This window comes from Clostridium sp. K13, assembly GCF_019734195.1.
GTDB lineage: Bacteria > Bacillota > Clostridia > Clostridiales > Clostridiaceae > Clostridium.
This window is the reverse complement of sequence record NZ_JAASHM010000023.1, coordinates 1-52,476: the sequence shown is the minus strand read 5'-3', so window position 1 is coordinate 52,476 and position 52,476 is coordinate 1. Positions and strand designations below refer to the sequence as shown.

Annotated in this window: 35 protein-coding genes and 1 pseudogene; 28 read left to right on the top strand and 8 right to left on the bottom strand. The window is 27.2% G+C overall.

All coding sequences use genetic code 11. The features are described 5' to 3' along the window. Window positions 1–213: 213 nt before the first annotated feature. The 6 genes from HCG76_RS12825 to HCG76_RS12800 all read left to right on the top strand — a co-directional run bounded on the left by HCG76_RS12825 (window position 214) and on the right by HCG76_RS12800 (window position 10,256). Entirely contained in the window at window positions 214–2,433 is a 2,220-nt protein-coding gene (locus HCG76_RS12825) for a purple acid phosphatase family protein (RefSeq protein WP_221700796.1), read from the top strand. Window positions 2,434–2,504: 71 nt separating this feature from the next. Beyond that, on the top strand, window positions 2,505–3,683 hold the full coding sequence (locus tag HCG76_RS12820; RefSeq protein ID WP_221700795.1) for a YibE/F family protein: 1,179 nt from the start codon (window positions 2,505–2,507) through the stop codon (window positions 3,681–3,683). Continuing rightward, entirely contained in the window at window positions 3,667–4,383 is a 717-nt protein-coding gene (gene srtB, locus HCG76_RS12815) for a class B sortase (protein ID WP_221700794.1), read from the top strand. The genes HCG76_RS12820 and srtB overlap by 17 nt, the downstream gene beginning before the upstream one ends. A 343-nt stretch (window positions 4,384–4,726) precedes the next feature. Further along, on the top strand, window positions 4,727–6,811 hold the full coding sequence (locus tag HCG76_RS12810) for an efflux RND transporter permease subunit (protein WP_221700793.1): 2,085 nt from the start codon (window positions 4,727–4,729) through the stop codon (window positions 6,809–6,811). Next, window positions 6,808–9,690, top strand: a complete 2,883-nt coding sequence (locus HCG76_RS12805) for a hypothetical protein (protein ID WP_221700792.1) — start codon at window positions 6,808–6,810, stop codon at window positions 9,688–9,690. Before HCG76_RS12810 ends, HCG76_RS12805 begins: the two co-directional genes overlap by 4 nt. 95 nt (window positions 9,691–9,785) lie before the next feature. After that, window positions 9,786–10,256 carry a methylated-DNA--[protein]-cysteine S-methyltransferase gene (locus HCG76_RS12800; RefSeq protein ID WP_221700791.1) on the top strand — a complete coding sequence of 157 codons (471 nt, stop codon included), beginning with the start codon at window positions 9,786–9,788 and terminating at the stop codon, window positions 10,254–10,256. Between the two features lie 61 nt (window positions 10,257–10,317). Here the strand turns inward: HCG76_RS12800 and HCG76_RS12795 are convergent, their stop codons facing one another. Further along, window positions 10,318–10,986, bottom strand: a complete 669-nt coding sequence (locus tag HCG76_RS12795; RefSeq protein WP_221700790.1) for a hypothetical protein — start codon at window positions 10,984–10,986, stop codon at window positions 10,318–10,320. A gap of 196 nt (window positions 10,987–11,182) precedes the next feature. Here HCG76_RS12795 and HCG76_RS12790 point away from each other — a divergent pair, with 196 nt between their 5' ends. From HCG76_RS12790 to HCG76_RS12740, 12 genes and pseudogenes are all read left to right on the top strand, one after another. Continuing rightward, entirely contained in the window at window positions 11,183–12,937 is a 1,755-nt protein-coding gene (locus HCG76_RS12790) for a sensor histidine kinase (protein WP_221700789.1), read from the top strand. Between the two features lies 1 nt (window position 12,938). Next, entirely contained in the window at window positions 12,939–14,453 is a 1,515-nt protein-coding gene (locus HCG76_RS12785) for a response regulator transcription factor (protein WP_221700788.1), read from the top strand. Between the two features lie 161 nt (window positions 14,454–14,614). Then, window positions 14,615–15,574 carry an ABC transporter permease gene (locus tag HCG76_RS12780; RefSeq protein WP_221700787.1) on the top strand — a complete coding sequence of 320 codons (960 nt, stop codon included), beginning with the start codon at window positions 14,615–14,617 and terminating at the stop codon, window positions 15,572–15,574. A 21-nt stretch (window positions 15,575–15,595) separates the two neighbouring features. Beyond that, complete coding sequence (locus tag HCG76_RS12775) at window positions 15,596–16,600, top strand: carbohydrate ABC transporter permease (protein ID WP_441303171.1); 1,005 nt, start codon at window positions 15,596–15,598, stop codon at window positions 16,598–16,600. Window positions 16,601–16,797: 197 nt separating this feature from the next. After that, window positions 16,798–17,145, top strand: a complete 348-nt coding sequence (locus HCG76_RS19100; protein ID WP_260458133.1) for a hypothetical protein — start codon at window positions 16,798–16,800, stop codon at window positions 17,143–17,145. Then, window positions 17,114–18,604: pseudogene (locus HCG76_RS12770) on the top strand (alpha-mannosidase). The gene HCG76_RS19100 and the pseudogene HCG76_RS12770 overlap by 32 nt, the downstream one beginning before the upstream one ends. 624 nt (window positions 18,605–19,228) lie before the next feature. Then, window positions 19,229–20,701: an ABC transporter substrate-binding protein gene (locus HCG76_RS12765; protein ID WP_221700786.1), complete on the top strand. Its 1,473-nt coding sequence runs from the start codon at window positions 19,229–19,231 to the stop codon at window positions 20,699–20,701. A 286-nt stretch (window positions 20,702–20,987) separates the two neighbouring features. Further along, window positions 20,988–24,119 (top strand): alpha-mannosidase, encoded by a 3,132-nt coding sequence (locus HCG76_RS12760; RefSeq protein ID WP_221700785.1) that lies wholly within the window; start codon window positions 20,988–20,990, stop codon window positions 24,117–24,119. Between the two features lie 75 nt (window positions 24,120–24,194). After that, window positions 24,195–25,079 carry an ROK family protein gene (locus HCG76_RS12755; RefSeq protein WP_221700784.1) on the top strand — a complete coding sequence of 295 codons (885 nt, stop codon included), beginning with the start codon at window positions 24,195–24,197 and terminating at the stop codon, window positions 25,077–25,079. A 213-nt stretch (window positions 25,080–25,292) separates the two neighbouring features. Then, a complete protein-coding gene (locus HCG76_RS12750) occupies window positions 25,293–27,728 on the top strand; it encodes an FN3 associated domain-containing protein (protein ID WP_221700783.1) in 2,436 nt (811 codons plus the stop codon). 28 nt (window positions 27,729–27,756) lie between these two features. Next, window positions 27,757–31,416: an endo-beta-N-acetylglucosaminidase gene (locus HCG76_RS12745; RefSeq protein WP_221700782.1), complete on the top strand. Its 3,660-nt coding sequence runs from the start codon at window positions 27,757–27,759 to the stop codon at window positions 31,414–31,416. A gap of 79 nt (window positions 31,417–31,495) precedes the next feature. Then, window positions 31,496–33,343: a beta-N-acetylhexosaminidase gene (locus HCG76_RS12740; RefSeq protein ID WP_221700781.1), complete on the top strand. Its 1,848-nt coding sequence runs from the start codon at window positions 31,496–31,498 to the stop codon at window positions 33,341–33,343. A 53-nt stretch (window positions 33,344–33,396) separates the two neighbouring features. Here the strand turns inward: HCG76_RS12740 and HCG76_RS12735 are convergent, their stop codons facing one another. From HCG76_RS12735 to HCG76_RS12725, 3 genes are all read right to left on the bottom strand, one after another. After that, complete coding sequence (locus tag HCG76_RS12735; RefSeq protein ID WP_221700780.1) at window positions 33,397–34,674, bottom strand: ABC transporter permease; 1,278 nt, start codon at window positions 34,672–34,674, stop codon at window positions 33,397–33,399. Beyond that, window positions 34,674–35,588, bottom strand: a complete 915-nt coding sequence (locus HCG76_RS12730; protein ID WP_221700779.1) for an ABC transporter ATP-binding protein — start codon at window positions 35,586–35,588, stop codon at window positions 34,674–34,676. The genes HCG76_RS12735 and HCG76_RS12730 overlap by 1 nt, the downstream gene beginning before the upstream one ends. A 291-nt stretch (window positions 35,589–35,879) precedes the next feature. Next, the gene (locus tag HCG76_RS12725) at window positions 35,880–36,599 is read right to left on the bottom strand and encodes a hypothetical protein (RefSeq protein WP_221700778.1); all 720 of its coding nucleotides are present in this window, start codon (window positions 36,597–36,599) and stop codon (window positions 35,880–35,882) included. Between the two features lie 232 nt (window positions 36,600–36,831). On the opposite strand from HCG76_RS12725, the gene HCG76_RS12720 reads away from it, so the two are divergent. The 4 genes from HCG76_RS12720 (at window position 36,832) to HCG76_RS12705 (ending at window position 41,492) form a co-directional block, all read left to right on the top strand. Beyond that, the gene (locus HCG76_RS12720; RefSeq protein WP_221700777.1) at window positions 36,832–37,968 is read left to right on the top strand and encodes an NAD/NADP octopine/nopaline dehydrogenase family protein; all 1,137 of its coding nucleotides are present in this window, start codon (window positions 36,832–36,834) and stop codon (window positions 37,966–37,968) included. A 104-nt stretch (window positions 37,969–38,072) separates the two neighbouring features. Further along, entirely contained in the window at window positions 38,073–38,546 is a 474-nt protein-coding gene (locus HCG76_RS12715) for a hypothetical protein (protein ID WP_221700776.1), read from the top strand. A 222-nt stretch (window positions 38,547–38,768) separates the two neighbouring features. Then, on the top strand, window positions 38,769–41,198 hold the full coding sequence (locus HCG76_RS12710; RefSeq protein ID WP_221700775.1) for an MGH1-like glycoside hydrolase domain-containing protein: 2,430 nt from the start codon (window positions 38,769–38,771) through the stop codon (window positions 41,196–41,198). Between the two features lie 141 nt (window positions 41,199–41,339). Then, window positions 41,340–41,492 (top strand): hypothetical protein, encoded by a 153-nt coding sequence (locus tag HCG76_RS12705; protein WP_221700774.1) that lies wholly within the window; start codon window positions 41,340–41,342, stop codon window positions 41,490–41,492. 57 nt (window positions 41,493–41,549) lie between these two features. On the opposite strand, the gene HCG76_RS12700 is transcribed toward HCG76_RS12705, so the two are convergent. After that, a complete protein-coding gene (locus tag HCG76_RS12700) occupies window positions 41,550–42,800 on the bottom strand; it encodes a dicarboxylate/amino acid:cation symporter (protein WP_221700798.1) in 1,251 nt (416 codons plus the stop codon). A gap of 278 nt (window positions 42,801–43,078) precedes the next feature. Between HCG76_RS12700 and HCG76_RS12695 the strand changes: the two genes are divergently transcribed. Continuing rightward, a complete protein-coding gene (locus tag HCG76_RS12695) occupies window positions 43,079–43,486 on the top strand; it encodes a hypothetical protein (protein WP_221700773.1) in 408 nt (135 codons plus the stop codon). 51 nt (window positions 43,487–43,537) lie between these two features. Beyond that, on the top strand, window positions 43,538–43,822 hold the full coding sequence (locus tag HCG76_RS12690; protein ID WP_221700772.1) for a hypothetical protein: 285 nt from the start codon (window positions 43,538–43,540) through the stop codon (window positions 43,820–43,822). Between the two features lie 230 nt (window positions 43,823–44,052). On the opposite strand, the gene HCG76_RS12685 is transcribed toward HCG76_RS12690, so the two are convergent. From HCG76_RS12685 to HCG76_RS12675, 3 genes are all read right to left on the bottom strand, one after another. Next, complete coding sequence (locus HCG76_RS12685) at window positions 44,053–44,799, bottom strand: FAD-binding oxidoreductase (RefSeq protein WP_221700771.1); 747 nt, start codon at window positions 44,797–44,799, stop codon at window positions 44,053–44,055. A gap of 143 nt (window positions 44,800–44,942) precedes the next feature. Further along, window positions 44,943–45,584 carry a hypothetical protein gene (locus tag HCG76_RS12680; protein ID WP_221700770.1) on the bottom strand — a complete coding sequence of 214 codons (642 nt, stop codon included), beginning with the start codon at window positions 45,582–45,584 and terminating at the stop codon, window positions 44,943–44,945. Continuing rightward, window positions 45,584–47,524, bottom strand: a complete 1,941-nt coding sequence (locus HCG76_RS12675; protein ID WP_221700769.1) for a hypothetical protein — start codon at window positions 47,522–47,524, stop codon at window positions 45,584–45,586. The genes HCG76_RS12680 and HCG76_RS12675 overlap by 1 nt, the downstream gene beginning before the upstream one ends. Before the next feature lie 228 nt (window positions 47,525–47,752). On the opposite strand from HCG76_RS12675, the gene HCG76_RS12670 reads away from it, so the two are divergent. The 4 genes from HCG76_RS12670 to HCG76_RS12655 all read left to right on the top strand — a co-directional run bounded on the left by HCG76_RS12670 (window position 47,753) and on the right by HCG76_RS12655 (window position 52,213). Next, window positions 47,753–48,652, top strand: coding sequence for a D-alanine--D-alanine ligase (locus tag HCG76_RS12670; protein ID WP_221700768.1), 900 nt, complete (start codon window positions 47,753–47,755; stop codon window positions 48,650–48,652). 15 nt (window positions 48,653–48,667) lie between these two features. Further along, window positions 48,668–50,110, top strand: coding sequence for an aminotransferase-like domain-containing protein (locus HCG76_RS12665; RefSeq protein WP_294174256.1), 1,443 nt, complete (start codon window positions 48,668–48,670; stop codon window positions 50,108–50,110). Window positions 50,111–50,272: 162 nt separating this feature from the next. After that, entirely contained in the window at window positions 50,273–51,619 is a 1,347-nt protein-coding gene (locus HCG76_RS12660; protein ID WP_221700797.1) for an MATE family efflux transporter, read from the top strand. Window positions 51,620–51,886: 267 nt separating this feature from the next. Next, window positions 51,887–52,213: a hypothetical protein gene (locus HCG76_RS12655; protein ID WP_221700766.1), complete on the top strand. Its 327-nt coding sequence runs from the start codon at window positions 51,887–51,889 to the stop codon at window positions 52,211–52,213. Window positions 52,214–52,476 lie beyond the last annotated feature (263 nt).

Sequence of the window (52,476 nt, the reverse complement as noted above, 5' to 3'; positions counted from 1 at the left end):
AGGGAGGATTCGAATTCGAATCCTCCCTTTCTTATTCGGCTAGTATCAAAAGTTATTTTGATACAGCCCCTTTTTTAGTTAATTTAATGTTAACTATTTTTTAAATATGTAAATTATATGGAGATATAAGTTAATAAGTGTTAAAAAGGCACATGAAAGAAAAAGTTTGCTATATAATTCCTTTTGTAAGTAATTACAAGGGGGAATATTAAAATGATAAAAAGAACTAAAAAAGTAATGGCAGCTTTAATGGTTGCTATAATGATGATCACAACAAGTTATACTGTATTTGCTGCAGAAAATGATGGGTGGACAGAAGCACCTTATACTGAAGCTGCACAGGGAGGAGCTTGGGAAGCTTGGTGTGAAAAATGGGAAACAATTAAAAATGATTGGACTCAATTATCAATAACACCAGGTAAAAATGCAACAGAATTAAATTTTGCTTGGTATTCTGAAAAGGAAGAAACTTTACCAAAAGTAAAAATAAGCAAGAGTACAGATATGAGTAATTCTATTGAATTTGATGGAACTCAAAGTAGAGCAGTAACTAATAAAGAAACTAAAATAGAGTATGTATCAAATAAAGTAACTGTAACAGGTTTAGAAGAGGATACTACATATTACTATAGTTATGGAACTAATGAAAATTGGAGTAGTCCTGTAGTAATTAACACTCAATCTACTGATAGTTTTAGTTTTTTCTTAGTTGGTGATCCACAAATAGGTTCATCATTAAAAAATACTCCAACAGGTGAAACAGAAGCTATAGGACAAGATAGATCAGTAAGAAACGATAGTTTTAACTGGAATAATACAATAAAAAAAGCATTATCTTTAGTTCCAAATGCAAGTTTCATGATTTCAGCGGGAGATCAAATTTCAATAAGAGATAAAAAAGCTAATAATGAGCAGGCTCTTGCTTATACAGAAAATGAAATTGAATATGCAGGATATTTAAGCCCAGAACCATTAAAGTCATTACCAGTTGCAACAACATTAGGAAATCATGATGCGGTTAGTGGAAATTATTCTTATCATTTTAATAATCCTAATACTAGTACTTTAGGATCAACAGTAGGGGGAGGAAATTACTATTATACGTATGGTAATACCCTATTTATTATGTTAAATACTAATAATACAAATGCAGAAGAACATAAGCAGTTTATAGAACAAGCTGTTGCTGAATCAGGAGATGTAACATGGAAAGTTGTAACTTTACACCAAGATATATATGGATCAGGAGAGCATTCTAATGAACCTGAAATTGCAGAATTAAGATATAAATTAGTTCCAATTTTTGAGGAAAATGATATTGATGTTGTTTTAACAGGGCATGATCATACTTATGCTAGATCTAAAATTTTAAAAGGTGGAGTAAAGGAGGAAAGTACATTCTTAACAGATGATGAGTATGAAGAATTTTTTGATATAGAATTTGAAAGTGATTACACTGAATTAGTTGAAGATGAAAAGTATTTAAGCTATTTAGAAAGTATTGAAGACAAGAATGCTATAGAAACAGATTTAAGTATAAGAGGAGAAAATATTTCAAATCCAGAAGGAATATTATATATAACTGCTAACTCAGCATCTGGTAGTAAGTATTATAACAATGTGCCAAGACAACAAGCATATATTGCAAATAGATGGCAAGAAGATGTTCCAACATTTTCAACTATAAATGTTGATAATGTAAGTTTATCAATTAGCACATATAGAACGGATAATATGGAAAAGATTGATGAAACAGTTACTATTATTAAATCAGTTGAATATGGAAATTTAGTAGATAAAATTGAAGAGGCAGAAGCTAAAAGTGCAGAAAAAGAAATTTATACATCATCAACATGGACTGTATTTGAAGCTACTCTTTCAAATGCACAAAAAATAGCTGCAGATTCAGATATAAGTGAAGCAGTGATTTCAGAAACTTATGGTAATTTGAAGGCTGCTATAGATCAACTTGTATTAAGAGGTAATGTGGAGGTATTAAATAATGAAATTGCAACAGCTGAAGAATTAGCTAATAAGGCTGTAGTTGGAAATAAAGTTGGAGAATATCCGCAAGAGTCTAAAGATAAATTATTATCTGAGATTGAGGAAGCAAAAAAAGTATGTCTATCTGATGATGCTAGTCAAGTAGTTGTAGATGAGGCTATTTCTAAACTAAAAGAAGCAGTGGAAACATTTAAAAAGAAAGTAGTTACTAATAGTGGAGTTTCAGGTGGAATGGATAATAATGGAAGCAACAACGGAAATAATAACGTAAATAACAATAATGTAAGTAATAATGGTGCTGTAAATAAACCTAATAGTGGAGTAAATACTGGTGACAATTCTAATATATTAGTATATGGAATTTTAACTGCAGCGATAGTTGGAGTAGTAGGTTTAAACTTTAAAAGAAAAAAAGAAGTAGTAAAATAGGATTAAACATGGAGTAAGCTCAAAATAACTTATTACTTTTGAGCTACCTCTATATAATTTGGAGGAGTATTATGTTAACAGATTTATTAAAAAGTAGAAAGAATATAAAAAATAATATTATAGTTGGTATTATTATTATATTATTCTTTTTCTTTCTATACTTTTTTAATAAAATTGAAAAGGTAGAACTAATCAATAGAACTGGGACAAGTTATGAAAAAGCTATTGTTGTAGAAATTATAGAAGACAATCTTCAGGAAGATGGTACAAGGATTGGCTATCAAAAGGTTAAATTAAAAATATTAAGTGGTAATTTAAAGGGAAATATATTAGATGGAACAAGCTTTGCAGGATACTTATATGGTGCAGATTGTACTATAGGAATGAAGGTTATAGCAAGCATAAGTGAATATGATGGCAATGCTTCAGTATCAGTATATAGCTATGATAGGTCTAATATTATTTACGTATTTGTAGGACTATTTTTACTTATGCTTTGGATTATAGGTGGGAAAAAAGGATTTAAATCAGCAATAGGATTAATGTTTACTTTTATCTGTATAATATATCTGTTTTTACCTATGTTATATAGAGGATATTCTCCATTTTTATCAGCAGTAGTTGTAATAATATTAATAACAATAGTTTCATTATATTTAATTGACGGAATAAGCAAAAAGTCAATTTCAGCAATGATTGGAACTATAACAGGGGTAATAATTTCAGGAGTATGCGCAGCTGGATTTGGAAATATAGCTAAAATATCAGGTTATAATGTAGCAGAGGTTGAGGAGTTAGTGTTTATATCAAATAATACTAATCTAAAAGTTGGGGGAATATTATTTGCTGCTATACTTATTGCATCATTAGGAGCTGTTATGGATGTAAGTATGTCTATAGCATCAGCAATGACTGAGATATATAGTCACAACAATAATATAGGCAAAAAAGATCTTTTCAAATCAGGAATAAATGTTGGAAGAGATATGATGGGAACTATGTCCAATACATTAATATTAGCTTTTACTGGTGGTTCTATAAATACATTGATTTTAAATTATGCATATGCATTAAAATATAACCAAGTTATCAATATGTATCAAATTGGTATTGAAATAATGCAAGGAGTTTCAGGAAGTATAGCTATAATATTATCTGTTCCATTGGTATCTATTATTTCATCTTATTTATTAACTTTTGAAAGAAAAAAGTATTCTAAAAGTGAGATATGTTATGAAGATAAAATTTAAAAATATAATTAGTTTTCTATTATTTATAATAATTATCATATGCCTTACAACAATATTAAATAAAAATTATAAATATAATAAATCAAATAAAGCATATCAAGAAATTAGAGGAGTAATCAATAGTTTGGAATATAGTGATGAAGTTGATATTAAAGATAATAAGTTAAAAGCCATTAATCCAGAGTATAAGTTTTGGATTAATATACCTAATACAGTAATAGATTATCCAGTAGTACAAGGTTCAGATAACGAATTTTATTTAAAAAATAATTTTTACAAGAAAGATGATATCGGTGGTGCCATTTTTATTGATTGTGAAAATAATATTTTAAAAGATAAAAACTTAATTTTATATGGGCATAATATGAGAAATGGAAGCATGTTTTCTGATATAAATAAATTTAAAGAAAAAGAGTTCTTTGATGAAGGAAAAATACTTATAAATAAAGATAATAGGAATTATTACTATGAAGTATTCTCAGTATTTGTAGAAAAGAGCGAAAATATTATTTTAAAAAATAGTTTTGATAATAATGATGAGTTTAATGATTATATTAATAATTTAAAAGAAAAATCTATGTATAATAAGGAAAATAAAATTAATGAAATTTCAAGTATAATTACATTATATACTTGTAGTTATGAGTTTGATGGAGCAAGAACTATAGTATCTGCTTCATTAGTAGATAAAGAGGACTAGTTTTAGTCCTCTTTTTATTTTTTGAAAAAGTGTAATTGTATTAGAAATTTATAAATAAATTATTAATTAGATATTATTTTTCTTAAGTAGAATTTTAAACAAGTTGTTAAATTTTAATTAAGAAAAATAAAATGAAAGGCTAGAAGCTAGAAAAATCAAGGGTTTCAAAAGAAGAAAATAAGAACAAAAGATAACTCGAGGAAAATAAAGGAAAATGCCTATGAATAGGATATAAATACTGTTTTTAATTAAAAAACAGGGAAAAAAATACAGAAAACTGAAATTGAAAAAAAAGTTTAAAGAGTATAAAGTTTAGAGAAGAGGAGAATGGGGGGATAACAGGATGAAAAAAATATCAAGGGCAATAGCCAAAAGTAGAATTTTTATTTTGATAGTAGCCATTATTTTATTAATACCATCTGCAATAGGATATTTTAATACAAAAGTTAATTATGATATCTTGAGTTATTTACCAAATGATTTAGAAACAAGAAAAGCTCAAGCAATATTAAAAGATGATTTTGATTGTGGGTCCTTAGCTATGTTAATAATTGAAGGTATGGATAATAAAGATGTAGCTAAACTAAAGGAAAAAGTAGCTAACGTTGATGGGGTATCTGAAGTCATATGGGTAGATGATGCACTAGATATATCTGTTCCTAAAGAAATATTACCGGCTGAGATAAGAGATATGCTTTTTTCAGATGATTCAACACTTATGATTGTTAAGTTAACTGATACTGATGCAAGTGAAGCAACTGAAAAAGCAATAGAAGAAATAAGAAGTATTACAGGTAAACAAGCATTTTTAAGTGGAATTGGTGGTGTAATAAAGGATACTAAAGATTTAGCTGATAAGGAGACACCTATTTATGTTTTAATAGCTGTTATATTATCAATAATAATTTTAAGTTTAACTATGGAATCATTTATAATTCCAATTATATTTATGTTAAGTATAGGTATAGCAGTAATTTATAATATGGGTACAAATATACTGTTTGGAGAAATTTCATATATAACAAAAGCCTTATCAGCTGTATTACAACTAGCAGTAACAATGGACTATTCAATTTTTTTACTTAATAGATATGACGAAGAAAGAATAAATCAACCAAATAAGACGGAGGCTATGGCAATTGCAATAGAAAAAACTATATCATCTATTGCAGGAAGTTCATTAACTACAGTCGCTGGATTCTTAGCCTTATGTATTATGGAATTAGGATTTGGAAAAGATATTGGGTTTGTAATGGCAAAAGGTGTTGTATTTGGGGTTATATGTACTATAACAGTATTACCAGCAATGATATTAACATTTGATAAGCTTATTCATAAGTATAAGCATAAAACTTTACTACCAAGTTTTAAGAAAAGTTCAGTATTTGTAATAAAGCATCATAAATTATTTGTTATTGTTGGAGCAATTGCTTTGATACCAGCCATTATAGGAAATAATAATACAAAGGTTTATTATAATTTGGATGAATCATTACCAAAGGATTTACCTTCTATTATAGCTAATAATAAATTAAAGTCAGAGTATAACATGATGTCAACTAATATAATTTTGGTGAGAGATGATTTAGAAGGTTATAAGGTTGATCAAATGATTGATGAATTAAAGTCTGTTGAAGGAGTAACATCAGTAGTAGGTTTAGAAGATATATTAGGTCAAAGAATTCCTCAAACTTTTATACCAAAGGATTTATTAGAAAAAATAAAAAATGGTGGATATGAAGAAGTAATGCTTAACTCAGAATATAAGGCGGCATCAGATGAGGTAGGTGTTCAATTAAAGAAAATAAATAATATTGTTAAAAAGTATGATGAAAATGCATTAGTAGGTGGTGAGGCACCATTAACAGAAGATTTAATTACAATAGCAGATAGTGATTTTAATAGGGTTAGTGTAGCATCAATTTTAGCTATATTTATAATAATATTATTTGTATTTAAATCAGCGATAATTCCTATATTGTTAGTTTTAGTAATAGAATTAGCTATTTTTATAAACTTAGGAATTCCTTTCTACATGGGTACAAGTATTCCATTTATATCATCAATAGTAATAGGAACTATTCAATTAGGGGCAACAGTAGATTATGCAATATTGCTAACATCTAGATTTAAAGAAGAGCTAGCTTTAAATAGTGATAAGAAAAAAGCAATGACAATAGCATTACAAAGTTCATCAAGGTCAATTGTTACTAGTGCATTAACTTTTTTTGGAGCAACTGCAGGTGTAGGAATTATATCAGATATGGAAATGATAAGTTCCTTATGTACTTTAATGGCTAGAGGCGCAATTATAAGTATGTTTATAATACTATTTGTATTGCCAGGAATATTATTACTTTGTGAAAAGTTAATAGTTAAAACAAGTAAAACTTTTGTTGAATGTGTTGAGGGAGGAAAAAAAATATGAGAAAAGGAATATCAAAAAGATTAGCATGTTTAGTTGCATTAATAACAGTTACAACTAATTCTGTAGCTTTTGCTCAAGAGATTAAAAAGGATGAAACTGTATATGTAATATTAGATGAAAATGGAAATCCAACAGAACAAATAGTTAGTGATTGGATTAAGGGAAGTGAAGCTTTAGGAGAATTTACAGATAAGTCAACATTAACAGATATTAAAAATGTAAAAGGTGATGAGGAGCCAACTAAAAATGGAGAAAATTTAAGTTGGAATATAAATTCAAATGAGCTTTATTATCAAGGTAAGAGTAGTAATAAATTACCAATAACTATTTCAGTTAATTACGAATTTAATGGTAAGAAAGTAGATCCTAATGATGTTTTAGGAAAAAGTGGTAAATTTAAAATTTCAGTTAATATTAAGAATAATGAAAGTAAAACAGTTTTTATCAATGGAGAAAAAAGAACAATATATCTACCGTTATTAACAGCAGCGGAACTTACTTTGTCTAATAGCAATTTTAAGAATGTAGAAATTACTTCAGGTAAAGTTCTTAATGATGGAAATAATTCATTAGTAACTTTTGTTACAATACCAGGCCTTAAAGAATCATTGAATTTAGGAGGTTTGTTAGATGATTTATTAGGAAGTAGTAGTATTGATTTAGAAGATTCATTTGAAATTACGGGAGAAACAGAGAAATTTGAAATACCTGCAATAATGGTACTTGCCACTACTTCTAGTGAAGATATAGATGAAATACAAGGAATAGATAAGCTTGATGACTTAAAAACTGCATTAAATGACTTGCAAAAGGGCGGAGAGGATTTATTAAGCGGCTCTAAGGAGTTATTAGATGGGCAGACTGATTTAGCAAATAGTTATTCTATATTTGATTCAGGGGTAGATACTTTAAATAGTGGTGCAATTGAATTAAAAAATGGGATAAATAAATTAAATAGCAATGTTCCAACATTAGTAAGTGGTGCTAACTCATTGAACAGTGGAGCTAGTGAATTAAATACAAAGTATTCACTATTTGATACAGGTGTATCAAGTTTGGCATCAGGTGCAGGAACTTTAAATGATGGAATTAATAAATTAAATGGAAGTGTTCCAACATTAATAAGTGGTGTTGATTCATTAAATAGTGGAGCTAGTGAATTAAATACAAAGTATTCACTATTTGATGAAGGTGTATCAAGTTTAGTGTCAGGTGCTGAAACTTTAAGTGGCGGAGTTGCTACATTAAATGCAAAAACTCCAGAGTTAAATAATGGTGCAAATGAGCTAGATAAAGGTGTAAACCAACTAAATGAAAAGTATGTAGAATTTGATAATGGAGTAAAAGCAATATATTCAGGAGCACAAGATTTAAATAATGGGGTAAAGGAATTAAGTAGTAAGGCACCTATATTAATTAAAGGAATAAATGATATAAATAAAGGACTTGCTAATATAGAATCACAAAGAGAAATGTTTTTTGGTGGAGTAAGTAGTTTTGTAAATGGAACAAGTGAAGTTGAGAAAAAATACGAAGAGATTGATGGAGGAATAAAAGGTGCATTATCTGGAGCGGAAGAATTAAGTAATGGACTTTCAGGTGGAGTTTCAGGACTTGATACACTTATAAATTCAGCAGCACAGTTAGATGACCTTGCGGCACAGTTAGATAATATTGCTGCAGGCTTAGCAGAAAGTAACCCAGACCTTGCAGAACAGTTAGTTGCTATAAGTTCAGGTGTAAGTAATGTATCATCAGAACAAAATTTAGGATTAGTACAAGTGAAAAATGGAATTGAACCTGCAACACAAGGGGCAAAAAACTTAAAAGAAGGATTATCAAATCTTTCAGATAATTCAAGTCAATTAGTTAGTACTTTTCAAGGTGTAGTGAATGCTGGAGCGGAATTGACAGCTGGAGCAGAATTTATGTCTCAAGGGATAAAGTCACTTTATGATGGAAGTAGTCAATTAGCTGGAAGTACAGGAGATTTAGAAGAGGGAATTACAGCATTATTAGATGGAAGTAATAGTCTTGCAACTGGAAGTACTACTTTAAATAATGGATCAACACAAATAAGTGATGCAATGGGACAACTTTCTGAAGGAAGTAGTGAGTTAGCAAAAGGTACAGGGTCTTTGTTAGAAGGTACAAAAGCTTTAGAAGAAGGAAGTAGTACATTAGTAAGTGGTGCTAAGGAATTAAATACTAATTCTAAATTAATAAGTTCAGGAATAGGAGAATTATATGATGGAACAAATAAATTAGCAGAGGGCGGAAAGACATTAGCTGATGGAGCTAATGCTTTAGCAAGTGGTAGTAATTCATTATTAAGTGGCGCAAATGAGTTAAATGTTAATTCTAAATTAATAAAATCAGGAATAGGAACATTATATAATGGAACAAACCAATTATCAGAAGGGGGAAAGACATTAGCTAATGGAGTTACTTCTTTAGCAGAAGGTGGGAAAACATTAGTAGATGGTACGTTAACATTAAAAGATAATTCTAAAAAGATATTAGATGGAACTGAGAAGCTTAAGAGTGGCACACAATCACTATATGATGGTGTTGATAAACTGAAATCTGAAGGGTTAGACAAAATTAATGAAGAAGGTAGTAAGGCTTTAGATAGCATTGATGGATTTAGTGATGTTAAGGATGAATTAGTTAAAATATCAAAGGATTATGGTGTATATTCAGGTTTGTCAAATGATATGACAGGATCTGTTAAATTTATAATGAGAAGTGATGCAGTGGAAAGTAGTAATAGTAAAAATGATACTAATGAAATAAATGTAGAAGAAAATGAAAAAATTACAGATTCAGATAGTAGTAATAAATCATTATTTGAAAAAATTAAGGATATATTTAAATAAAAATAATAGGAGCGTGAAATTAAGCATGCTCCTATTATTTTATAATGATATAATAATTTATATTAATAATTATTATAAGAAAGGTCAATGTTATTATGAGTTTTAGTTATTATGATAGTGAACTAGGAAAAATTAAAATTGAAGTAGAAGATAAATATATAATTGGAGTTAATTTTGTTAGTGATATTGATTTACCAATGGATGAAATAAATAATGAAAATGAAAAAAGTATAATAAGTAAATGTAAGAATCAATTAGAAGAATATTTTAATGGAGAAAGAAAGAACTTTGAATTAGAAATTAAATTTATAAAGGGTACAAATTTTCAAAAATGTGTTTGGAGTGAATTATGTAAAATTAATTATGGAGAAACCCTTTCTTATAAACAAGTTGCTGAAAGAATAGGAAAACCAAATGCATATAGAGCTGTAGGTGGAGCAAATAATAAGAATCCAATTGCAATTATTGTGCCATGTCATAGAGTTATTGGAAAAAATGGAGCAATGGTAGGATATGCAGATGGAATAGATAAAAAAGAGTTTTTATTAAAACTAGAAAGAAAATAATTAAATTTATAATTGGGAAAAGCTAACTAATTTTAATTTTTAAATTAGTTAGCTTTATATTTTAATTTGATAATTCTTCAAGATTATTAAGTAAGAGTTTACTATTATAACTTATTAGAAAAGTAAAAATACTACTAGCAAATAGAATAGTTGTTCCAGGACTTACTTCAAATAAAATCATACAGAATAAAAGAATTAATATATTTGATATAGTTATAAGAGGTCTAGTAACAGCAAGTATTAAGGCGTTTTTTATCAAAGCATAACTCTTTAGTGAAAACCTACTTATTAATAAATAAATGTATGGTGTTATTAATAATAATATAATAAATAATGTTATAAACATACAATTAAATAATAAGCTAAATTCATATTGTGTAAAGAATCTGACATTTATTGATAAAATAAATATTATAAATAACTCACAGCACCATAATAAAATCGATTGTTTTATATTTAGTTTTATTCCCATATATATGTCATAAAATAAATCTAAATCTTTATATTTAATTATTTTATTCATACAGTAGAATAAAACAGTTATTGAAGGCATTAATGGAATTGAACAAACTAGAAATAATGGTAAGTAAGTTACAACTTGATCTAAGCCAACAAATAGAAAAAATAATACTAATGGTGTATTAAAAATTAGAAAAAATATATTTAAGCAAAAAAACCAAAATATATAATTAAAAAAGTCTAGTATTTTTTGAAGATTAAACGTATTCATAAAGTCACATCCTTTGGTATTTTTATAAGACAATTATATTTTAATAAAGGAGTTATATAAAGTAAATTGTTGATAAAAGTGAAAAATTTAAATAAAATATATAATTTTTCCATTAGAAAAACTTTCGAAAATTTTATATATATGGTTTAATATTTATAGAATAACTTAAGGAAAAAATATAGGTATGGGTAAAATCATGAGAATAAAAAATGGAACAATGTATAAAAAAATAATTATAATTTATACAAGTATATTGGTTATAGTAATATTAATTTTAGATGCATTTTTTGCAGGAAAGGTATTAAATAATATACGAGAGAGTCAATTATATATAAATGATAAAGTTATTTATGATATTAATGAAGAACTTATAAATATTAATAATGCAGTAACTATAGCAACCACAAATATGTATAGAGACAATGATATAATTACAGATATTATAGATTTTTTAAACTTTGATAATATAAGCTATCTAAAAAATAAATTAGATAATTATGCTATGAGTAATGATAGTATTTATAAGGGAGTAGAGTATTTTGTAGAAGGATGTATAAATTTAAATCCCAATTTAGAAAAAATAGAATTTGTTAGTTATAGTAGAAATGAGGTTACCTCTTTTAATAGAGACAAGAAGACAAGATATGAAAAGATCACAAAGGAGTCAATTGAAGAGAGATATAAATATAAAAATACTTTAAAAGATAAAAATTATATTTATAATATTAGAGAAATTAATAATCCGTTAACATATAAAAATGAAGGGGAAATAGTATTTGTATTTAATTTAGATTTTATAAGTAAAATTTTAGAAAAATATGATAATAAGTATGAGACTTTAATTTTAAATAAAAATGGATTTTGTATTTATGATTCAACTGGAAAATATACAAATTCTCACTATCCATATAACGATGGATTAATAATAGGAAAAAATCAATTTTATTTAGAGGAGAATTATAGTATTAATTCAATATATAATAATTTAGATTTAATAACCATTGGAAGGATAAAGAAAAAGAATACAATAAAATTGCCCATATCATTTCATATATCAGTGTTTTTTATAGACGTAATTGTATTTGTGATTGCAGAAATTTTCTTTTACTTTAAGATTAAAAATATTAGTGATAGAATGAATAAACTTTTATTAGCTATGGATAAAGTTAAACAAGGTGATGTAAATGTTGTAATTCCAGTAGGAAAAGAAGTTGATGAAATAAATATTATTTCGGAAAATTTTAATGAGATGTGTACTCAATTAAATGATTATATAGAAAAAAGTTATGTATATGAATTAAATGAAAAAAAAGCAGAAGTAAATCAGAAAAAAGCTGAGCTTATGGCATTACAAAGTCAAATTAATCCTCATTTTTTATATAATACTTTAGAATCAATAAGAATGAAGGCTATATGCAATGGAGATAAGGAAGTTGGTAAAATGCTTTATATTTTAGCATTCTTATTTAGAAGTCAATTAAAGGATAAGGATATAATATCTATTAAAAATGAAATAGAATATTGTGAAAAATATTTAGAAATTTTTAAGTTTAGATATGAAGACAAGTTTGAATTTAATATAAATTGCCCTAAAGAGATTTTAGATAATCAAATAATAAAATTTACAATTCAACCATTGATAGAAAATTATTTTGTCCATGGAATTAGATTAGAGGATGATGACAACAAACTTACCATTTCGATTGAAGAAGTAAATGATAAAGTTTTAATATATATTGAAGATAATGGAAGAGGTATAGAAGATGAAAAATTATTACAAATGAATAGAATGTTAACTGATAAATATGGGACAGGCCAGTCTATAGGAATTACAAATGCAAATGAAAGAATAAGAATTTTATATGGTAAAGAATATGGTATTAAAATTGAAAAAGCAGTAGAAAAAGGGTTAAAAATTATAGTAACAATACCAAGTAGAAAGGTTGATTAGAATGTATAAGGTTATGTTAGTTGATGATGAAAAGTTAATTTTACAAGGAGTATTAAATATAGTAGATTGGGATAAACTTGGATTAAAGATTACGCACATGGCTCAAAATGGAAAAGAAGCATTAGAAAAGTATGATGAAGAGCCTGTAGATATAATAATTACAGATATTAATATGCCTGTTATAAATGGATTGGAGCTTATTAAAAGGATTAAAGAGAAAAATAAAAAAGTAAAATTTATTGTATTAAGTGGATACGATGATTTTTCTTATGCCAAAACAGCAATGAAGTATGGGATAGAAAATTATATATTAAAACCTATAAATGAAGAAGAATTAGAGGAAGCATTAATAGATATTAATAAAAAAATAGCTGCTAATAAAGAAAAAGAAAATAAATTGTTAGAAAAAAATAATACATTTATGAAAATATTAAATGGAAATGCTGATAAAGAAATCTTAGAGGAAATAACTGATATTATAAATATAGAATTAAAAGATAAATGTTATACAGTAACTAATATATTATTTAATAAAAAGAATCATAGAAGAAAATCTGATATTAATGAACTAATTAATGCAAATACATATGAAGGTTATGAAATATTGTATAGATTTAATGGAGATATTATATTAATTAATTCATGGGAAAATAATATTAACATAGAAGAGATACGAAAGTATTATGGAAAAATATTAGGCTTATTAATAGATAATATTGGAGAAACCTTTATTGCTGTAGGAGATAGTGTATACAATATAAATGACTTACAAAAGAGTTACAATATATCAAATAATGTAAAGAAAAATATAATAACAGATGGATATAATAAATGTTTATATAGCAATGATATAGATAATATATCAGGTGCAAGTTTTAATTTGAATAAAGAGTTAGAAATACTAAATAAAATTATAATAGAAAAAAACACTGATGATGTAAGATCTTATATTGATGAATTATTTAGAAGTAATACTTTTTCTCCACAAGAAATTTATGATTTAGCAATAAAAACTATATTATTAGCTGATAAAATTGCAGATGATTTTAAAATTGATAAGGAAATTAAAGAGGAAAGTATAAGTAATACAATAATTAATATTTATAATGCTAGCAGTATTTCTGACATTATTACATATATAGATAAGCAAATTATTGATTTATCAAATATGATGAAAAATAATTCTGTTAAATATACTCCGATAATTCAACAAGTAGTAAATTATATTAATAAAAATTACTACGAAGAATTAAGTTTGAAAACTTTATCTCAAAAATATAAGATAAATAGCTCTTATTTAGGACAATTATTTGCAAAAGAAGTTGGATATTCATTTTCAGAGTATTTAAATAAAGTAAAAAATATGAAGGCTAAAGATTTAATTTTAAATACAAATATGAAGATAAATGATATAGCAAAAGAGGTAGGCTACTTAGATACAAGCTATTTCTATAGAAAGTTTAAAAATTTTTATGGAGTATCTCCAGCAACGTTAAGAGAGTTTAAAAATTATTAAAAAATTAGATACAGATAGTATACGATATTAATAAATTGTATGCTATCTGTGTTTTTTTTCAATTTGTACACTAAATCTAAATTTATTCAACTATAAGCATAATAGGTAAATATGGTATATTTTATTTAGATAAACGATTACAAAAAAGGGGAGGAATTTATATGAAAAAAGCAAAAGGCTCAGAGTTTGTTATAAAAAAGAGCAAATGGAAAACATTAAAGGAGAATAGAGAACTTTTAGGATTAACTATTCCAGGAACGATTTGGTTCCTAATATTTGCATATCTACCTATGGTAGGGGTTGTAATAGCATTTAAGAATTGGAGAATTCAAGGCGGGTTTATAGAAAGTTTATTTAATAGTGAATGGGTTGGATTAGCTAATTTTAAATTCTTATTTCAAAGTAGTGATGCTTGGTTAATTACTAAAAATACAGTTTTATATAATATTACTTTTATAATACTAGGAATAGTAATTCCAGTTTCATTAGCAATATTACTTAGAGAGCTTTTTAATAAGAGGTTATCTAAATTTTATCAAACAGCAATGTTTTTACCATATTTCTTATCTTGGGTTGTTGTAAGTTATTGCTTATATGCATTCTTAAGTCCAACGCAAGGTTATGTAAACAATTTACTAGCTTCTTTTGGTCAGGAAGGTGTATCTTGGTATACAGAAACAAAAGTTTGGCCATTTATACTTGTATTTATGAGTCAATGGAAATCAATAGGATATGGAACAGTAATATATTTAGCATCTATATGCGGAATAGATAAATCATATTATGAAGCAGCAATGATTGATGGAGCTACGAAATGGCAACAAATTAAAAATATAACAATACCATTATTAAAGCCAGTTTTAATAATAATGTTTATTACAGCTGTAGGTGGTGCATTCAAATCAGACTTTGGACTATTCTATCAATTACCTAAGGATTCAGGAGCATTATATTCCGTAACAAATGTTATTGATACTTATGTTTATAGAGCACTTATGAATCTTGGAAATATTGGAATGAGTACAGCAGCAGGTTTATATCAATCTGTGGTGGGATTAGTTTTAATATTAGTTACTAATGGAATTGTAAGAAAAGTAGATAATGAAAACGCATTTTTCTAAAAAATATAGGTGGTGAGATTAATGGAATCAATTAAGATAGAACAACAAAAGGAAAGTAAGGTAAAAGCATTAAAAAGTAAAATGTCAGATAGGAGAAAATCAAAAAAAGAAGAACAAGAAGACACAGTTAGTAGATTTAATAGAGTTTCAAAACCAACAAACTTTATATTAAATATAATATTTGCGCTTATATCTGCAGCATGTATTATACCATTTATATTTGTTTTGATAATATCATTTACAAGTGAAGATTATATAAAAACAAATGGTTATTCATTTTTACCAAAAGAGTGGAGTTTTGAAGCTTATGAATATATCTTTTCATCAAGTGCTTCTATAATAAATTCATATGGTATTACAATTTTTGTTACAGTAACAGGAACAGTACTTGGGGTTTTAGTAATGGCAATGTTTGCTTATGCAATATCTAGAAGAAGTTTTGCATATAGAGGCTTTTTCACAAAGCTAATATTTATTCCTATGTTATTCTCAGGTGGTATGGTTTCAAGTTACTTAGTTATAACAAAATTCTTAGGGTTAAAAAATAGTTTATTAGCTCTTATATTACCGATATGTGTTAGTTCCTTTAATATAATTATTTTAAGAACATTCTTTAAAACTTCAGTTCCTGAAGCTATACTAGAATCAGCTAAAATAGATGGAGCATCTGAGTGGAGAACATTCTTGAAAATTGTATTACCAATTTCAATACCTGGTATTGCAACAATTTCATTATTCTTAGCATTAGGATATTGGAATGACTGGTTTAATGCAATGTTATATATAGATGAAGGTGCATTAATGCCATTACAGTATATTCTTATAAGAATTGAAAAATCAGTAGAATTCTTAGCTACTAACGCATCTGCATTAGGATCAAATACAACATCTATTGCTGCAACATTGCCAAAAGAAACTTCTAAAATGGCTATAGTTGTTATTTCAACATTACCAATTATAATAACTTATCCTTTCTTCCAAAGATACTTTGTAAGTGGATTAACAATTGGAGCAGTTAAGGAATAATAAATATTACTTTATAGAAGTTTTATAATAAAAAAAGTTGTTTAAGAGGTGTAATATGCATTACTTATTAGAGAGACTAGAAAAAATATGTAGAGAAATAGATAAAAATATATATTTTTTATACTTATGCAGAAAATTGGGACAATGTTACTAATCCACAATTTATATTATTTGTAAATGGAGAAAAGCTTCAAGGATTGGATGTAAATCATCAAGAATTTATATTAACTCATGATGCAGTTCCAGGTACTAAATATGAAATAGATTTACATGCATATGCAGGTAGAGTCTTTGATAGAAAAGTAACATTAGGTGGGAAATTAGTAGTAGATGAAGAAGGTAGAAAATTATATTTCAACTTAAAAGTTCCAGTAGATGTATGTAAGCAACTTGATAAAGATGATAAAAAAAGAATAGATATGATTAGGGTATTAAATGATTCTATAAATTTAATAGATTTTAGGACACCTAAATCTGAAGAATATGATGAAAGCTTAATAAGAGCAAATAGCAATGATAGAAGGTGCAAGATATCCAGCAAATGAGATAAGAAACTCATGGGAAAAGATATTATTAAATGAATTCCATGATATAATACCAGGTTCATCTATAAAAGAGGTATATGATGTTACAGATGTTGAATATAAGGAGTTATTGAAAACTGGAGAAGAGATAGTTGATAATGGTATTAATTATATATCTTCTAATATAAGCTTAGATAAGAAAAGTGTAGTAGTCTTTAACTCTTTAGGCTTTGAAAGATCTGATATAGCTACATTTGAAATTCCTAAAAATATAAATAATGTAGGATTAATAGATGAAGATGGAAAATCAATTGTTTGCCAAAAAATTGATAAGAATAAAGCTATTTTCTTCGCTGAAAATATACCAGCTAATGGGTATAAAACCTTTGAATTAGTTGAGAGTACAGTAGAGTTAAGAGATAATATTATTATTTTAAATAAAGAACTAGGAGAAAATAATTTTATAAAAATAGGATTCGATTCTAAAGGTCAAATTAAATCTATAATAGATAAAAAGACAAATAGAGAAGTATTAAAAGAAGGTGCTATTGCAAATCAAATACAGGCATTTGAAGGTAAGCCTATGTGTTTTGATAACTGGGATATTGATATATACTATAAAGAGAAAATGTGGATAGTAGATGATATTCAAAGTATAAATGTTGTTGAAAGAGGTCTAGTAAGAAGTACTTTAAGAGTTGAAAGAAAATTCTTAAACTCAAAAATAATACAAAATATTTATATTTATAATGATATTCCTAGAATAGATTTTGATTCCTATATAGATTGGAAGGAACATGATATTGTATTAAAAACAGCTTTTCCGGTTGATATACACACTAATGAGGCAACTTATGAAATTCAATATGGCAATATAACAAGGCCTACACATGAAAATACATCGTGGGAATTAGCACAGTTTGAATCTGTTGGTCATAAATGGGTTGATATATCAGAGGGGGATTTTGGTGTATCAATGTTAAATAATTGTAAGTATGGATATGACATTAAAAATGGAAATATGAGATTAACTATGCTTAAATCAGGAACAGATCCAAATCCAGTTGCAGATCAAGAGGAACATAGATTTACTTATTCTATATATGTACATGAAGGAATTTGGAAGGAAGCTAAAACTACACAATTAGCATATGGATTAAATACTGAGTTATTTACAAAAGTTGAAGGGTCACATAGTGGAGTATTAGATAAAAAGGTAAGCTTTGTAAATGTAGATAAAGAAAATGTAATTATTGAAGTTATTAAAAAAGCTGAAGATAGTAATGAAACTATAATTAGGCTATACGAATTTGAAAATAAACGTACAAATTGTAAATTAGAATTTATGAGAGAATTAGAGTAGGTATATGAATGTGATATGTTAGAAAACAACGAAAAGAAATTGGTAAGTAATAATAAGGAGTTTAGTTTTATTATAAAACCTTATGAAATAAAAACATTTAAAGTACAATTAAAATAATAATATATAGATATTATTAAAAATAGCAAAGGATGTTGTATAAAATACAGCATCCTTTGCTATTTTTAGTTAACAAAATTATGAACTTATATATTAAAGAAAATTAATATTGGAGATATTCATAAAAGTAGATAAAAAGATGAATTAGATACATGTAGTATTGGAAAGAGGTTATTTGAATTTTAAGTTCCTACTATTATAGTTGAAAGCATGAATCTATTGTATAATATGAGAGACTACATGTATATTAGTTATATTCCAGAAGTGTGGTAAAAGAGTGCTCACGGAACTGAGAGTATAGTTATCTTTAAGTATGGTTATCTCAACTTTATTGAAATATTGTGATCATATGACTGGAGGAGAAATGATAAGTTTTTCAATCATAATATAGTTCTTATTATTAGAGCTTAATGGTTTAAATCAAGGTGAACAACATATTATAGGAATTTAATAAATATCAAATTTAATAAAAAACTTATAAGGTGAAAATATTCAAATAACGTATAGAATTTATCAACTAAATATAGAAAATATACAATATGAAAATCCTGTGAAGCAAGTTATAATAAAAATGTAAACAATATCAAAGAGATGTTGTAAAGAATATAAAAAGTGTTGAGAAATATGGGGGAGGAAAAACATATGAAATTTAAAAAAATAGTATCATTAGCTACATGTGTAGCAACTGTCTCAACTATGCTAGTTGGATGTGGAAGTAATTCAGGAAATAGTAGTACAGCTACATCAGGTGGAAAGGATGAGAAGCCTACAGAATTAGTTTGGTATTGTATAGGAAATGAGCCAAACGATTTAACAGATGTTCAAGCAAAAATAAATGAATATTTACTTGAAAAAATGAATGCAACAGTTAATATGAAATTCTCAGGATTTGGGGATTACAGCCAAAAAATATCTATGGTTATTAATTCAGGAGAAGATTATGATATAGCATTTACTTGTTCTTGGGCAGGTGATTATATTGGAAATGCAAGAAAGGGTGCATTCTTAGATTTAAGTGAATATTTAGATACAACTTTAAAAGAAACATATGAAGCTGTTGATAAAAGATTCTGGGATGGTGCTGAAATAGATGGTAAAATTTATGCAGTTCCTACTCAAAAGGAAATTGCAGCTGCACCAATGTGGAGATTTACTAAGGAATATGTAGATAAATATAACATTCCATATGAAGATATACACTCATTAGAAGATTTAGAACCATGGTTAAAGCTTATAAAGGAAAACGAACCAGATGTAGTTCCACTTTATATAGCTAAAGGAACACGTACACCACAATTATTTGATGAAATCGTAGAACCAGTTGGGGTTGCTTTTGATGATGAATCATTAACAGTTAAAAACTTATATGAAACTGATTTCCTTAAGAGTCAACTTGAAATTATGAGAAGATTCTTTGAATTAGGATATATAAATGGTGATGCTGCTACAACTGATGGTGATGAATCAGTTAAAAGATTTGTAGATAAAGCTGATGGACAACCTTATGCTGATAGATTATGGTCTGAAAACTTAAAATATGAAGTTGTTACTTCAAATGTTACTGATGCATATATCACAAATGGTTCAACTACTGGTTCAATGATGGCTGTTTCTGCAAACTCTAAGAATAAAGAAAAAGCTATTGAATTCTTAAACTTATTAAATACTGATGAATACTTAAAGAACTTAGTTGTTTATGGAATCGAAGGTGTTCATTACGAAAAAGTAGGAGATAAGACAATCAAATATACAGAAAAGCATGCAGATTACGATGTTGCTCACTTTGCTTTTGGTAACTTATTCATTAACTACGTTCTTGAAGGAGAACCAGAAACTAAATGGGATGACTTCCAAAAATTCAATGATGAATCTATAGCTTCAGAAGCTTTAGGATTTAAATTTGATATATCAAATGTTACTAATGAATTAGCTGCTATTAGTAATGTTTTAAGTGAATTTAAGTTCGCATTATATAGTGGTTCTGTTGATATTGATGAATATTTAGATAAAATGAATACAAAATTAAAAGAACAAGGATTACAAAAAGTTATTGATGAAATGCAAACTCAAATTGATGCATGGAAAGCTGAAAACTAATATAATCTTGTAAATATGAGCTCTTCAAAAGAAACTTAATATAAGTTATTTTGAAGGGCTCTTTTTTATTGATTATACTAAATGTATAAAAGTTAGAGGAAGTTATTAATACGAAAACTGTAAGTAGCTTTAAAAAAATAAGTAAACAATTACAAAAGTGAAAAAAGTTCAATAAATATAAAATTTGTCAACTATAAAGAAAATATTCAGTATGGTATTCTTAACTCAAAGAAAGATTTAAATATAAATCTTATAAAAATATTATTTTTAATAAAGGATGAGAATTATGCGTTATATATTAGAAAGAGTTAGAAAAATAGCAACAGACATTAAGGAAAATGTATATACTAACAAATTAGAAATAAAAAATTTTCAATATAAGGAAGGAAATTTTTTAGGAATAGAAGCAATAAATAGTGACACTAGTGAATGGATAAATTTTAATTCTGATAAAGATAATTGGGGAGGAACTGATGATAAACATTTTTGGTTTAGAACTTCAGTAACAGTACCACAAGAGTTTGAAGGACAAGTTTTAGCTTTAGATATATATGCTTTTGAAGAGGGCTGGGATGCTGTTAATCCACAATTTATTCTTTATGTTAATGGTGAGCATATACAAGGATTAGATATAAATCATAGAGAAGTTATTTTAACTAATAATGCAAAAGCAGGAGAAGTATATGAGATAGATTTACATTCTTATACAGGTAGAACTTGGGATAAGAGACTTACTTTAAATGCAAGCTTAGTAACTATAGATTTAGCAGCAAGAGACTTATATTTTAATTTACAAGTACCAGTATGGAGCTGTGAAAAAATAGATGAAGATGATAAAAAAAGAATAGATATGCTTTTAGTATTAAATGATGCTATAAATTTATTAGATTTAAGAAAAGTATTTTCAAAGGAGTATAATGAAAGTATAAAAAAAGCAAATGAATTCTTAGAAGTTGAATTTTATGAAAAGTTATGCGGACATGAAGATTATGTAGCTACTTGTGTAGGACATACTCATATAGATGTAGCTTGGTGGTGGACTGTAGCACAAACAAGAGAAAAAGTTGGAAGAAGTTTTTCTACTGTTCTTAAGTTAATGGATCAATATCCAGAATATATATTTATGTCTTCACAACCTCAATTATATAAATTTATAAAAGAGGATTATCCTGATATATATGAAAAAATAAAGGAAAAAGTTAAGGAAGGTGTTTGGGAACCAGAAGGAGCAATGTGGCTTGAAGCAGATTGTAATGTAACTTCAGGTGAATCACTAATAAGACAAATTCTTCATGGAAAGAGATTCTTTAAAGAAGAGTTTAATGTTGAAAATGAAGTTTTATGGTTACCAGATGTATTTGGATATTCAGCAGCACTTCCACAAATATTAAAGAAGTCAAATGTTAATTACTTCATGACTACAAAGATTGCATGGAATCAATTTAACAAAATGCCTTATGATACTTTCATGTGGAAAGGAATAGATGGAACAGAGATTCTAACACATTTTATAACTACAACTGATCCAAATCAAGATAAAAAATGTCACTTTACAACATATAATGGAATTTTACATCCAGGATCTATTAAAGGTGCATGGGATAGATATCAACAAAAAGAAATTAATGATGATGTATTAGTTTGCTATGGCTACGGAGACGGTGGTGGCGGAGTAAGTTATGAAATGCTAGAAACAGGTAGAAGAATGGCAAAAGGAATACCAGGAATGCCTAAGGTTAAGCTTGGAAATTCATTAGATTACTTTAAAAAATTAGAAAAGAAAGTTGAAGGAAATAAGAGATTACCTAGATGGGTTGGGGAATTATACCTTGAATATCATAGAGGAACTTATACTTCAATGGCAAGAAATAAGAGAGACAATAGAATAAGTGAGCAGCTTTATGAGTCAACTGAAAAGGTTAATTCATTAGCAATGCTATTAGGAAAAGAGTATCCAGCAGAAAATATAAATAAAAATTGGGAAAATATTTTATTAAATCAATTCCATGATATTTTACCAGGAACATCTATTAAAAAAGTATATGATGTTACAGATGAAGATTATAAGAGAATTATAGGTTCAGGAAAAGAAATGCTTGCAGATGGAATTAATTACATTGCAGAAAATATTAGTTTAAAGAATAAATCAGTAGTTGTATTTAATACTTTAGGCTTTGATAGAGATGATATTGTTGAATTTGAAGTTCCAAGTGATATTAATATGCCAGCTGTTTTAGATGGAAATGAAGAAATTGAATGTCAATTAATTGATGATGGAAAAGCAATATTCTTTGCTAAAGGAATTCCAGCAAATGGACACAAAGCTTTTGAGATAATTGAAGCTACTAAATCATCAAGTACTAATTTAACTATTGAGAAAAATTATATTGAAAACAAATTCTTTGATATTAAAATTAACGAAGAAGGAAATATAACTTCTATAATTGATAAGAAATCAAATAGAGAAGTATTAAAAGAAGGACAAACAGCAAATGTTTTACAAGCCTTTGAAGATAAACCAATGGATTATGATAACTGGGATATCGATATCTATTATGATGAAAAAATGTGGTTAGTAAATGATGTTCAGCATATTGAAGTAATTGAAAGAGGAAATGTTAGAAGTACTTTAGAAATAAAGAGAAAGTTCCAAGACTCAACAATAATTCAAAAGGTGTATATTTATAATGATATTCCAAGAATTGATTTTGATACAAATATAGACTGGAAAGAGTCACAAGTATTACTTAAAGCTGCATTCCCAGTTGATATTAACTCAAATGAAGCAACTTATGAAATTCAATATGGTAATGTAAAAAGACCAACTCATAGAAATACTAGCTGGGATGAAGCTAGATTTGAAGTTTGCGGACATAAGTGGGTTGATTTATCAGAAGGAAACTATGGAGTTTCACTTATGAATAATAGTAAGTATGGCCATGATATTTTAGATGGAGTAATGCGATTAACTTTATTAAAGAGTGGAATTTTACCTAATACTACAAGTGATCAGGAAGTGCATAACTTCATATATTCAATTTATCCTCATACTGGAGATTATAAAGATGCAGGAACTGTTAAAATGGCATACAATTTAAATGTTCCTCTATATTCTAAAGTAGAAGAAGCTCATGAGGGTAGTTTAGAAAGCAAGTCTTCACTTGTAAAGGTAGATAAAGATAATGTAATTATAGAAGTTATTAAAAAGGCTGAAGATTCTGATGAATTAGTAATAAGAATGTATGAATGTCATAATATGAGAACTAATGTTACTTTAGAAATGATTAGTGAGATTGAATCAGTTAAAGAGTGTAATTTAATGGAAACTGATATTTCAGAGTTAAGCAAAGATGGCAACAAAGTATCATTTGAAATGAAGCCATTTGAAATATTAACATTAAAAGTAAAATTAAAATAATAATTTAAAAGGGTATGCAAATTATAATTGCATATCCTTTTTACTATAAATTAAGTTAAGTGAGGAGAGAGTTTTATGGAAAAGTATGTAGCTATTGATGTTGGTGGTACATCTATAAAATATGGATTAATAGAAGGTAATGGAGTAATCTTGGAAAGGGGTAGCATAAGTACAAGAGGAAATGATATTAATGAATTAATAGCTGATATAAAGGAAGTTGTTTGTAAATATAAAGAGAAATATGAGATAAAGGGTTTAGCTTGTAGTTTTCCAGGTGCCGTAGATCCAAAGAGCGGATTTATTGGAGGTGGAAGTGCTGTAGCATGTATACATGGACCTAATATTAAAAAATTATTAGAAGAAGCAACTGGATTAGTTACAGCAATTGAGAATGATGCTAATTGTTCAGCATTAGCAGAATGTTGGATAGGTTCAGGGAAAGATGTAGATAGTTTTGCAAGTGTAGTGTTTGGTACGGGAATTGGTGGAGCTATAGTGATAAATAAAAGAATTTTTAGGGGAAGGAATTCTCATGCTGGTGAATTTGGATATATGTTAACTACAGATAGTAATGAAAATTTAGGGCCTTTCTGGAGTTGGATAGCATCAACAGGCTCTATAGTTAGAAGAATTGCAGAAGTGAAAAATATACCTGTAGATGAGTTAAATGGTAATATAGTTTTTGAAATGCAGAAAAATGATGAGCAAGTTAAAAGAGAGGTTAAGGAATGGTATAAGCGTATAGCAAAAGGTATATATAACATTCAGTATATATTAGATCCAGATAAAATATTAATTGGAGGAGGAATATCAGCAAGGGATGAATTCATTGAAGGAATAAATGAAGAATTAAAATTAATGAAGGATGAAATTGCAACATTAGATATAACTGTAGAAAAATGTAAGTTTGGTAATGATTCAAATCTTATTGGAGCATTATATAATTTAATTTTTTGTTAGTAAAATTAAATAAATAATTAGTTAAATATTAATATGGAATTAATGTGAAAAAAGTACAACAAATATATAAAAAATTCACTATATATGGAAATAACAAGCATTTATAATAAATATGTAAACATATACAAAGGGGGCAAGAAATAGGAGGAGTTTTATAGGTTAACTTAAAAATATATTTTAAGAATATTATAGAAGTAATGATGGTATAAATTTATGAAGTTTGAAGAGAAAATTAAAAGAAAAGATAATTTAAAAGTTAAATCGCCAACTATTATCAATATCTATAATTTTATAAGAAAAACAGTTTATCCAAGTGGTGAATTTGTTCAAGATGATTTTGAAACAGTACTTTATCAAATAGAACTGTTAAAACAATATCATTTGCCGGCTACATATGCACTAAAATATGATGCTCTAATAGATGAACGTTTTAATAAGTTGATTAAAGAAAATGTTGATGAATATGATGAGGTTGCAGTTTGGTGGGAGATAGATAAGCAATTGGCTGAGAAAGCTAATGTGTTATGGAAAGGAAAAACTCCAGTAGATGATCATGTAAATATAGGATATTCATTAGGATATTCACCAGAAGATAGAATAAAAATGGTAGATGTCTATATGAAAGATTTTAAGAGTATATTTGGTTATTATCCTAAAACTGTTGGCTCATGGGTAGTAGATATAGTTACGCTGAAATACATGAAAGAAAAATATGGAGTAATTGGTGCGGTTTTATGTAGAGATCAAATAGGAACTGATGGATTTACATTATGGGGAGGGTATTATAATCAAGGATATTATCCAAGTAAGATTAATGAATATATTCCAGCACAATGTGAAGATATGCAAGTTAAATTGCCTATTTTTCGAATGTTAGGACCTGATCCAATTTATGCTTTTGAAGATGGATTAAGGAAAGATGTTAGTGAGGTATATACATTAGAGCCAGCATCTGTTATAGGGAAAAATGAAAAATGGATAGAATGGTATTTTGATAGGTTAACTAATGAAGACAATTTAGGTTTCTCATATGCACAAACTGGACAAGAGAATACATTTTTATGGAATACAATGTACAAGGGATATGAAAAACAAGTTGAAATTATTTCGAAATTAGAGAAGGAAAAAGTGATAAGAGTTGAAACTTTAGAGGAGTCTAGTACTTGGTTTGAAAATAGATACAAGCTAACTCCGCCAACTACATTTATTGCTTCGAAAGATTGGAATGAGAAAAATAATCTCAAAACCCTATGGTACAATAGTAGATTTTACAGAATAAGTTTTTTATTGGAAGAAGATATATTATCTATTAGAGATGTACATTTATTTGATGAAAGATATAAATCAAGATATTATGAGAATACTTTAGAGGAAAGTGAAAGTATTTTTGATGCATTACCTATTTTAAATTCACATTATTGGAGTAATGAATTTAAAAGAGCATCAATAGATTTTAGAAAAATAAATAAAGATGAAAGTAGTGAATTTTTAAAGTGTGAAAATTTATTCTTTAAGGCTATTGATGATGCAACATATAAATTAAGTTGCAAAGTTGAAGGTGAAGCCTTTGATATTATATGTGAAGAGGATAATATTAAGGTTAAGTATAATAACGTATCTAGTGTTAAGTGGGAGATTAACATAAATATGATGCCGGTATTAATGAAATTAGAGGATAAAAAAATAATATGTTCTCATAATGATTTTTCATATTTATTAAAGTTAAATCACGGAATATTTAAAAAGAATGAGGATGGAAGTGTTTCAATTCTTCCTGAAAAAGATTTCATTGAAATATGTACTAATAACATAGATGAATATATAAAGTGTGACTTTTTCCAAAAATCATATTTAGCAAATAAAGAATCTATAGATAATTTTATTCCTAAATATAAACAAATTGTTTCAGAATCAAAAGTTAAACCAAGAGCATTTAAGCCTATTGTTAATAGAAAGGCTATTTTATCTCAACGACCTATTAATGAAAAAATAGAAATAAAAAATCCAAATATAGATAGCAATATTTATTATACATTAGATGGAAGTGAACCAAATGAAAAATCATTTATTTATGATAAACCTATTATTATAAATGATACTTGTATAGTTAAGGCAGTTGCAATTAAAGAAGGCTATAAACCAAGTGAGACTATAGAGGTTGAAATATTTGCATCAGAACCAATAAAGGATATAAAGGGCTTTACTAATCCAACAAAAGTAAAAAAGTATAATAAAAATGGTGTTTATGATCTTATTGATGGTAAAAAAGGAACTAAAGATTATACTGATGGTTCTTGGTTAGGATATACAGAGGATTTAGATGTAGTAGTTGATTTAGGAGAAATAAAAGAAATAAAAAATATTATGATTGGATTTCTTCAAGATACTAGAGCTTGGATATATTTTCCACAGTACATTACTTTTGAAATATCTAAAAATGGATTAGATTATAAGCCTTTGGGGGAAGTTAAGGAATTACAATCTGTTCCGAGAAGAGAAGTTGAAGTTAAAAATATTAAAGTTAATAGTAATGAGTCATTCCGTTATTTAAGAGTTTTTGCTAAAGGCGAAGGTGATTGTCCTAAATGGAGCATAATGGCTGGAGAAGGACCAGCATTTATGTTTGTCGATCAAATAACAATAGATTAGATTATGGTATAAATTAGGGGGAAGAAAAATGGCAAAAAGAAGTATTAGAAAAAGAAGACATTTACAAAAGGTAGCATCTTGTGCAATAGCTATTGCTATTGGAACTACAATGATATCAGGGTATTCTTCTAGTGTTGGAGCTACTGCTTTAGAGAGAGCAGCTATAGTAGAAAATTACAGTGTTTCAAATTCACTACAACCTACAGGAAATGCTTATAATATTCAAAGTTTATTAGACTGGAGTCCAGAAAGTGATACAGCTGCAAGATATAATAGAGCAACTATTAAGCTACAAGATAGATTTACTGGACCTGTAGTTAATGCAAATGCAAATCCAAATGCTAAAATAATGAATTGTGCTTTAACAAATCCTCAAACTGATAATGCACCATCTCAAGGTGGGGATACAGAAAATGCATATGTATTCTCATATTGGCAATATATTGATTCTTATGTTTACTGGGGAGGTTCAAGCAGAGGAATATTTGTTTTACCTACAGCAGATGTAATTGATGCAGGCCATAAAAATGGTGTTCCAGTATTGGGAACTGTTGGATTCCCATGGGGACCAAGTCCAAATGGAGATAATGCCTATGTAGAACAAATAAAAGAATTTTTAGTTAAAAATGAAGATGGAAGCTTTCCGGTTGCTGATAAAATGATTGAAATGGCAAAATTCTATGGCTTTGATGGATGGTTTATAAACCAAGAAAGTTATGGTTGTGGTAAGGAAGAAGCTGATTTAATGGTTGAATTCTTCACATATATGCATGAAAAAGAACCAAGTATAAGAATTGGATGGTATGATTCTATGACTACAGAAGGTCCTGTTAAGTACCAAGATTCACTTAATCCTTTAAATGTTGGATTCTTCCAAAAAGATGGAAAAACTGTAACTGATGAATTTTTCTTAAATTATAACTGGGACAGAGAGTCATCATCATTCCCAGAGTTAAGTAAGGTTGATATGAGTATAAAAACTGCAAATGAAGCAGGAAGAAGTCAATATGATGTATTTGCAGGGGTTGAAGTTCAACAAAATGCATATAATGATAAATTCCCAGTAGAACACTTATTGGATGAAGAAGGAAAATTAAAGCTTTCATTAGCAATGTATTGTCCAAACTCAACTTTCTCAATGGCTAAAGATATAGAAGACTTCTATAAACATGATCAAAAGTTCTGGGTTGGTGGTTCAGGAGATCCTTCAAGCTCTAACACAGAAGATAAGTGGGTAGGACTTGCAAACTATGTTGCAGATAGATCAGCTATAAATACATTACCATTTGTAACTAACTTTAACTTAGGACATGGACAAGCATATTATATTGACGGTGAATTATCAAGAGATAAAGAATGGAATAATAGAGCAATACAAGATTATTTACCAACTTGGAGATGGATAGTAGAATCTAATGGTTCTAAATTAACTCCAGATTTTGATAGAACTGATGCATATAATGGTGGAAGTTCACTAGTAGTTAAAGGAAATTTAGAAGCTGCTAATCCAAATCATATTAAGTTATATAGCACTAGCTTAAATGTTACAGATGCTTCAACAGAATTATCTATAACTTATAAAACTCCTTCAGATAAGAATAATATGCAAGTTGGATTATGTATTGGAGATAGCTATGATGAATCAAACTTTGTATTCTTAGATGTAGCTGATGGTACAGCAAATGAGTGGAACACAGTTACTATACCATTAAATGAATATGTTGGAAAAACAATATCTGCAATATCATTAAAATTTGATAGTGAAGAAGATGTTGCTGATTTTAAAATAAATATAGGAAATATTTCTATAGAAGAATCAAGTAAAAACACTAAATTACCAGCAACAAGAAAGATTACTTTAGATGATCAATTATTCCATAATGCACAAAAAGCAGAAGCAAGAATTTATTGGGAAGATGTAGCTGGAGCAGATTATTACGAAGTATACAGAGTAAAACCAGATGGAAGTAGAGAATTTATAGGTGCTACTTATAATGATTCTTATTATATATCACCATTTAAGAGATATGGTAATGAATCTTCTTTCAACTTTGAAGTTGTAGCAGTTGATAAAAACTTTAATAGAGGGGAAGCTCAAACATTAAAATTCAAATGGAATATGGATGCTAATGATACAGAAGTTCCAGATGAAATATCTCCAGTAAATCTTGCATTAAATAAACCAGTTAAAGCAAGCTCTGAAAACTCAGGAGAACCAGCAATAAAGGCGGTAGATGGAACTGTTGAAAATAATAGTAAATGGTGTACAACTTCAGGAATGTATGGTGGATGGTTAGAAGTAGATTTAGGTGAAGAAAAGACTATCCAAAGATGGGTTACTATGCATGGAGAAGCTGGTGGAGAAGCTAAAGATACAAATACTAAAGACTTTAGATTGCAAGTATTAAAAGGTGAAGAATTTGTTGACGTGGATGTAGTAACAGAGAATGAAGAGGGAATAGTTGATAGAAACTTAGCAGAACCTGTAACTGGACAAATATTTAGATTATATATAGATCATCCAGGAATTACTCCTTGGAAGGCTATTAGAATATATGAATTCCAACTATTTGAGGACACATATGAACCTACTACAGAGAATATACCAATGCATACAGTAAAGGCAACAAATAATGAAGGTGCAACTGATGAAGTATTATTCCAAGAGGTTCCAGCAGGATATGAAGTATTATTATATAAGAATATAGATGATACAGAAGCTTTTGCAAGTACTATAGCAGGAGAAACTGGAGAAGTTAGGTTTATGAATTTAGACTTCGGTACTGAAGAAGGAAGAATTTACTTTGCTGTAAAAGAAGAAGGAAAGCAACCAAGTATTAAGTTAAGCGTTTCTTATGATAATGAAGCATGGGATGTAGCTAAAATACCAGGTGAGTTTACTATCTCTGAATATAAAGTTAATCCAAGAGAAATATTACAAGGAAAGTATTATGCAACATTAGAAATTGCTGATTTACAACCAGGTGATATTGTAAATTACTATGATAGCATAGATGATGAATTCCCAAGTAAGGTAAGTGTACCTGTAAGTGACGAAGAAAATTCAACAGTATTAAAACCATTATTATTAGATTCAAATGGTGGAGAAATAATACTTGAAGTTAAGAGGGCAGGAATGAAAGCTACTCCTAAATTCAAGGTAGTATACAATGAAGATAGAGAAGCTGAATCAAAAGGTAAGTTACAAATAAATGTTAAAGATAATAATGATGAAGCTGTAAAGGGAGCAAAGTTTGAAATTTTAAATGGTGATGTTGTTATTGAAACAATTGAGACAACTGAAGTAGGAGAAGTTTTAGCTAAACTTGATCCAGGTACGTATACTGTAAGATATACAGGAAACCTAGAGTCATATGAAGCTCATGAGGAGGTATATGAAATAACTATTGAGGCAGCATTTGATGAAGAGGAAATAGATTTAACATTAGAAAAAATAGAAAAAGATGATTCAGATGATGATTCAAATGGAGGATCAGATGGTGATTCAGATGATGATTCAGATGATGATTCGGTTGAAGTAAAGCCAAATAAGCCAAATAAGCCAAATAAGCCAAATAAGCCAAATGGATCTCTTCCACAAACTGGGGATTTAGGAGCTATAGGGTTAATAGGACTTTCAGGAGCTTTAGCAGCTATTGGTAGAGTATTTCTTAAAAAGAAAAAATAAAGAATTATTATAATTAATTTAGGAGAGATATTTAATATCTCTCCTTATTACTAAAATATAAATCAAGGGAGAAAGCAATATGTATATTATACCTAGACCACAAACATTATTTGAAAATGAAGGTAGTTTTAAATTAAAAAGAAATACAGAAATAAATTTAGATTATATATGTAGTTTTAATGACTTAGAGGCAGTAATAGAATTACAAGAAGAAGTTAGCTCTAAGTTTGGATTTAAATTAAATATAAATAAAAACTTAAAATCAGATGTAGTTAAGAATGCTATAAATATAAGAAAAATTAGTGGTTTAAGTGATGAGGAATATAAAATATTTATAGAAGATGAATATATATTAATAAATGCTAGCGAGTCTAAAGGGATTTTTTATGGGATTCAGACTTTAATTCAAATTTTAAAACAAAGTACATCAAATATACCTAAATTATTTATTGAAGATAAACCATATTTTAAAAATAGAGGATTCTATCATGACGTTACTAGAGGAAAAGTACCTACTTTAGAGACATTAAAAGAAGTAGTAAAAAAGGCGTCTTTTTATAAAATTAATCAAATTCAATTATATATAGAGCATACATTTGCCTTTAAGGGAATGAGTGAAGTATGGATAGATAAAGATCCTTTAACAGCAGAGGAAATAATATTATTAGATATGTATTGTCAAAAAAGAAATGTAGAGCTTATACCATCACTTTCAACATTTGGGCACTTATATGAAGTTCTTAGAACAAAATCCTTTAAAGAATTATGTGAAATGTCAGGAATGGAAAATGATATTTACTCTTTTATTGACAGACAAGCTCATCATACATTAGATGTAACTAATAATAAAAGTTTAAATTTTGTAGAAGGTATGATAGAACAATTCCTACCTTTATTCACATCCGATAAATTTAATATTTGTTGTGATGAAACTTTTGACTTAGGAAAAGGTAAAAGTAAAGAAGTTGCTGAAGAAATTGGAACAGGAAAACTATATTTAGACTTCTTAAATAAAATTGTACATATAGTTAAGAAGTATGATAAGAAAGTAATGTTTTGGGGAGATGTTATATTAGGTCATCCAGAATTATTAAATGATATTCCAAATGATTTAATTTGTTTAAATTGGAATTATTCATGTGAAGTAACTGAAGAGCAAGTAAAGAAAGTAGCTGAAACAGGTAGAGAACAATTTGTTTGCCCTGGAGTCGGTGGATGGAGTCAGCTAATGAACTTTATGGATAATGGATTCGAAAATATTAGAAGAATGGTTAGATATGGAGTAGAATATGGTGCTACAGGAGTATTAAATACAGATTGGGGTGATTATGGACATATTAATCTTTTAGCAAATTCAATTCCAGGAATGGCATTTGGAGGAGCATTAGCTTGGAATCCAAGCTATGAATATAGTAATGAAGAGTTTTATAGTGATTTATCATTAATTGAATATGAAGATAAATCAAGAAAATTAGTTTCTATATTAAATAAGTTATCTAAAAATCAAAAAGCAGGATGGTCTGAATTAGTTATATGGAAAGAAAGATATAATACAGATGAAGAACTTAGAAATAAAATAAATAGTATAGCTCCAAATGATTTAATTAATGGCTATAATACAGCGAGTGTAGTAGAGGAAGAGTTAATAGAGTTAGCAGGAGCTGTTAATAATAAAGAAGATATTCAAGAATTTATTATTTCAGCGCAAGGAATAAAACTAATCAATCTTTTCTTTGTAGAATTATTAAAAGATAAATTTGAAGAAGCTGATATTATTAATTTATATGATAAAATATCATTAGCTGAAGAATTAGAAGTATGGTTTGATGAATATTCAAAAGTATGGAGAAAAAGAAATAAGGAAAGTGAACTTAATAGAATAAGAGAAGTTATAAAATATTCAACAGCTTATTTAAGAAGCATATAACAAAAAAAAGGTCTTGCCATAAAATTGTTTTTGGCAAGACCTTCAATTTTTAATTAAGATATTTTTTCTTTCTTAAACCATTTTAAAGCATTTCTTAGTTTAATAGGATTTCCATATATTAAAGTACCTAATCTATAAATCTTAGCAGCACCAAGAGCAGTTAATATAGTTGAAATTAATAATATAATAAATGAAATTATTATTTCAAGGTTAGATACAGTACCCATTGCAACTCTTATAAGCATTGTCATTGATGAACTGAATGGAATAAATGAAGCTATTTTAATAAGTAAGCTATCACTATTTGTTAATCCAAACATACTTATAAAGAAGACAATAACGAAAATCATAGTTATAGGACCTATACTAGAGCTAATATCTTCAGTTTTAGAAACTAAAGATCCTAAAGCTCCGAAAATAAATGAATAGAATAAGTATCCAATAGCTCCGAATAAAATAAATGTTAATAGTATATTACTTGGAACTTTAAATACCCCATCTAAAATACCATTCCAAGCCTTACTATTTAAAGAGTAAGTTATCATTCCTGAAGCTAAAATTATTCCAACTTGAAGGAAACTAGCTAAGGCAGCTGCTATTACCTTTCCGAAAATAAGGCTATTACTACTAGCACTTGTAACTAAAACCTCTATAGCTCTATTGCTCTTTTCAGATGTGACAGAAACTGCAATAAGCTGTCCGTATAATAAAATCATCATATACATTGCAAAGATAAATATATATACATAAAAGAAGTTATTAGCACTATCTTTTCCTAAGATAGTAACATCAGATTCAAATGAAGGATAAATTACAGATTGTAAATCATTTATATCTAAATTATGTTCTATAGCATAAGTCTGTTGATTTAAACTAGATAATAAATTTTCAAAGATCATTTGATTTGTATCAGTAAATCCAGAATTATCAACTAGATATGAATATTTATTTAAACTTTCAAGTATAAAACCAGCTTCAGCATCTCCAGCTTTAATTATGTTTTCAGCTTCAGCAGTAGTATTTACTTTGGTCCAACTAGAGTTTGTAAAAGCTGTTTCAAGAGTATTTAAATCAGGTAAAATATTATTGTTGTCTACAATAACATAATTAGCTTTATTTTCATCTATAACTTCATCAGGAGTTACAGATGAAGATGGATCTTCAGAAGAAATAGGAGCTAGTTGTGGTATAAGTTTTGACATATCAAAAAATGATGGTAGTGATAAACCTATTACTAATATTATTGAAAAAAGAATAGTTGTAATCATGTATCCTTTATTTTTAAAATAATTACTTAATTCAAAACTTAATACGTTAAAAAATTGCTTCATTATTCATCACCTGCCTTTAATACAAAAATATCTGTTAATGAAGGTTCATATATTGAAAATTTTTCGATATCAATATCAGAGTTAATAATAGTTTTTAAAAGCTCGTTTTTAGTAGAGTTTTTAGAAAGTTCTAATACTAAAAAGTCCTTTTTTACTTCATAAACAATAACTAAATTAGAAAATTTGCTTTCACAAATTTCTTTTAGTTCTTCTAGTGTGTAATTATTTGCGCTTAGTATAATTCTATTTCTACCAAAATCCTTTTTTATCTCTTTTAAATTTCCGCTTAGTGCAATATCACCTTTATTAATTATTGCAATATCTTCACAAAATTCTTCAACATAACTCATTTGATGACTAGAAAAAATAACAATTTTATTATCAGTAATTAAATCATTAACTACATCTTTTAAAATTTGAGCATTAACAGGATCTAAACCGCTAAATGGCTCATCTAATATTACTATTTCAGGATTACAAACTAAGGTTTGAGCTAATTGTACCTTTTGCTGATTACCTTTAGATAAAGTATCTAGTTTTCTATTCTCATATTCTTCAATACCTAATCTTTTAAGCCATTTTAAAGTATTTTCTTTGGCTTCTTTTTTACTAATACCTCTTAAAGATGCAAGATATACAATTTGTTCTGTAACTTTCTTCTTAGGATATAGGCCCCTTTCTTCAGGTAAATATCCTATTTGATAATTAGTAGGTTTAAAAGGTTTACCATCAATTAAAATTTCTCCAGAATCACCTTTGAAAATATCCATTAATATCCTGATGGTAGTTGTTTTACCGGCACCATTTTGACCTAACAAACCAAGTGCTTTTCCGCTTTCTACTGAAAATGAAATTCCGTGTAAAACTTCATTTCCAGAGAAACTTTTACGTAGATTTTTTATTTCTAGTTTCATGGAAATAATCCTCCTTATTACATTAGATAAAATAAAATAACTCTAAAAAAGTTAACATCAATATTATTAAGAGTTATTTTATAACTTATTATAAAGTAAAAAATATAGAAAATCAATACTTTGTTAAGAAAATTTTAACAAAATATACAATAAACTAACAGAACTATTTCCAAAATTAAGAAAGAATTAAGGTTAGTTATGTAAAGTAATAAAACTGTATCAAAAAATTATTCTATAAATTAATAAATTTTTTTGATACAGTTCCATAAATATTTAAACAATATACTGTTTTTAAACTAAAAAGAAAATAGCAAAAATAGTTGTTACAGCTAAGCCTATATATACAGGTAATAAATTTTTTCTAGCTAACTCAAATGGAGAAACATCACATATAGCTGCAACAGGTATTACTGCTCCAAAAACTTTAAAAGCAAATTGAAAGCCATTAACGATATAAGGAGTTATTTGTTCCATAGTGTTAAACTTAAAGCTACCAATAAAAATTATTATTAGTAGAAGTAAAGTTGTTCCACCAACTAGTGCAGTAGCATCTCCGCCAGTTAATGAAAATATTATATCGATAAGATATCCTACGAATACTAATAAAGCATAAAATTTCTTTTTTTTGCAGGATAGCTTGATAATAGGAGTTTCTATATCCTTACATTTATTAGTTGGACCTCCTATGTCTGTATCTGATAAAGGATTTTTTTTGAAATCTCGTACAATTATAATAAAAGCTATAATGGTAGTGGTAAGTCCCATAACTATCTCAAGTGGAATAAGAGTGCTGTTTAGCTCTGAAATAGTTATTCCAGCAGAATTAGAAGTAAGCCTTGAAGCACCTTGAAGTATGATGTCACTTGATAGGGCAATACCATGTCCAAATAGATTCATTGCCATTGCAGCAGAAAGTTTTGGAAGAACAACCTTTTGAGCTACAGGAATTAGTACAGCTCCAATTAAAGCTACTGCAGGGGAAGGCCAGAAAAACCAAGATATAATCATCATATATTGATTAATATATTACAAAGTATGAGAAAATTTTACAATATGTGATTCTAGTGAATAATTTATAGTAGATAGTTTGAAATATTCTTTTTATATATTATAAAATAATGTATATTTATATTATAGTAAAAAAGATAGATTTATGAGTAAAAGTTTACAAAAGATATACAATTATAAACATAAAAAATGTTAAAATATAAATAAGCATTTTGATGAAATTAGGAGGAATAATATGAATATTTGTATCATAGGAGCAGGAAATATAGGAACATATTTAGCTGCATATATTTCAATGAAAGAAGAGAATAAAGTGTGGTTACATACTTCAAAGCCTGAAAGCTTTAAAGAGACTATTGCCCTAATAGAGGAAGAAAAAAATATAACACATGATGTGAAAATTCATTGTATTACATCAAGTTATGAAGAGGCTGTAGGAAATGCAGATTATGTATTAATAACATACCCTTCATTTATGATGGAAAAAACATTTAATACAATACTGCCATTCTTAAAGAAGGGAACAGTTATAGGAGCAATTCCTGGATTTGGAGGGAAAGAATATTTAATAGATGCTTTAATAGAAAAAGGATGTATTTTCTTCGGAACTCAAAGAGTACCTTCAATAATAAGATTAGAAAAGTATGGCGAATCAGTAATATTAAAACAAAAGAATCCATTTATGAAAATTAGAGTAATTCCAGGTGAGTATTCAGAAAAGATAGCAGAGTGTATGACTAATTTTATAGATATTCCATGTATACCATTAAGCAGTTACCTAGCAATTACTTTATCGCCATCAAACCCAACAATGCACCCATCAAGATTATATGAATTATTCCATGATTATGTTGAAGGTGAAACAGTATATGATAGAAATCCTTTATTCTATGAAGAATGGGGAACTATGGCATCATCTGAATTGTTGAAATTAGATGAAGAGTTAGAATTAATATTTAACGGATTTAATGAAAATAATGATTTTAATCCAGAGGATATTGAGAAAATAAAGTTAAGATATAATATACAAAAGCCAGAGGAGTTAAGCCGAAAGATAAATACAGCACCAGGATTTATAGGAATTGATTCTCCTATGATAGAGGTTGAGGGAGGATATATTCCAGATAAAAATTCAAGATATTTCATTGAAGATATTCAATTTGGATTATGTATTTTAAAAGCTTTTGCAGAATTATTAAATGTTAATACACCAGAAATAGATAAGGTTGCTACATGGGGACAAAATTTCTTAGGAAAAGAATATATAGTAAATGGTAAGCTTTCAGGAAAGGATGTTTCTGAATTAACTATTCCTCAAAATAGGGGAATTAATACTAAAGAAGAATTAATAAAATATTATAAGAATTTATAGTATTTTATTAAGGGTAATATATTTGCAAAATTGAAAGTTATATACCGAATTAATATAAATTTTGTTATAATATAGTAATAAGGGGATTTAGGAGGAGTATAAAGGTGGAAGAGGTTTTTGAACAATTTATTGAATGTGACAAAAGAAAAACTACAAGTAATATTTTAAAGGGATTGGCTATGGTTTTCTTTGTGCTTTCAGCATTCTTTTTAACAATATCACTACTAGTTTCAATAGTTATGGGAGTAATAGCATTAGCATTATTTATTTTAAGTTTTTTAAGTTATGTAGAATATGAATATGAGTTATTCAATGATACTATAAATATAAGTAAAATATATAATGAAAGCAGAAGAAAAATTGTTAAATCAATTTCTATTGCAGATATTAGAAAAGTATATGAAAATAATGCTAATAATAATAAAAATAACAAAGCATTTTATAATAGTAATATTAAAGGATTATCAGTTTATACCTTTGAGTTAAATGATAATACAAAAATTGAGCTTGCGTTAAATGATAAATTAAAGAGAAGAATTGGAATTGTTTATGCACAAAAAATAGTTCGTCAATTTTAGAAAATTTTAAAATAAACTTCTACATGATAATTTTATTATGTAGAGGTTTATTTTTTTATAAAACATTTTAGTAATTTTTTATTGATATAAATTTTATTAGTAGAATTAAATTTTGAGTTTAATTTATAAAGCAACTATTATCAAAATTCTTATTTATAAATAAAATTTAAAACTATTGAAGATAATAATTTATGGAAATATAAAAAAGAAAGGATGAAAATCATGATAAGTAAACAGGTTAAAAAAATAATTGCATATGCACTTGTCGTTTTTTCATTAATTTCTACTATGGGATCAATAAAGGTTTTTGCTGAAGGTAGCAATCCTAAGGTTACTGATTTTGTTAATGTATTAGACGTAACTGGGAATCCTAAAGTTGAATTAAATGATGACTATGATACAAATGTAGATAATCCATTTTCAGATATGGGTGCTTGGCATGCATATTATTTAGCAAGAGATGGTGTAACAAATCTTTATGGAGGATTTCCTGGACCATTAATTATAGGGCAAGAATATCCAATAAATATGTCAGATATATTTAGTAAATTAACTATAATTAATTCAGAAAATAATACACCATATGACTTGTCAACTGCAAAAGTTACTTTTAATTCATATCCAGGTAAGTTAGTAGAAACTTATGAACTACAAGACTTTACTCTTAATTTACAACTTATATTTGCTAATGATAGAACCGCACTAATTAAAACTGAAATTTCAAATAAATTAAGCAATGATTTATCATTAAACTTACAGTGGTCAGGTGAGATATTTAATAAGTCACCATATACAATAAGTAAAGATGAAGCAGGAAATAAAAATTATAATTTAAATCAAACCTTAGAAGCAACAGATAAAGGGATTCAAGTAAATTTTGATGATATAAATTCACAATGGAGTTTCTTCTCAACTAAAGAAACTAAATTTGTATGTAGTCATGAAGGAAAGGTGGAAACAACTGTTGATGGAAATACTTATACAAGTAAGTTAGTTGATGCAGTTAAAATAGCACCAAATGAAACATATAAGACTTTCTCAACAGAATCATATACATTTACTAATGATGAATTAGATAAGGAAAAAGGTAAAGTTGATGAAATTATAAAAAATGGAGATAAATATTTTACAGATAATGAATCAAGATGGCAAGGTTACATAGATAAAACTTTTGCAAATTTAGATAAGGTTCCAGATGTAAGTTATCAAAATGCCGCAGTAAAATCTATTATAACATTAATTACAAATTGGAGAAGTCCAGCTGGAGCAATAAAGCACAATGGTGTTATACCATCTCTATCTTACAAATGGTTTGTAGGAATGTGGGCTTGGGATTCATGGAAACAAGCAGTAGGAACATCACAGTTTAATGGAGATTTAGCAAAGGATAATATTAGAGCATTATTTGATTATCAAATTAAGAGTGATGATAAAATTAGACCACAAGATGCTGGAGCTATTATAGATGCAATTTTCTATAATCAAGATGAGGCAAGAGGTGGAGTAGGTGGAAATTGGAATGAAAGAAACTCTAAGCCACCTCTAGCAGCATGGGCTGTATGGAATGTTTATAAGGAAACAGGAGATAAAGACTTTTTAAAGGAAATGTATCCAAAGTTAGTTGATTATCATAATTGGTGGTATACAAATAGAGATCATGATAAAAATGGTATATGTGAATATGGTGGTATGGTGCATGACCTTAATAATAGCGATGAAGAAATTATATTAGCAGCAGCTTGGGAAAGTGGAATGGATAATGCAACTAGATTTGATGTAGAAGGTCAAGGTGCTGATGATATTGGAGTTAAGGTATTTGAAAATAAAGATAAAGATGGAAAAGTTATAGGATATTCAATAAATCAAGAATCAGTTGATTTAAATGCATATCTGTATGCAGAAAAAGGATTTTTAAAATCAATGGCTGATGAGTTAGGAAATAAATCTGATTCTAAAAAATATGTAACAGAAGCAAAAGCATTAAAAGATTACGTAAATAATAATATGTATGATAAGGAAACAGGATTCTATTATGATTTACAAATTAATGAAGATGGAACAGAAACAAAACTTCTTGTAAATAGAGGAAAAGGAACAGAAGGATGGATACCATTATGGGCTAATATGTCAGAAAAAGAGCAAGCAGAAGGTGTTAAAAATAATATGATGGATCCAAATGTATTTAACACATTTGTTCCATTACCAACAGCAGCAAAGGATAATCCTAAGTTTGATCCAAATAAATATTGGAGAGGACCTGTTTGGTTAGACCAAGCATTATTTGGAGTAGAAGCATTACAAAATTACAATTATTATGATGATGCAGTGCAACTTTGTGAAAAATTATTTAATAATGCTGAAGGTGTAGTATCAAACGGACCTATTAGAGAAAATTATAATCCAGAAACAGGTGTAGGATTACATACAAAAGACTTTAGTTGGTCAGCATCAAGTTACTATTTAATGTTTAGGGATACTTTAAGTAGAAATATAACTACATCACAGGTTGGATTAAAGGAAAGTACAAATGGTACTGAAGTAGTTGTTAAAGAAAATAACAATAATACAACAATTATTTTAGTAACTGTTGGAATAATAGCTGTTATAGCTATTGGTGGCTATATATACTATAGAAATAAAAATAAAAAATAGAAAAATACTATAAAATAAAGCCTTTATACAGCTTATATTTATCTGTATAAAGGCTTTATGTAACTTTATTTTAAAATTAATAATTATAAATATAATGATATATTGAAACAATAAGATTATATGAAGTGAGGTGATATTATAATGACAGAAAAAAGTGATGAAAAAAATTATAGTGATGGTTTAGTTGATGGTGTAATATCCTGTGAAGAAGAAGAGAGAAAGTTAAGACATGAAAATGATCCTAAATCAGCTAGTAAGTTTTCTAATATATTTAATTTTTTTAATTTAAATTAACATTAAAATACCCACTAATATATTTGTTTAGTGGGTATTTTAAAATACTATTTTATATTAAAGTTGAGCATCAAGTTGATTTTCATTAGAATAGAAAGTACTTTCATTAAGTTCCCCTTCTTGTTTAGCAACAATAGTAGTGCATATAGCATCACCAGTAACATTAACTGCAGTTCTAGTCATATCTAAGATTCTATCAATACCCATAATTATTCCAATACCTTCAACTGGTAATCCTACAGAATTAAGAACCATAGATAATGTTATAAGACCAACACCTGGTACACCAGCAGTTCCTATTGATGCAAGTGTTGCGGTTAAAATAACTGTAAGATATGCATTAAGTCCAAGTTCTATTCCAAAGGCTTGTGAAATAAAAACCACAGCTACTCCTTGCATAATTGCAGTACCATCCATATTTACTGTAGCACCTAATGGAACTGTAAAGGATGATATTTTTTCAGAAACACCAATTTCATTATCTAGAGTTTCTATACTTAATGGAATTGTAGCATTTGATGATGATGTAGAAAATGCAAAACTCATAACCGGGAAGAATTTCTTTAAAAATGTTAAAGGATTTAGCTTTGCAAATATTTTTAACATTGCCATATATGTTATTAAGCATTGGATAAATAGTGCTAGCATTACAGCAAATATATATTTTAACATTGGAGCAAAAGCACTCCAGCCTATGTTAGAGAAGGTAGTAGCAATTAGACAAAATACTCCAATTGGAGCAACCTTCATAACTATCATTGTCATTTTCATCATAATTTCATTAAACTCACTGAAAAAATTAGCTACTGTTTTAGCTTTTTCATTAAGCATAGCAAGGATAATACCTACTAATATTGAAAAGAATATAATTTGAAGCATGTTCCCATTTGAAAGTGCAAATATAGGATTGGTAGGAATTATATCTAAGATAACGTCAGATACAGAGTTTGCTTCACTTACTGTAGTTTCAGCCACTTGAATATTACTCATATCTAATCCTATACCAGGATTAATTAGTTTTCCTACACCAATAGCTAGTGTAATTGCAATTGCAGTAGTAACAAGATAAAACAATATAGTTTTTACACCAACACGACCTAGTTTTTTCGTATCACCTATAGCCATACTCCCACAAACTAATGAGCAGAATACTAATGGTACAACAAGCATTTGCATAGCTCTTAAGAAACCTTTTCCAAGAACTTTAAATATACCATTAATTAATATATCATCTCTTATTACTCCAGCTGGTACTAAACCATAAAGAATAATACCACAAATTGCCCCAAGTATTAAACCGATAAAAATTTTTGTTGTTAGCCCTAATTTTTTTTCATGTTAGCCCCCCTTATTGTAAGAAAAATGCATTAAAAAAAATAAAACTTGCATTTTTATAGATTTTACCATATAAATCAAAAAAATACAATATTCTGATAAAGCCTTTTTTATATATAAATATATAGAAAAGGCTTTAAATATGGGAAAATATATGAATAAAATAAAAAAAAACTTTCATTTTACATAAATGATTATAAAAAGTATGAATAAATTTAAATAAATTGTTAAATATAAATATGGTGATGTTTATGTTTAATTTAATATATTTAATATTAGGAATTTACTTGGTTAAGTTAATTACTATTAGAATCAACATGGAATATAAAAGAACAAAAAATAAGGGAAAATATGAAAGTAGTAATTGGATTAAAATTTCTAAAGGTAAAATAGAAGACTTAATCAATGAAACTAACAATATTTTTAGAAATAATAAAAATAATAATCTAGAAAAGGCACAAGATAAAATACAAGATAAAGAAGAATGGAATTTGAAGCGTAAGGAAGCATTGCAAAAAGCAAAATATAAATGTGAAGAGTGTGGAAATATAGCTAATTTAGATGTATATGAAAATAATATTAATAATAATGAAGTAATTGTATTATGTAAAAAATGTTACGAGGAGTCATTTGAAAAATTAAAGTTACATTATGAATAATAAATTTAATAATATTAACAAAAATAATATTTCGAGTAGGGAGTTTTTTGTATGAGTAAAGATATATTAGATAAATTAGAGTTGAAAAATAAAGAAAATCTTTCAAGTAATAGATTTAATGATGATCCCGTTAGAGCAATGAGTAGAAATTTAGAAGATTTAAAAATTAGTGACTTTACATCAAATAATGACTTTGTTCAAGATGATTTTGGTGTTATTGAAGAGAATTCTTATATAGAGTTAGAAAATATAGTTGAAGATGCTGATAAAGTAGTAAGTGAGAATAAAGATAGTAACATAAGTGGAATACCTTTTAGAATTGATAAAATTAAATAATTAATATAATGAATAAACTGCGAACTAAAGCTTAAGTCTGCAATTTAAGCTTAATCCCCCTAGAGTTAACGACTTGTCATACAAATTTGTAGCAAGAGTCGTTAACTATAAGTCGGAGAACTAAGAAAAACAATGAAGAGAAAAAATTAATATTCCATTTTTCGTTCTCACTGTAGTTCGCAATTTATTTAAAGTATGAAAATAGAATTTGGATAAATTACCTTTTTCCTTTAATTACTAAAAAGTTCATAATTAATTTTCGAATTATCTACTCCAAGCTCAATTAAAATACCTTCAACAGCCTTCATAAAAGGAGGTGGACCACAAAGATAAAAATCAGAATTTAAGTTTACGTTATTTTTAAGAAAATCTTTATTTACATAACCTGTAAAATCGTAATTAATGCCTTCTTTATCAGTATCTAAAGGGTGAGAGTAGAAAACAGTATTCTCTATTCCTCTAAATTGAGCTATTTGTTCTATATCATTTTTAAATGGATGTAAAGTTGAATTTTGAACTGCTTGTATAAAATGAATATTATTTCTATGAGAAGATTCTTCGTATAACATAGATAATAATGGTGTAACTCCAATTCCTCCAGATAATAAAACTATATCATTATTTTTATTATTTATAGTGAATAATCCAGTTGGAACCATTGCCTCAATAGAATCACCTATATTAAGATTTTCATGTAAGTAAGTGCTAATTAAACCACCATTTATTTTTTTTACACTTATTCTGTAAGTATCATCATTAGGAAACATAGATAAACTATAAGTTCTTATTACATCTTTATATTTAGGATCATCAGTTTTTATTTTGAAGGGTAAAAATTGTCCAGCTATATGTTTTACAAGTTTGCCTCCATCTTTTGATTTAAAATAAAATGAAATAATATCAGGGCATACCTGAACCTTGTCTACTAATACTAATTCTCTGAATCCGTTCCAAGAACCATTTAAAATATTACTCATATAAACATCCTCCCTACTATTAACTAATAATAATTATCTACTAATAATAACTTAAAGTCAAGTTCTTTATGGTATTTTTGACAAAAAAAGTTTATATAAAATACTATAATTATTTTAATGTATTTTATATAAACTATTCTTATTTATAATTTAATATTAGTTTTTTTAAGCTTTTCATTAAGATTAATTTCTTCCATAGAAAGTGAAGTTTTATTAATTAATCTAACATTAAATAGATAAAATAGTATTTGTCTTAAAGTTATAGGAAGAGTAATCATGATAATTAGACAAATGACTAATACAAAATTATTTTTAATATAATTATCTATAGTGTTAAAGAGATTTAAATAAACTTCTAAAGCAAATATTGAAATAAAACCTATCCAGCATATTGTTTCAAGAAAAATCTCAAAGTGGGATTGACGTTCGTATTTTGTTTCTTTATTAATATTAGGTAGTGTTTTATCAATTTTATTAGAAAATATTAATCTAAAATAATTTATTAATTTTCTAAAAAATTTAAATGGCGATAATGCTTGGATAAGGAAATATCCTAATATTATAGCAATAAATATAAGCAATGTATTTAAATTTAAATAGCTAGATAGATTATACCATTTACCAAAGTTAGTAAATAAAATAGTATTAAAGGATAAACTTATAAAAAACATAATGGTCCAATAGACTATTTTTTTTGATATTTCAGTTTTATTAGTTCTTATTTTATTTTGTAAAATAAAAACGATTATTCCAACTATGATTATTAATAATTCTAATTTAAACATTATAATAGCTCTCCATTCATAATATAGTTTTCATCAAGCTTATTTAGTGAATCTATATATTGATTATTTAATGTTAAAGAAACAATTTTATCATTTGCCCAAATCATAAACTTAGTTTTTATTAAAACAAAATTTTCATCTTGAATGTCAGGTGTTTGATCATTAAAGAATAATTCTTTAGAGCTAATTATAGTTGCTAAATTAAATTGACATAGGGTTGCTAAAAAGCCTTGGTATTCCTCTAAGCTACTTAAAGGACAGTACATAGAATATCCATTTTCCAATGCTTCTGTTAAAAGGTTAAAGCTTGAAACAAAGTTTTTTAATTTTAATAATATTTTTTCAACTCTTTCTTCATCACGGCTATCTATATCAGAAGATAAAAGTGAAAGCATTAGTAAGTTTTCAATTGAATCTTTAGACCTACCGACAACTTCTTTTGTAGATTTCGCAAATAATGGAGTTTTTTCTTTACCTTCCATTATGGCAAATATTATAGTTAGACCATCAATCAATATTGCAAAAATTAAACAAAACCAAGACATACTTATTTCTTCATTTAAAGTAAATAGATTAAGAACTGGTAAAACATAAAGATTATGAATTATATAATCTTCGTTATTAGAGTTAATTTTTTCTGTATTGCTAGAAATATGATTTAAAGTATATAGTGCACTTTTAACTTCAGAATTCATTAAAGAGTAAAGTTCCATGGCATTTTCTTCTGTAAGAGTTACATTATCAGAATAGTTGTTTCCTGTTGAATTTGTATAAACTATAGATTTTAAATCGGAAAAAGACTTCATAATATCTGAATCTTTTTTATTTAAAATTAGAAATTCATTTATTTGAGTTTGTAAATTATCAATAGAGGATTCATTTTTAATTATTAATATTTGAGAATTTAAATTTAATAAAATAGTAGTGAAAATATCTTTATCTCCATTAATTCCTTGGATATAGTTTTGGCAGTAGTCTTGTATTTTTAATAGTTTTTCATCTATAGTAAGAGAGTTTTCTTCAGAAGAGATTAAAGTATAAGAGGTATTTACCCCTTTTTCTAATTGTTCTTTTTTACTTTTAGTATCTATGCTTTCAGCAGTAAATTCATCAAGAGATTTACCACCTAAGATAGAGTTTACTTGAGCATTATATAATTCATTTTTTAAAGAAGAATCTTGTTTAGTACTATCTGTAATCATATTACCTATTGCAGCATTATATTTAGCCATATCTGAATAATACTGATCTAAATTATCACCATAGTTATTTATGTTAGGTTTGCTAACACTATTAGTTTGAGAATTTATGATGTTATTATCTATAGAAATATTAGCTATATCTTCTGATAACTTATTGTTATTATCAACTTCCATGCTTAAAGACGCATAGCTTGTACTTAAATCATTTATTAGATTAAGCATAGTTTTTGTTATAGAGCTTTTATTTGTTTCTCTTAAAGTTTCATATTTATCAGAAATATTACTATTTATTTGAGTATATCTTTCTTCTAAATAATTTAGAGGAGAATTAATATAATTATATATTCCTATATATGAAAAATAGGTAGAGCATAATGTGGCTAGAATTAAGACTATTAAAAATCCTTTTCTAAAATTAGACCTTAAAGTATGACTTACACAAAAAACAATAAGTTGAATTGATAAAGCAAATAATAGTGGAGCACTTAGGTTAAAAGGTAAGTTAATTCCACCAAAATAGACAATACTACCTTTGTAAGTAGTTGCTAATGAAATTAATTGTAATAATAATGTTACTAGTACAATTAACCATGCTAAAGATGTTTTATTAAAAATAATACTAGTTGAGTTTTCATCTGAAGAAGTAATCATATTTTCATAAAAGCGTTGTTGTTTTTTTATTTCACGTTTGTTATGACTATTACTAAATTTTTCTTTAAACTTATTTTGTAAATTCATAATATCCTCCTCAATGGTATATAAGTTAAATTATATATATTTTACCTATAATTTCCGAGAGAGTGTATAGGATTAATGTTTTTTTAAGAAAGTTTTAATAAATTATAAAGAGGTTATAAATTAATTATTAGAACCACAGTAAGTGAAAAATAAATAGAGTGTGGTGCTTTTTTGATTTATAAATAATTCATACAATAAACAGAGAAAAAGAAAATTAGGAGTGATAATATGAAAATTGGTGTAATTATGGGGGGGATATCTTCTGAAAGAGAAATTAGTTTGAAGTCTGGAGAGCAAGTAATTAAAAACTTAAATAAAGATAAATATGAAAAAATAATACCGATAATAATTAATTCCCAAAAAGAAGTAATAGAAAAGGTCAAGGAAATAGATTTTGCTTTTATAGCATTACATGGTAGATTTGGTGAGGATGGAACTATACAAGGGACATTAGAAACTATGGGAATTCCTTATAGTGGATGTGGAGTATTATGTAGTGCAATTTCTATGAATAAATGTTTAACAAAGAGATTGGTAAAAAGTATAGGTATAGAAACAGCATCTTGGATTACAGTGAAATCACTAGAAGATATTAATTATAAAAAAATACAAGAAATTGGATATCCAGTATTCATAAAGCCTAATAATGGAGGTTCTAGTGTAGCAACATTTTTAATAAGAAATGAAAGTGAAATAGAAAATGCAGTGAAAGAAGCTTTAAAGTATGATAAAGAGGTAATGATAGAAAAATATATAGATGGAGAAGAAATTACATCATTTATTTTAAATGGAGAAGTTTTTCCTACAGTTGTTATTAAGGCAAATATGGGTGAATTTTTTGATTATAAATCTAAATATGAAGAAAATGGTGCAAATGAAGAAGTAAGTTTTTTAGATAAAGAGCTTCAAAAAAGTATTAATAAGATTTCAAAAAGTATATGGGATGTTTTGGGTTGCAAGAGCTATGCACGAATTGATATGATAATAAGTAATAATATTCCTTACTTTTTAGAAATTAATACACTGCCAGGAATGACTACATCAAGTCTTATTCCTAAGAGTGCAAGAGCAAGAGGATATAATTTTAGTGAGCTTTTAGATATGATAATAGAATACTCACTTATGTAGGAGTTGAAAAGAGTGATATTTTCTAATATAGATTTTAATGATAATGAACCAATTTATATGCAAATAGAAAATTATATAAAAAAAATGATTGAAAATAATATGGTTGTTAATAATGGAAAGCTTCCTGCAACAAGGGAGCTTTCTAAAATATTAGGTGTAAGCAGAAATTCTATAATTACAGCGTATGAAAATTTAGAGGATCAAGGTATTGTTTATACTGTAAAGGGGAAGGGAACATTTATTTCACCAAATAAGTCAAAAGATAAAAATGGGTGGAAAATTAACTGGGAAGAGAAGGTTAATACTTATGGAAAAACATCGTATGATTTAGATATAATTAAGCATGAAATACCATGGGAAAAGAATTTAATATCTTTTAAAAGTATATCACCAGATGGTGAATTGTTTGATATGGAAGAATTTAAAAAAGCCTTTTTAAATAGTATTTCCATTGAAGGACATAAAATTTTAAATTATGGGTATGCAAAAGGTTATAAGCCTCTTATGGAATATCTTTTAAATTATATGAAAACTAAGGGTGTAGATATAGAGGGAAAGGATATTATAATTGTTAATGGATTTACAGAAGGATTAGAAATGATTCTTACGGCATATACAAATCCTAGTGATAAAATTATTTGTGAAAATCCAACTCATAATACAGCAATAAAAATTATGAGAGTTCATGAACTTGATGTAGTAGGTGTATCTATGAATGAAGAGGGAATAGATACTAAAGAGTTAGAAGAAAAATTAAGTAAGGGTGATATAAAACTAGGATATTTAATACCTTCATATCATAATCCAACAGGAATAGTAATGAAAGGTGAAAAAAGATATACTGTTTATAATCTATTTAAAAAATATAATGTTCCAATTATAGAAGATGGTTTCAATGAGGAACTTTTATATAATAGTACGCATGTATCTCCCATAGCAGCACTTGATAATGGCGGTAGTGGTGTTATTTATATAGGGAGTTTCTCAAAAATATTATTTCCGGGAATAAGAGTAGGGTGGATACTTGCTGATAAAAAAGTTATAGATATTTTAGAAAGTGTTAAGCGTTGTAAAAATATTCATACATCATTTTTAGATCAAGGGATACTTTATGAGTATTTAAGATCAGGTGCATTTGATAAACAGATAAAAAAAGTTAGAAAAGTATATAAGGAAAAGTATGAGTTTGCTTTAGAATGTATTAATAGATATGTTAAGCCAACTTTTGTATGGGGAGAAGGTGGGCTCCATATTTATATAGGGATAGAAGGCATAAATTCTAGGCAACTATTAAATGGATGTTATGAAAAGGGGGTAATATTTACTCCAGGTGATATTTTTTCAGTAGATAACATTTCTAATAATACTTTAAGGTTAGGATTATCAAGACTAACTCTTAATGAAATTGAAGAAGGAATTAAAATAATAGGTAGTATAAAGAATGAGTTAAAAAAATAATAAATTTTAATAAGATGAGAATAAACCGAAGTAGGTAATTAATTATTTAGTGAAGAGTTTAATTCTCATCTTAAAATTTGTTTTGCAAAAGACATAAAAAAATGTTATTCTATTTAATTGTGAAATAAAATGTTAGGGGGCGATAATTAGATGAAAAATAATATGACAAATGATATGACTAAAGGTAATCCTGTTAAGTTAATATTACTATTTTCTATACCATTGCTAATAGGAAATATATTCCAGCAATTTTATAGTATGGTAGATACAATAATAGTTGGTAGATTTGTAGGTGTTGATGCTTTAGCAGCTGTTGGTTCAACAGGATCTATGGTGTTTTTAGTAAATGGATTTGCAACAGGGTTAACTAGTGGATTTGCAGTTTTAGTATCACAAAGGTTTGGAGCAAAGGATGAAAAGGGTCTTCGTAAAGCTGTTGCCAGTGCAATAACTTTAACAGTTATTTCAGTAATTATAGTAACATTAATAAGCTTATTAGGAGCAAAACCTTTATTAAAATTAATGAATACTCCTGAAAATATCCTAAGTGATGCTTATACATATATAAAAATAATTTATGGTGGAGTTGTAGCAACTGTTGCATATAACTTAATAGCAAGTATATTAAGAGCATTAGGTGATAGTAAAACACCATTATACTTTTTAATTATATCTTCAGTTTTAAATGTTATTTTAGATTTAGTATTTATAATTAATTTCAAAATGGGTGTTGCAGGTGCAGCATATGCAACAATTATTTCACAAGGTATTTCGGCTATACTTTGTTTAGTTTATACTTATAAGAAATTTACTATATTAAGACTTAAAAAAGAAGATTTTAAGGTTAAAAGAAGATATTATCATAAACATTTAAAGATAGGAATTCCAATGGCACTTCAATTTTCAATAACAGCTATAGGAATAATGACAGTTCAAGGAGCTTTAAATGTATTTGGATCTACAGTAATTGCTTCTTATACAGCAGCATCTAAGGCCTTACAGCTTGTTATGCAACCAGCAATTACTTTTGGTGTTACAATGGCTACTTATTGTGGACAAAACCTTGGTGCTAAGGAATATGGACGTATAAAGCAAGGGGTTAAGGAATGTACTAAAATATCTATTATTACAAGTATTGTTGCAGGAGCAGTTTTAATATTCCTTGGGAAATACTTTGTTATGATGTTTATAAGCAATCCGGATGCAGAAATATTAATGTATGCACAACAGGTACTTAATATATCAGCTATATTCTTTATACCTTTAGGCTTAATATTTATATATAGAAATGCACTTCAAGGAATAGGTGATTCCTTTGTTCCAATGATGGCTGGAGCATATGAACTTATAGCAAGAGCTATAGTTGCCTTTACACTGCCAAGATATATAGAGTTTATAGGAATATGTTTAGCGGATCCAGTAGCTTGGCTTGCGGCATCAATTCCATTAGGAATTACTTATTTCAAAAGAATAAAAAGTTTATTAAAACATGGACATATAAAAGCATAAAATAAGTTAATTAAAGATGATATGAAATAATACTAAATTATTTTATATCATCTTTTCTTGAGGAGACATATTACTTGTAGAGTATAATAGTGTACTTGATGGAGAAAATTATGAAATAAAATACTAGGGTTTTACCAATATAATAAGATTTATAATGATAATATTAGTAAAATTAACTTAAATAAATAGAATTAGTATAAATTTGTAACAATGTTTGTAATTTTGCCGTATTATGAAGTGTTAGATAAGTTATAAGGGGAAAGAAAGTTGAGTACATCGGGAACAACGGCAACTTTAAATGACATTATTAATAACTTAGATGAAGATGATTTAAAAGAACTTTGTTCAAGTTATTGTGATGATACTAGCGCTGTTAATGAGCAAAATGAATTTTATACTTGTCAATTATTTAATTTATTACAATGTTATGGCTGTCAATTTATGAAATTGATATTGCTATTAATATTTTTATATGCATGGAATAATCAAGCGATTAATAACTATTTAATGACATCAAATTGTCAACTAACAAATGCTATTAGTGATATGTTACAAGATTGTATGGAGAATAATTGTAATAGTAAGAAGAAGTAAAGAATAACGTTTTCGTTATTCTTTACTTATTATATACATAATATATAAGAGAAATATTTTATTTGATTATAAGATAAAACTGTGAGTTATTAAATCAAGAAATGCAGTTAAGATTTTAAACTATATGATATATTATATAGTAATGGATTTAACTAAAATATTGAAAAAATAAATTAATATTATTAATTTTTTTCAGACTGTTGACAAAGTGTCAACAGTCTTTAATTTTATACAAATATGTAATATAATATAAAATATATTAA

Coding starts and splice junctions, on each gene's coding strand:
- HCG76_RS12825 (WP_221700796.1), top strand. CDS start 214: ATGATAAAAAGAACTAAAAAAGTAATGGCAGCTTTAATGGTTGCTATA.
- HCG76_RS12820 (WP_221700795.1), top strand. CDS start 2,505: ATGTTAACAGATTTATTAAAAAGTAGAAAGAATATAAAAAATAATATT.
- srtB (WP_221700794.1), top strand. CDS start 3,667: ATGAAGATAAAATTTAAAAATATAATTAGTTTTCTATTATTTATAATA.
- HCG76_RS12810 (WP_221700793.1), top strand. CDS start 4,727: ATGAAAAAAATATCAAGGGCAATAGCCAAAAGTAGAATTTTTATTTTG.
- HCG76_RS12805 (WP_221700792.1), top strand. CDS start 6,808: ATGAGAAAAGGAATATCAAAAAGATTAGCATGTTTAGTTGCATTAATA.
- HCG76_RS12800 (WP_221700791.1), top strand. CDS start 9,786: ATGAGTTTTAGTTATTATGATAGTGAACTAGGAAAAATTAAAATTGAA.
- HCG76_RS12795 (WP_221700790.1), bottom strand. CDS start 10,986: ATGAATACGTTTAATCTTCAAAAAATACTAGACTTTTTTAATTATATA.
- HCG76_RS12790 (WP_221700789.1), top strand. CDS start 11,183: ATGAGAATAAAAAATGGAACAATGTATAAAAAAATAATTATAATTTAT.
- HCG76_RS12785 (WP_221700788.1), top strand. CDS start 12,939: ATGTATAAGGTTATGTTAGTTGATGATGAAAAGTTAATTTTACAAGGA.
- HCG76_RS12780 (WP_221700787.1), top strand. CDS start 14,615: ATGAAAAAAGCAAAAGGCTCAGAGTTTGTTATAAAAAAGAGCAAATGG.
- HCG76_RS12775 (WP_441303171.1), top strand. CDS start 15,596: ATGGAATCAATTAAGATAGAACAACAAAAGGAAAGTAAGGTAAAAGCA.
- HCG76_RS12765 (WP_221700786.1), top strand. CDS start 19,229: ATGGGGGAGGAAAAACATATGAAATTTAAAAAAATAGTATCATTAGCT.
- HCG76_RS12760 (WP_221700785.1), top strand. CDS start 20,988: ATGCGTTATATATTAGAAAGAGTTAGAAAAATAGCAACAGACATTAAG.
- HCG76_RS12755 (WP_221700784.1), top strand. CDS start 24,195: ATGGAAAAGTATGTAGCTATTGATGTTGGTGGTACATCTATAAAATAT.
- HCG76_RS12750 (WP_221700783.1), top strand. CDS start 25,293: ATGAAGTTTGAAGAGAAAATTAAAAGAAAAGATAATTTAAAAGTTAAA.
- HCG76_RS12745 (WP_221700782.1), top strand. CDS start 27,757: ATGGCAAAAAGAAGTATTAGAAAAAGAAGACATTTACAAAAGGTAGCA.
- HCG76_RS12740 (WP_221700781.1), top strand. CDS start 31,496: ATGTATATTATACCTAGACCACAAACATTATTTGAAAATGAAGGTAGT.
- HCG76_RS12735 (WP_221700780.1), bottom strand. CDS start 34,674: ATGAAGCAATTTTTTAACGTATTAAGTTTTGAATTAAGTAATTATTTT.
- HCG76_RS12730 (WP_221700779.1), bottom strand. CDS start 35,588: ATGAAACTAGAAATAAAAAATCTACGTAAAAGTTTCTCTGGAAATGAA.
- HCG76_RS12725 (WP_221700778.1), bottom strand. CDS start 36,599: ATGATGATTATATCTTGGTTTTTCTGGCCTTCCCCTGCAGTAGCTTTA.
- HCG76_RS12720 (WP_221700777.1), top strand. CDS start 36,832: ATGAATATTTGTATCATAGGAGCAGGAAATATAGGAACATATTTAGCT.
- HCG76_RS12710 (WP_221700775.1), top strand. CDS start 38,769: ATGATAAGTAAACAGGTTAAAAAAATAATTGCATATGCACTTGTCGTT.
- HCG76_RS12705 (WP_221700774.1), top strand. CDS start 41,340: ATGACAGAAAAAAGTGATGAAAAAAATTATAGTGATGGTTTAGTTGAT.
- HCG76_RS12695 (WP_221700773.1), top strand. CDS start 43,079: ATGTTTAATTTAATATATTTAATATTAGGAATTTACTTGGTTAAGTTA.
- HCG76_RS12690 (WP_221700772.1), top strand. CDS start 43,538: ATGAGTAAAGATATATTAGATAAATTAGAGTTGAAAAATAAAGAAAAT.
- HCG76_RS12685 (WP_221700771.1), bottom strand. CDS start 44,799: ATGAGTAATATTTTAAATGGTTCTTGGAACGGATTCAGAGAATTAGTA.
- HCG76_RS12680 (WP_221700770.1), bottom strand. CDS start 45,584: ATGTTTAAATTAGAATTATTAATAATCATAGTTGGAATAATCGTTTTT.
- HCG76_RS12675 (WP_221700769.1), bottom strand. CDS start 47,524: ATGAATTTACAAAATAAGTTTAAAGAAAAATTTAGTAATAGTCATAAC.
- HCG76_RS12670 (WP_221700768.1), top strand. CDS start 47,753: ATGAAAATTGGTGTAATTATGGGGGGGATATCTTCTGAAAGAGAAATT.
- HCG76_RS12660 (WP_221700797.1), top strand. CDS start 50,273: ATGACAAATGATATGACTAAAGGTAATCCTGTTAAGTTAATATTACTA.